Below are 57,671 nucleotides of genomic sequence, written 5' to 3'. Positions count from 1 at the left end.
AGCTATCTCCCAGTTTGATTGGCCTTTCACCCCTACCCACAGGTCATCCGAAGACTTTTCAACGTCAACCGGTTCGGTCCTCCACTCTGTGTTACCAGAGCTTCAACCTGCCCATGGGTAGATCACAAGGTTTCGCGTCTAATCCTACTAACTAACCGCCCTATTCAGACTCGCTTTCGCTCCGGCTCCGGACCTGAAGTCCTTAACCTCGCTAGTAAAATTAACTCGTAGGCTCATTATGCAAAAGGCACGCCGTCACCCAACTTGTGGGCTCCGACCGCTTGTAGGCGTACGGTTTCAGGTTCTATTTCACCCTTCTATTCGAAGTGCTTTTCACCTTTCCTTCACAGTACTTGTTCACTATCGGTCTTTCAGGAGTATTTAGCCTTGGAGGATGGTCCCCCCATATTCAGACAGGATTTCACGTGTCCCGCCCTACTCATTTATCATCTAAATATACCTTTCATATACGGGGCTATCACCCTCTATGGCTGTTCTTTCCAGAACATTCTATTAAATATATAAAGACTTTTGGGCTAATCCGCTTTCGCTCGCCGCTACTTACGGAATCTCTTCGATTTCTTTTCCTCCGGGTACTTAGATGTTTCAGTTCTCCGGGTTTGCTCTCCTTGCGGAGTGACATGTCTTCAACATGCCGGGTTGCCCCATTCGGACATCTGCGGATCAATTCGTGTGTGCCAATCCCCGCAGCTTTTCGCAGCTTACCGCGTCCTTCTTCGCCTCTGAAAGCCTAGGCATCCGCCATACGCCCTTAACGATTTCTTTCCTAATAATTATATTAGTTCAGTATTTTTTGATAAATTTTCATTTATCGATATTTTTATAAACTCGGCACTCGAAAGTGCTCGGTTATCTCTTTGTGATATCTTTACCGTTAATGTCAATGATCTTAATGTCTTCTTGTCAGTCTGATGAACAGATGTTGTTATTGGCTCCATCCGTAACTTTTAAATCAAACCTCCAAAACTGTGGAGAATAAGGGAGTCGAACCCTTGACCTCCTGCGTGCAAGGCAGGCGCTCTAGCCAGCTGAGCTAATTCCCCCTCTAGTAGAAATTTTAAATTTTAAATGATAAATTTTAAATTATTTTTAATCTAAAATCTATAATTTATAATCTATAATTCCATATAATTAGTAGTCTCGGGCAGGCTCGAACTGCCGACCTCTACATTATCAGTGTAGCGCTCTAACCAGCTGAGCTACGAGACTTCATTAGACTTAAAGATAAAAGAACCAAGAACCAAGACTTTAAACGTCTTTATCTCTCTTCTTTTCTCTATCCTCTTGTCTCTCTCTCCCTCTGATACTAATTTCTAGTGGGTTTTGTATTTTTATAATATATAGCAACCAAATAAAAAACTAAAGCCTAAACTTTAAGCAGAATCAATGTACAGTTAAGTACTTAATTTTGTTTAACGTCAATAGACGCTCTAAAATGAGATGTTCCAGCCGCACCTTCCGGTACGGCTACCTTGTTACGACTTAGCCCTAGTTACCTGTTTTACCCTAGGCAGCTCCTGTTACGGTCACCGACTTCAGGTACCCCAGACTTCCATGGCTTGACGGGCGGTGTGTACAAGGCCCGGGAACGTATTCACCGCGCCATGGCTGATGCGCGATTACTAGCGATTCCAGCTTCATAGAGTCGAGTTGCAGACTCCAATCCGAACTGAGACCGGCTTTCGAGATTTGCATCACATCGCTGTGTAGCTGCCCTCTGTACCGGCCATTGTATTACGTGTGTGGCCCAAGGCGTAAGGGCCGTGATGATTTGACGTCATCCCCACCTTCCTCTCTACTTGCGTAGGCAGTCTCACTAGAGTCCCCAACTGAATGATGGCAACTAGTGACAGGGGTTGCGCTCGTTGCAGGACTTAACCTAACACCTCACGGCACGAGCTGACGACAACCATGCAGCACCTTGAAAAATGTCCGAAGAAAAGTCTATTTCTAAACCTGTCATTTCCCATTTAAGCCTTGGTAAGGTTCCTCGCGTATCATCGAATTAAACCACATAATCCACCGCTTGTGCGGGCCCCCGTCAATTCCTTTGAGTTTCATTCTTGCGAACGTACTCCCCAGGTGGCTAACTTATCACTTTCGCTTAGTCTCTGAAGCTTAAAGCCCCAAAAACGAGTTAGCATCGTTTACGGCGTGGACTACCAGGGTATCTAATCCTGTTCGCTCCCCACGCTTTCGTCCATCAGCGTCAGTTGTTGCTTAGTAACCTGCCTTCGCAATTGGTGTTCTAAGTAATATCTATGCATTTCACCGCTACACTACTTATTCCAGCTACTTCAACAACACTCAAGACTTGCAGTATCAATGGCAGTTTCACAGTTAAGCTGTGAGATTTCACCACTGACTTACAAATCAGCCTACGGACCCTTTAAACCCAATAAATCCGGATAACGCTTGCACCCTCCGTATTACCGCGGCTGCTGGCACGGAGTTAGCCGGTGCTTATTCGTATAGTACCTTCAGCTACTCTCACGAGAGTAGGTTTATCCCTATACAAAAGAAGTTTACAACCCATAGGGCCGTCGTCCTTCACGCGGGATGGCTGGATCAGGCTCTCACCCATTGTCCAATATTCCTCACTGCTGCCTCCCGTAGGAGTCTGGTCCGTGTCTCAGTACCAGTGTGGGGGATCACCCTCTCAGGCCCCCTAAGGATCGTTGACTTGGTAGGCCGTTACCCTACCAACTATCTAATCCTGCGCGTGCCCATCTCTATCCACCGGAGTTTTCAATATCAAGTGATGCCACTTAATATATTATGGGGTATTAATCTTCCTTTCGAAAGGCTATCCCCCTGATAAAGGTAGGTTACACACGTGTTCCGCACCCGTGCGCCGCTCTCAAAGATCCGAAGATCTTCTACCGCTCGGCTTGCATGTGTTAGGCCTCCCGCTAGCGTTCATCCTGAGCCAGGATCAAACTCTCCATTGTATGTTTTTCCTGACCCACTCAAAGTATTATTTTACGCTTTAGTTTTTTCTTACTTGGTTGTATATTGTATGTCAATGATCTTTTTTCTTTCCGCAAGTTATAAGGAAGCTTTTCTGTCGTTCTGTTCCTTATTTGCGGTTGCAAAAGTAAATATTTATTTCTAATCGACCAAATGTTTTCTGAGAAATTTTAAAGTTTTTTAAGTAACCTTAAATCCCATCCAAACCCTTAATCTTACCTGCTTCTGCGCTCCGTTTAACCGGACTGCAAAGATACAAAAAATTTTAACTCACACAACTCTTTTTTTTAAAAAGTTTTGTTCATCTCTTAGCTCTCATATCTATAAGCTGGTTCTAAATCTTTATGCTTATCTAAAAGCTCCTCTGCGCTACTGTATTACTCTCGTTTTTCAGTGGGGCAAAGATAACAACTTAATACACCACAAAACAAACTTATTTAACATAAAATTCATATAGCATGAAGCTTGGGGATAAATATCATCGTAATAAGCTAATTGGCAATGGATTGTAAACGTAACGAACTTATCCACAGGAAACGATTGGAAAACAGTGATGGTTTTTAGCTTAAAAAAAGCGCTTTATTAATCCTTTATATATATAGTAGCCCACTAAACAACCTATAGTATCTGCTACAATATCTAAGGATTCCATGGATCTTCCTAATCCCATTTCTTCCTGAAGGATTTCAGTAAGGAATGCATATATAAGGATAATCTGAAAGAAGTATGAAAATTTAATTTTGGGAAAGGTGGCAATGAAGCAAAATCCCAGCATTGCAAATATGCTCAAATGTAAAACTTTATCAATGCCATTGAACATAAACCAATATTCCTGGTTCTCTTCTCCCGGCTTGAGGAGCATATAAGTAAGAAATGCCCAATAAATGGGCAGTATCTTACTAAATATTTTTGAAATCTTATCCAATGATAGCCTGGTATTCTTCTGCAGTAAGCAGCTCTGAATGATCTGCACCTTCAGCAAGCTCTAATTTAATGATCCATCCGTTTCCGTAAGGGTCAGTATTTAACAGCTCAGGCTGAGCTTCCAATTCTGAATTAAATTCAATAACTTTTCCTGCAATAGGTAAGAATAAATCTGAAACTGTTTTCACCGCTTCTACACTTCCGAAAACCGCTCCTCCTTCAAGATCATCATCTAATGTATCTACATCTACATAAACGATATCGCCAAGTTCTCCCTGGGCGAAGTCTGTAATACCGATTGTAGCTACATTACCTTCAATCTTGATCCATTCGTGATCTTTAGTGTACTTTAATTCTGATGGTGTATTCATTTTAATTTTTATTTTGTACAAATGTATTCAAAATAATTCTAGCTTCAAATATAGGATATAAAAAATGTCCTTCAAAATAGAAGGACATTCAAAGTTTGTTTCATTTTATTTTAGAAACCTCCACCAGAGTCACCAAATGTAAAAGTGGCAGAAAGTCCGGCTCTAATAGTAGACAGCGGGAATGCCGTGGAGATTTTATACTTAGAGGTCATTTGCTCATAGAATACTCTTAAGTTCAAGTTCTCCGAAACATTGTAGTCTGCAGAAAGCTTTATATTCATGAGTTTTTGTCCTCCTGTAATCTGTGAATCATTTAACAGAATATTCATGATAGAAGTCTGGCTGTCTCTTAAAGAGATATCTCCCCTGATATTAAGATCGCTTCCTTTTCCTCTGGATCCTCTTGTATTAGCCATCCCTAATCTGAAATTCTTCACGATATACCCGAGTCTCACCACATATTCTGTATTGGAATCTTCTGTAAGGGTATGGTTTACCAGCCCTAGCAACATCATTCTGTTTCTGTTATACTGAAGTCCAAACTGCATATTGTTTCTCATGGTAACATCTATTCCGATCAGCGGTGAGAATGATTCCACGTAACCAACCTGGGAAAAGGTAAACGGATTGATATAATCATTATTGACATCAAAAGCATTACCTCCCGACAGCCTGTTGAAATAATCAATACTTGACTGGATACCTGTTGCCGTATAAGTAGCCGTATATCCATGGAGTATATCAAATTTAGCAAACTGGCCATTGATGATCGGAATATTTCTTAATCCTGAATAGGTAATCTTCCAGTTTGGAATAGGAAGACCTGCTTTTCTGGCATTTCCGATCTGTTTAACAGATTTACCTTCAACTGCAGCCCTGAATGCGGGAATCAGGACATAAGCATTAGCAATACTATAGTGTTGGGCATATCCTTCACTGTCTAATACTTCGCCAATTCCCATCTGTTGCGAAAGGATCTGTGCATTTTCCCTGATCGCCTGGTAAACTGCCTTGGTATCTTTGAATGAAGTTTTCAGAAGAACAACGGAATTGGAATAGGTCACCTGATCATTGGCAAATACATAATCATGATTCGCAGTTGCGAGATTATTACGATTATTAAACCCTGATTGGGAGAAATTTCTGTTGTAGTTATGCAATGCACTAAGATCAATTCTGAAATCATTCATCGGAACAATTTGTAAATTGGCTCTTAATTCTCTGGTAGACATCCGTATGTAAGGATCTGTCATATACGGCGAATCACTTACCCAGCCATTCTCCAGCACTTCTCTTCTGATATCTGCCTGGGACCCCAGAAGGAATCCAAGGGTTGGACCACCGAGAGTCTGTCCATAACCATACATATTAGGTGCTGAAAGTAAACCAGGAAGCACAGTTCCGTTATTTTCAGAATAATTAATATCCAACTGTTTGAATGATGTTAAAACAAAAGCTGCACTTTGAAGTATGGTCAGTTTATTTTTGAATTTATAGCTCTTAAATCTAAATTTTTTCTTCTCCCACTGTTGAGTGTAAACATTGTTCAGTGAGTCTATTTCCTGCTTACGTTTTTGCAGTTTTGTATTGATATTCTTAAAGTATTTAAACTGTCCGAAGAATTTCGGAATATCTGCTGTAGCTGTAGCCTGAATAATATTAGTGTTCTGCCCTACGGAACCCAAGCTTCCTTCCGGACTGGAAAGAAGTGCTGTAGATCTTGCATTCCAGTTATAGGTAAGTCCATACCCCACTTCTGCATCAATGAAATCCAAATAAGGAAGATACTGGAATGGCAGTTTGTAGTTCAGTTGTACTCTGTGATTATACAATACTGGTCTTCCCGCTCTGAATACATTTCCAAAGATGGACTTGTCATTCATTCCATTCACATCTACATTGTCATTCAGAGTTCTTGTAGCAGAATTGATTTCAAGCTTTAATGATTTGGTAAAGTTGAAGCCTAAGCCGTATTGCCATCCAAAGAAGAAATTCCTGTTTCTAAGTGCTGCAAAACTGTCACCTGTATTTCCGCTTAAGATTGCTTCTACATTTCTAAATTCAAGCTCATTGTAGTTTCTGTCTATTTCAGTTCTGAAAGATAATCTTGTAGGAACCGGATTGAAATTGAATTCTTTTACCCATTTCAGGTATTTTGTAGATTTCGCGGTATCGCTGATCATTTTGTTGAAAGGCTTAATTACCCAAGGTTTGAAGGTATAATTGTAATCCACATACCCTCTCAGATACTGTCTGTAGTTTTTGGAAGTATAAATATCCCTGAAATAATCATCATTATAAACCGCAGTTACAGAAACGTTTTCAACATCATAAAACTTAGGTTTTTTGTTTGGATTCACTCTCTCCTTATGCATATTGACCACTCCAATACTTCTCTGCTGAGTGTAGGTTCTGGCTACTTTCTTCAGCTGTTCTTTATTGGCAGCCTTACTGAATGCGACATCAGTATCCAGAGGATTATATTTCGGATCCTCGATGGTTTGGGAATAAGAATAGTTCAATGGAATTTTCATTCCGCTCTTTTCAGGAAGGAATTTATCTACATTAACCGCTGTATTGATACTGAATGCGGACTGTGTAGACTGGTTTCTTTCCGCAGGCTTTGAATCTATATTCCCGAAACCTACAGAAGTATAGGATGCATTGGTATTTACCGTAGCAAAGTCTCCTAAGTTAAAATTAAGACTTGCGTTACCTGCGTATCCGCCATCATTTTCAATTTCAGAAAGACGGATTTCGTTTACCCATAGAATTCTCTCAATTCCAGCAGATGTTCTGTCATTATTTCTTACTCCGATCATGATCGTCGTAATGTTTCCTAAACTTGGACGTCCTTTGATATAAATTCTTTTAGAATCATCACCAAAAACATTATCCATTTCTCTCAAAACAATATTAGCTGAGTTTTTATCTCTTCTGATTTTAGCGTCTACAAAATTTTGAATCTCAAAATCAATATTATTTTCAATTGGCCAGATCTCCATCGGTGTAGTTGCCGTACTTTTAGTAAGCATCATTGAAGATTCATATTCATAGTAGTTATCTGTAGCATCACTACCGAAACGGATAAAGAATTTCGCCTGTGGGTCAATATTTTCATATCTGTTGGATGGATCCTGAGCATGTACAAAAAGTTTTAGTTTTTTATATCTCCTCATATCCAGGGATGTATTTTTGAAAACACCTCTTGCTTCAGCTTTAAGATCCTTTACTCTCATATAAAGAGACGCTTCGTTCTGTCTCTGTGCTCCTGCATTTCCACTCAATACCTGTCTGTCAATACCTGGAGGTAGCACATACGGTGGCTGGTTCAATGCATTTTCTTCAATATTTACACTTCCTACTTCAAAGTTATTGTTAAAATCAAGATCTGTAGGAGCTACTCCTTCATTGGGAGAACTTACGGTTGCACTGGCAATCTGATTTGGATATCTTCTCCAGTCTGATCTTACAAGATCCATAGTACCGAATCTTAAAGTGGAAGTATTTTCAAATCCTGCAAGCATTAGTCTCGCAAATCTCACATTGTTAAGTACCGATGCACTCCTTTCTCCTTCCGCCCCATTTTCTGCATATTTTGATACCGGGATTCTGAAAAGATACCATTTTACATCTGAAGTCTGCCCGTTCTGGAAGCTTGCCTTTACGGTTTTCACGTCAACAATATTATTCTGTCCTAATGATAAGCTTGGCTTATCAAGGTTAACAATATATTCATTGTAGCTTTCCGTCTGGTCAAGGTTGTAATCTTTGTTAATATCTTCTGCATCCGGACTCTGTGAAGCCACTTCCAGAGAATTGGCCTGAGAGTTACCTTCAGGGTTTCTAAAGTATTTATATCGCTGAACTAGTGATGCTGCCTGACCACCTGTAAATTTATCAGACATATAGAACACAAAGTCATCTACTGCAGGGTCAACTAAGTTGGTCACCGGGTTTACAAATGTATTCCCAAATCTCATGGATTCCTGATCCGAGCTTAATCCATCATATCCAAGATCCTGCGCTCTCCTGTCATCGCCTTCACTGGAAAATGCATAAAGAATAGGTGGTTGTTTAGGCTGTACTCCCCAATTGGACGTTGTTGTAGTGGAAGGAGCTCCCGGAGTTGGAAGACCGTTTTCATACTGCATCTTTCCGTCTTTCAGGATGTCTTCAGACACGTTACCTAATTGTAGTAAAAGTCTTGCCCTGTTTCCAAGGACATTTCCATCCGCATAAGGATCCATCATCCAGAATTCAACATATTCGATATTTGAATTGACGAAGTTGGAAACACTGATCGGTCTCATGATCCCTGCCCATCTTGCAGCTGCTGTTTCAGTATTTGGATTGACGTTGTAAGGACCTTTTTCTGTAGGGTAATAAGAAATATCTAAAGTATTGGTGAAGGTCTGCTCACCTGCAACAAAGTCTCTGTTATTATAAATCTCGGAATACTGAACTCTTCTGGAGGCATGGTTGGAAACAGACTGTGGTGTAATTCCTGCCGGAGCTCTTCCTCCTACTCCCCAGAATCTTGGGTCAATATTATACCATGAAAGAAGTCCTCTTCCGTACCCGCTTGTTGTCGCATCATCTGCTGGTGCCCCATTAAAAGGAGCGGCAAGGTTTTTCTCAGGTCTTGATGCCAGACTCCATGCGGTAGGTTCTTTTAAAGATATTTTAGAGGTAGTCTGCTCAAAATCGTCAATGTAAGACTGGTCATTTGTTCCTTTATTAAGTCCCGGAAGCAGGTAAGCAGCCTCCATTTTAAAGTTCAGGTTGGAAGGAGCTTCAGTATTTACCAATGGAATCTTATCTGTCAATCTGGTCAGGAAAGGAATCTGATTATTGTACATCATGTTGATCCCTGCCATTGTATTATTCACAGCTTCCTGTCCGTAATTCACTTTCTGAGTAAGCGGAGATTCTGAATAATTAACAACCGTTCCACCTACTATAAAATTCTCGCTGAATCTTCTTTCTAGGTTTAAGCCTAAAAATCTTTTTCTTTGAGTATTAAAAGTCAGTTGATTTTCCAGTGAAATATTGATGGCCTGTCCGGACTGTTTAACATTTTCATTGATAATTGTTACCGTTCCAAGCATATAGTCTACGGTATAATCTACGCCTTCAGTAAGCTGAACACCGTTTGCAGAAACTTTTACCGATCCCTGCGGAACATTTACTGCTCCAAGAGAAATTCCTTGCCCTTGTGTTCCTTTGTAACGCCCTTCTATAGTATATCGTTGGGCAAGATTACTTGAAGTGGCTACCTGTTTTTGCTGTTTATACAGATCGGTAAAGACAAACTGTGGATCGTTTCCGACCTGGCTCGCCATAAAACTACCGAACGGCTGTACTTTGGTAAATATGATCCTTCCGGTTTCCGGTCTGATCGTAATCCCGTTGACAAAGTCAAAAATACCGTCTCCAAGCACACCGCTGCTGGCCTGGATATCACCGTTCATATTCAGACGGTCCCAATTCAGTAATTTTAGCAAGTTTTTATCCTGAACACTGGTTCCCGGAAGGTAGTTTACTTTACCTCCGGTTTTCTGATCCCGGTAAAAAACATTAAGAATAAAACCGTCCTGCGCTACCTGTCCTGCATCCAGCGAGTAGATGTTCTTCATCATCAGGTCCCACATCGGAGATTCTGTATTCACTCTATTATTTACTCTTAAGACCTTGGTAACCAGTACAGGGCTTTCTTCGGAGAATTCCCCTACTTTATATACCTTGTTGGTTCCATCCGTGTAGGAGTAAGAAACAGCCAAAAGCTGGTTTTCGTTCAGCTTTTGGTTCAGTGAAATATATCCTAACTGAGGCTGCAATGTATATTCATTGGCATTCAGCCTTCTTGCTTTTGTATTAAAAATAAACTGCTCACCGTTATCGTACGGCTGCGTACTTCCCGGGAAACTCTGCCCTTGAAAAGTAGTTGCGTAGTTTTTACCGGCTTCTCTTGGTCCTATAGCAGCATTAATAGACGGGTACAATCCGTTCTGGGAGTTATCCGGCAGTCCCGCAGGTCCTTCTCCTAAGTCTCGGATACCGATAATACTTTTCTGATATGCCAGATTGCTGTTTCCCTGGTCAAGTACCCAAACCTCCAATCTTGTAATATTTACCGTGGAATTGATCTGAGGATAATTGGCCAATGCCTGGTCATAACGATCCAGGAAGTAATGTCCTAAGAAAAAGTGCTGATTATCTTCATAGTCGATGGCATTGACTTTAAAATTATTCATGACACCTCCGCCCTGAACTACAATATTCCTGGCTTCACCCTGCTGTTGGGAAAGCACTACTGTTCCATAAGTTTTTCCTAACTGAAATTCTGTTTTCACCCCGAAAAGTGACTGTGAGCCGCGGATAAGACTGGTAGAAAGCGGCATATTAACGTTACCGAACTCTACTCTTTTGATGATCTTATCTTCACCGCCGGCACTTGGTTTGTCTACATCGCCAAGTCCTTTGGTCTGAAGATCTTTCCAGCTTCCTTTGGCCTGCCACACGAGATTCATCCTATTTTCAAATGCGAAACCGCTCTGGGTGTCATAATTGGCTTTTAATTGAAGATTCTCTCCTACTTTTCCCAATAATCCAAGCTGAATTCTCTGATCTATATCAAAGGTAAAACTGGTCCTGTTCTGAGGAAGGATCAATGGGTTGTCAATTTTCTGATAAAGTCCTGCAAAATCCAGTGAAGCATATCCTGAAGGAATGATCTCAATTTTATTGCTCCCAAAGATGGTTTCAAAGAGCCTGTTGTTGATCAGCAGAGACGGAATAAGACCCTGTTTCCGGGCATCTGTTCTGTCCCTTCTGAAAAGAAGGCTGTATTTATCAGATTTTTCTTTGTAATAAGCTTTTGTCTGTGCAGCGAGCATAAATTCTTTGTACTCTTCCGGAGACATTGCTGTAGGGGGTCCTGTAAATGTATTTCCAATTTTAGGATATACGTAATACATTCCTGTTTTGATGTCGTAAAAGGCCTCATACCTGGTAGGGTCGGCCAATTGATAATCTTTCTTGATAATTGCCGTATCACGTACCTGTGCAAAGGTACTTACTGACATACACAGGAAGGATAGGAACAGAAATATTTTCAGATGCTTATTATTTGCCACCAAATGTTAAATGTTTTTTAAAATTTGTTTTACCAATTCTTCTACGGAAATTCCCGGATCCTGCTTCATCATTCTGTCTGCAATCTTCTCGCTCATACGCTTTGGGATGCCTAAAACTTCTAATGCAGATAACGATTCTTCCTTCACTTTATTATCTACATAAGAAGAAATATTTTCCTCCGAAACGCTGAATTTTTGGACTTTATCTTTCAAATCTACAATGATTCTTTCAGCAGTTTTGGCACCAATTCCTTTGGCTTTCTGGATGAGTGCACTATTCTTGGAAAGGATAGCCGAAGCAATCTCTTCAAGACTTAAAGTGGAAAGAAGAATAAGGGCAGAAACAGCTCCTACCCCATTAACACTTATTAACAGATTGAACATTTCTTTTTCTGAACGAGTGTTAAAGCCAAAGAGAAGATGAGCATCTTCCCGTATGATCTGCTGAGTGAATAAGAATGCCGGCTGATTCAGGGCCAGTGCCTGGGAGGTCATCAAACTGATACCTACATAGTAACCAACCCCTTGTACGTTGATCACTGCGTAAGTGGGTGTAAGTTCTTGAACGCTGCCTTGTAAGGAAAATATCATTAGTAATTTTTAAAACTCCCAAATATAGTAATTTAAACTAATTAATATTTTCATTTCACGTGCGAATGATTTTTAACTTAAATTTTGACTTTGAATTCAATGAATTAACATAAATACAAAAAACCTATCCAAACGGATAGGTCTATGATTTAAATGAATGATTGCTGATTCAATTAAGGATAAATATCAAGACACATATTAAGATGACATGGGCCCTGAACACAAGATGGGGAACAGCCGTTTACCACACACATCTGCCCTTGAGATGGAAGGCAGTATAAAGTCCCGTCCGGAGACTGAATAGGGGTATCTCTAGGGCCTGCTCCGGTAATTTGTTTTAAATTTTCTCTTGATAATTTTTTAATGTTTTTCATGGTAATTTATTTTTAATTCATGTAAATATATTTATTTTTCTGTAACAGAGATACTTATTTTAACAAAAAATCTATTATTATCCCTACATTGGGAGTAAAAACAGGTCACAATAGTAAAAACTGCTTTTGAGGAAAATTTATATAAATTTTAATGCCGTCAGACTATTCTGATTGATTTAGATGATAAAACCAACATGGTGATTTACATTTTCTTTTTTATGACTTATACGGATATAAGCTTAAAAACATAAAAAAAGCAGTACACTAAATTGTGTACTGCTTTGGTTTGTAAAGATAGATTCTTTATTATTTTTTATTTTCTCTTCTCTGAGCATCAAGTACTGCCACAGTGGCAAGGTTGACGATCTCGTCTACACTTGAACGCATCTGTAAAACGTGTACCGGTTGTTTTAATCCCATCAGGATTGGTCCGATCACCTGTGCTACTTTCATTCCTCTGATAATCTTATAGGAAAGATTGGCACTTTCAAGATTTGGGAAAACAAATGTATTGGCAGGAGTAGTTCCTAATTTTGAGAATGGATAATCGCTTAAATGATCTGCGTTCATCGCAAAATCCGGCTGAATCTCACCATCTACGACCATTTTAGGATATTTCTCGTGGAGGATGCTTACTGCTTTGGCTACTTTTTTAGACGTATCTGAGATAGCCGCAAAGTTTTCAAAGCCAAGCATGGCAATTCTAGGCTCTATTGCAAAAGATTTCACTGTAATTTCTGCCATTTTAGCAATATTGACAAGGTCTTCTGCCGTTGGATTCTGATTAATGGAGGTATCTGCAAAGAAAATAGGCTTCTTTTCTGAAAGGATCATCATCATAGCCGCTATTTTATCTACTCCTTTATCTTTTTCAATAACTTCTAAAACGGGCCGAAGCACTGAAGTATAGTTTTTAGAAAAACCTACGATCAATCCATCTGTATCTCCGTGTTTTAGCATTAAAGGACCAAAATAATCTCTCTGACGAACATATCTTTTCGCTTTATATTCGTTCATTCCTTTTCTCTGACGAAGTTTCCAAAGGGTTTCTCTGTATTTTTTCCTGTTTTCTTTCTGATCGTCATCACTTGGGTCGATAATCGGGATGTCAAGATTGATTCCGAAACGCTCCATCTGTTCTTTGATGTATTTTTTATCTCCTAAAAGGCTTGGGAAAGCTATTCCTTCTTCATAAAGGATTTGTGCAGCTTTCAATACATTATATTCTTCTGCATTTCCTAAAGTGATTCTCTTCGGATTGGATTTGGCACGGCTCTGCATCATTCTCACCAACTTCTCATCTCTTCCCATTCTGTCCAGCAGCTGGTTTTCGTATTCTTCGAAGTCTTCGATGGTTTTTCCTGCGATACCACTGTCAATAGCAGCTTTTGCCACAGCACTGGATACTTTGGTAATCAAACGGTTATCAAACGGTTTCGGAATGAAATATTCTCTTCCAAATTGCAGGTTCTGAACGTTATAAGCAAGGATAACAGCTTCTGGCACAGGTTCTTTTGCAAGATTTGCAATAGCATGTACAGCTGCCAGTTTCATTTCTTCATTAATTCCTCTTGCCTGAACATCTAAAGCTCCACGGAAAATGTAAGGGAATCCCAATACATTGTTCACCTGGTTAGGATAATCGCTTCTACCCGTAGCCATAATTACATCTTTACGGGTTTCAAGGGCAAGATCGTAAGCAATTTCAGGGTCCGGATTGGCCAAAGCGAAAACGATAGGATTCTCATTCATGCTTGAAAGCATTTCAGGAGTCATTACATTTCCTTTTGATAAACCGATGAAAACATCAGAACCTTTTACAGCATCTTCCAGTGTTTCAATATCGGTTTGGGCAATAAAGTCTATTTTTTCAGGGGTAAGATTCTCTCTTTTATGATTGATGACTCCTTTACTGTCGCACATCAACACATTTTCTCTTTTCAGACCTAATGAAATATATAAATTGGTACAGGCAATGGCAGCCGCTCCGGCTCCGTTCACAACCATTTTTACTTCACCGATATTTTTACCGGCGATCTGAAGTGAGTTGATCAGGGCTGCAGCTGAAATAATAGCCGTTCCGTGCTGATCATCATGCATTAAAGGAATATCCAGTTCTTCTTTTAGTTTCTGCTCGATATAAAATGCTTCAGGAGCTTTAATATCTTCAAGGTTGATACCTCCGAATGTAGGAGCAATCCCTTTTACGATCTGGATAAATTTATCAGGATCTTTTTCATTGATCTCAATATCAAAAACATTAATGTCTGCAAAGATCTTAAATAAAAGACCTTTCCCTTCCATTACCGGTTTTGAAGCTTCGGGACCAATATCACCCAACCCAAGTACTGCTGTTCCATTGGAAATTACAGCTACCAGGTTTCCTTTTCCTGTGTAATCGTAAACGGTTTCAGGTTTTTCGTGGATTTCCATACAAGGAACTGCCACCCCCGGTGAATACGCCAATGAGAGATCTCTTTGAGAAGAGTGCGGTTTTGAAGGGATAACTTCGATCTTCCCTTTAGGTTCGGCTTTATGATAATCTAACGCGGCCTGATTAAAGTTCTTTTCGTCGCGGTGGGTTTTACTTGACATAGAATTTTGTTTTTTATTAAAGTATATACTTAATATGGTAGTCTACTAAACTTTCGATGGGTTTTCGGACAACGTGTCCTACATTTAAATGAAATTCTTCCGCTACAGAACGGAGTGTATCTTCGTAATAATAAGCAATAGAGCCAATGAAATTGATCTCGGCATCTTTTGATTCTTTATAAGGAATGACCTGATACTCGAAGAAGCTTTTCATTTCCTCGTATACCATACTTTTAAAGTAAGGGTGGTCTTTTCTTTCAATAACGAATCTGTTGAAATCTGCCAGCCATGCATTAGGTCTGGGGCTGTGATACATATTTTTCAAAGCATCTTCTATCTTTAGTCCATAGTTCTGCTCAAATTCTGTATGAAGATCGTCCGGCAGTTTTTTCATAAAATATCTTCGCACCAGCTGTTTGCCAATGGCACTTCCGCTTCCTTCATCTCCCATGAGAAAACCTAGTGAAGGGAGTTCTATTTTAATGTCTTTACCGTCGAAATAGCATGAATTTGATCCTGTGCCTAAGATACATACGACAGCAGGTTTTCCATTGTAGGCAGCATAGGCAGCAGCCATAAGATCTTCTCTCACAACAGACTCTGCTTTCGTAAATACTTTCTTCAATTCTTCCTCTATGGTTTCGCAGTTTTTTTTCACACCGCATCCGGAGCCATAGAAGAAAATCTTTGTTATGGAATTTTTGACCAGTACAAGGCTGCTGTTTTTTTCAATCTCGGGAACGATAAGCTCTCTGTTGATAAAATTGGGATTAAAGCCGATCGTTTCTGTTTTTAGAAACACTTTTTTGAAGTCATCAAGTATCACCCAATCTGATTTGGTAGAACCACTATCAACAATAGCAACCATATTTACATTTTAGTTTAAGGATGCTAAATTATGAATTTATCTTCAAATAGCGTTTACAAAGACACGGGAAGGTTCTAATGTTTTATATCAGCTTTTTGATTATTGAACTGAATAAGCCAGTCTTCTATTTCATCTTCAAGATAAGTGGTCTGAAGCATGATGGCATTGATAAAATCATCGGGCACAGGATCGCCTGTGGAGTTTTCGAGGTTCCACAATTCGTCTGCCATATTTTCATATTCTGAATACACTCTTTTGAAGCGGGAATTTTCTCTCTCAAGAGCTTCAATATTTTTTTGCTGAAGCTGGAATTTTCTGTATTTGTTTTGACTTTTCATACAAATATTATTATAATTTGGGTCGTAAAAATTATGGTATTATGCTTTAAACCGCACATTACAAGATAGAAAAAACCATCAACACAAGAAGTTGAAAATGAATTTATTATCAGGTTATAATTACATCATTCAGAATATTAAATTTATAAATAATTTTGGTTCAAAAAAATATTTTAACACCTTTTTTAATTGTTTAACATATGCTTATTACAATAAGATGATTCGGAAAACCTCAGTATCCCTTCTAACCCCTTTAGCCTGCAACGATTACCGTTTACAACATCACTTTTAAGTGACAATAGGGTAATTTTTCATTCTTAAAAGAGGTTCTTTTTTAAATCAGTCGGATTATTCCATTCCAAACATTATTGAATTCTCCATTCAAAAAAAAGCCTATTTATTTAAAAATCAACTCAATGCATAACTATTTTATTTTAAAATAATCTTTTATTCTTACATTATTGACATATAATTATAAATTTGCAACTTCATATATATTGAATGAGAGAATTACTAATACGCCAGAAACAGGTTTTATTCTTTATCATAGCCGGAGGGCTGAGCGCTGTTGTAGAGATCGGAAGCTTTAAAGCTTTCAGCACTTACCTTCCCCACGTTTTTGCCAGGGAGACCAATTTTCATGGGATACATTATCCTTTGAGTAATATCTTTTCTACGAGCTGTGGGATCATCAGCAATTATTTCCTGAGCATCTGGTTTGTTTTTGAAAGAGGTAAGCATTCTAAAAAAAAGGAGTTTGCCTACTTCATGGGCGTATCTTTTATTTCAACTTTATTGAGCTTAGGCTTTTTTCAGGTTTTCTACAGCTTTATCTTTAAGGACAATATCAATTTAATATTTTATACCTTAAGCCCGGAAATGATCAGTAAGATCGCCGCGATCCTATTGGTTTCTGTCCTTAATTATTCGGTGAAGAAGAAAATAATTTTTAACGGTTAAGCTGTGACAAAAATTTTAAATTATCTCTGGAGATTCTGGCTGTTGCTTTTGGCATTTATACTGACAGTCACAATGGGAATTCCGGTTTATATTCTTTCCTTTAATAAGAAGCATTATAAATATGCTTATAAATTCATCCGCATCTGGTGTTTCGGAATGTTTTACGGAATGGGTTTAAGATATGATCTGACTAATCTTTCAGATCAGAAAAAAGATAAGAACAAACCGTATGTCTTCATTTCAAACCATACCTCCATCATGGATATTATGCTTACCTGCATACTAATGCCACACCACCCGATCTGTTTTGTGGGCAAAAAGGAGCTGGTAAAGATTCCCATCTTCGGTACCATATATAAAAGGATATGTGTAATGGTGGACAGAGGCAGCGCAAGAAGCCGTGCAGATGTCTATAGAAGATGCGCAGAAAAAATGGAAGAAGGCAACAGCATTGCTATATTCCCTGAAGGTGGTGTTCCGGACGACACTTCTATTATTTTAGATGAATTTAAGGATGGAGCATTCACTTTATCTTCAAAACATAACTCCCCTATTGCAGTCTACACTTTTGTAGGCCTAAAAGAAATTTTTCCCTTTGAAAGCTCTAAAGGCTATCCGGGAAGAGTAAAAGTATATTTCAATGGAATCATGGAACCATCAGATTCTCCGAGAGATCTGAAAACCAAAGCTTATACGGAAATAAAAAAAACGTTGTTGGAACACTCTGTATAAAAGAAATAGTTATATTTGTTTGCGAAATTTTTAACAAACATGTCAAATTATTCTAAACAAACCAATTGGGGACAGTTTATTCCCTTGGTTACTGTGTTTTTTTTCTGGGGATTTGTTGCGGCAAGTAATGATATTCTGATCCCGGTTTTTCAAAAAGCCTTTAAACTGACCCAAACTGAAAGTATGCTGGTACAGATCTGCTTTTATGTGGCTTATACCGTAGGGTCTTTGATTTATATGGCCGTTTCGAAAGGACTCAAACAGGATCTTATCAACAAAATAGGTTATAAAAACGGCCTTATTTTAGGTTTACTTATATCTGCATCAGGGACTTTACTATTTTATCCGGCAGCCAATCTTGCTTCATTTCCTTTAATGATCTCGGGACTCTTTATTGTAGGACTCGGTTTCTCATTGCAGCAGATCGTTGCCAATCCATTGGCAATTGAAGTAGGACCTACTGAAACAGGATCTCAAAGACTGACCATGGCCGGAGGAATTAATAACCTTGGAACAACCATCGGGCCTCTTATCGTTTCATTTGCTATTTTTGGCGCAGCCTCTACAGCTAATACGGAAGCTAGTATTGAAAGTGTAAAGATTCCTTATCTTATGCTTGGTGCTGCCTTTGTTTTAGTAGCGATAATGCTTAAATTCTCATCTCTTCCGGCAATAACTCCTACGATTACGCAGGATACTGATGATGTAGTTCCGGGAGACCATAAAACTTCAGCTTTTCAGTATCCACAGTTAGTTATGGGAATGATTGCCATCTTTGTTTACGTTGGAGTAGAAGTTTCTACGGCCAGTAACCTTCCTGCTTATATGGAAAAAAGCTTAGGTTTTGAAACTAAAGATGTAGCTCCTTACATTTCATTGTATTGGGCATCACTGATGATCGGTCGTTGGACAGGTGCGGTAGAAGCATTTGATTTGAGCGCCGGGTTCAAAAAGATTTTAAGATTCCTCGCTCCTTATCTGGCATTTGGGGTGTTCTTATTGGTAAATGCTATTGCGAAACATGATTTGTCCCCGTTCTACGTATACGGTGCTGTCATTATTGTAATGATCATCTGTGACATTATGAGTAAAGGGAACCCAGCAAGAATGCTTCTGATCTTTTCTGTAGCAGGTATAGCTGCCCTATTAACAGGAATGTTTACCTCAGGAATGGTATCCGTATATGCATTTACCAGCGTTGGATTATTTTGTTCTACTTTATGGCCTTGTATTTTTGCACTAGCCATTAACGGACTTGGAAAACATACCAATCAAGGTTCCGGATTATTGATTATGATGATTATGGGAGGAGGTATTGTAAGTCTAATTCAAGGGTATGTGGCTGATTTAACAACTATTCATATGAGTTATATGGTTGGAGTAATTTGTTTTGCTTATCTTGCTTTCTATGCAATACGTGTAACCGGGATCCTAAAATCCCAGGGTATCGATCTGGATAAAATCTCTAAAGGCAGTGGACACTAACAGTAAAAAAACAATTTATAAAAAGAGATTTTGGGCAGGTATTTTACTTGCCCAATTTCTTTTGTTCTACATTTTCTCTACATCGAAAACAATGATCTCTTTTTTCGGGTGGTTCTTTGAACTGCAGAAAAAAAACCATCAGCTTTTTTTTGGATGGATCCCGTTTTCATTTGGAGATCTTATGTATATCCTTTTGGGTATTTTCATCGTGCACAGTCTTATTCTTTGTTGTAAAAAGAAAAGCCGGAGCAAGGCCATTTTAAAGCTTTTATTCGTTCTTAATATCTTCTACTTTATCTACCAGATCTGTTGGGGAATGCTATACTTCCAGACTCCTATTATTAAAAAACTTTCCAGTCAGAAAGAACCTGAAATTAATAAAGCAAAGAAATTAGCGCTCCGTTATCTGGAAAAATGCAAATCTACCAGACAATCCGTACAGGAAGATAAAAACGGAATATTTATTATTACAGATTTAAACGCTGTACAGACAGAAATCCTTCAACAGCAGGCTCAACTTCCAAAATATATTTCGGATAAAGAAGCTCCGCAGATCAATGCATTCAAGCCCAGCTTATTTAAAAATGTGATGAATTTTACAGGAATTTTAGGTTATTACAATCCATTTACAGCAGAGGCACAGTACAATTCCGGACTTCCCCATACTTTCATTCCGTTTACGTGTGCGCACGAAAGCTCTCACCAACTTGGCTTTGCAAGAGAGCAGGAAGCTAATTTTGTGGGCTATCTGATCGGTGTCCGTTCTGGAAATTCAGACCTGCGGTACAGCACCGAATATTTTACGTTAAAAAGTCTTTTAAGATTTATTTCTGAACAGGATCCTGAGTTTGTAAAATCTATTCTCAGACAATATTCTCCAGCTATGCAAAGAGACCGACGCTACGAGAGGAGTTTTATCTTCAGACATCAGGGTTGGCTAGATGATTTCTTTGGGTTTACGAATAACCTTTTCCTGAAAAGTAACCAACAGGAAGGTGCGGTTACCTACTCTTACTTTATTGATCTCCTTTTAAACTACGAAAAATAGTAAATAAAAAAAGAATCGTATCAGGCGATACGATTCTAAAAACACAAATGATGAAAAAAAATTTATTACCTTGACTTGTTCCCTCATTCAAGGCGATGTAAAAGTACAATATATTTTATAATTACAAAAACATTTCAATTCTTTTTTAAAACTTTAAGAAAACTTTATGATTTTTTAAGTTTTTTTGTGTTCATCACGAAAAACAACAACTTTAACAAATTACCAATTTCTATAAACAGACACCATTTAAAGTTTACATAGAGTAAAATAAACATATTAAATTAAACATTTGTTTAATGATAAAACATTCACGCCTTACCTATTTTTTTCATATCCAAAAATTAGAGTTATTTTATTTCAAGTAAAATATTCTTGAAAAATTTGGTCTGTTTAACTTTCATAATTTTCGGATAAGTTTATTTTTGTGAGTCAATTTTAAAAGCAATACTTTTATAATACCGAAACAGATAATCGTAGATAATCATTTCAAACATTCGTTGGTTAGAAACAAACATACGATTGATATTCATATGAAATATACTTTGGAAAAAATTTTGTAAAGGCCCAGAATAGTGTTTAAGAATACTTTGTAATATTTTTTCTGACTCATGGATACTTATATGAATGCATTCCTTAAAAGGTACATACTCTTTAGAGTTTACAAATTCAAAATATTTTGGAACAAATGATCTGTATTTTCTATCTAACTGACTGTTCAGTTTTTTATCTGCTTTGAATTCATGCTTAAAAGCAATATTAAACTCTTTGATCCAGTCCAATTTTTCAAGAATAGATAGCCCAATATAATCCAGAATTTTATCAATATAAAAAAAGGATACAATAATTTTCTCTTCATCATTAAAGTGGAGATGCTCATAAAGTACACTATTACTATTCTTCCAAAATAAAAACTCAGCGTCTTCAATTGTTGCTTCTCCATACCTTTTTATTTCTCTCTGATAGGTATCCAATACAAAGTTTGATAGCTCTCTTGACTCAGTATGTTCTTTTAAGTAGTCCTTTATTATTGCAAGGACTTTGCTGAAACTATCAGGATCTGAAAGCTCAAAACGGATTCTCAAATGGGGGGCTGGATCATGATAACGTATAAAAAACCATTTCTTTATTAGCTCCCTTTTCTGAAGTTTCTTCAACAGGGGGCTTACTGCTTCTTCCAGAATAATATCTGCTGTTTTTACTCCTGTATAAAGTTTTATATATAGCCACTCGCTTCCAGGAGAATTTTTTTTTAGAGTCATGTCCATCTATTGCTTTTTATGAAGAGAAAACACAAACTGGTAAGCAAAATCTTCTTTTTCGTTATAGAGAAATTCATTAATAGTTATTGATCTTTTGACCTGTATTGTTTCGATGAATAATTTTGCCCAATCATAATTTTCAAGATTCAATATTAAAGTATTATCACTTTGCATCCATTGTACCCATTGAGGAATTTGTCTTTTTTCTCGCCAAGATTTTAATGCCGATAAAAATTGTTCTTTGTCACCAATGAATGTCACCAACACGCTGATATCTTCTCGTCTGATTTTCCATTGGGCTTTTGACAGGATTATATTTTTGTATTCCACTCTGGGTAGAAAATGATAGATCTTTTCAAGGTCTCCCCACTGAAAGTAGAGACCCGGACGGTTATTTTGAGCATGTAAATCACAAAGAAAATGATACACCGGCAGTGAATCCGATGAGTAGTTATGGGCATTCGTCAGGTACGGTTTAATTTCTTTATTCTGTTTTTTTGAACGCAGGACAATTTTATCGTTTTTGACAGAAATCCAAAGATCATCAACAGCGATTTGTCTGTTTTTTGGTAATATGGAATGCCCCAGGTAAGGAATTTCATAGTCTCTAAGTAATGAACGTCTGATAACATTTCCTATTCTGGCTTCAGGAAGATGGACAATCTCTGCTAATATTATATTGGGATTTTGTTTTTTCTCGCAGTCTGTTATTGCTTTTGTAAAGTTTTTTATTTCTGATTTTTCTGAACAGAATCTTGCGGAAAGATTAGCGGCACTGCTCCCACCACTTCTACTGAGAAATAGTTTTTCTTCTTTTCCATCGGAAATTATTTCAGTCATCAATGACAATGTATCCGGAAGGTCACTCCATCGTTCTTCAAAATCCTTACAATCATGATCATTTAGCTGAATAGTATATCCACTTTCTAGCAAGCAAGCTTGTATTTTCTGATTTAAAATAACCTGAACAGGATTTAGATGAATGATAAATCCGGAGTTTATTTCAGTCTGCGGAATGCTAATGTCGTCCAAATAAGTATGAATTCCTTTTGCCGGATTTCCTTGGCGGTATCCAATTCCGATCTCTGTATCCATTACATAAGCCAGTGAAACTTCTTCTGTTTCAAATCTTTCAATAAAGGCTTTTTTAAATTTTTCAAAAACACTTTCCCCGGAATTCAGTGTGAGTTTATTTAAAAAAGCAATACCTGTCTTTAATTCTTTTTTCCAATATCCAGCCAGTTTATATTTATTTTGAAAATAACAAATCTGTCTGGAACAGATATTTTTGTTCATAATCTGTATTAAAAGTTTTAATGTATTCTTCAATTTCTTTATACAACAAAACCGAATTAACTATATTTTGATCCAGTTTTTCTAATTTTTGCTGAATAGAAGTCAGAACCTTTACATGTCCCTGTGCTTCTATTTTCTTTAAAATTTTGATCATCGTATTCAGAAAATCGTCCCCGGAAACATTAGGTTCCAGCTCGCTAATCAGAACCTGATTCTCAATTAATTCATCAATAAATTCCGATGCATCTTCAAATGTAATTTCATCATTGATGAGTGTTTGAATCATTTGAGCAATGGTTTTGCCATTTTTGCAAAAACTTAGAAGTTCATCCAGCTCCAGAGATCGATATGCTGATGAAATGATATATCCCCTCTTTCCTTCAAAGTATTCATATTCCAGATATCGAATCCGGCGGCCGACCTTGTAAATGCTGTTATTAGGAAAATAGGTTAGCTTGTTCCTTATTTCAGTAATTTTAGACAAACCTTCGGCCAGTCCTACTAAAAAATGCATGTCCAGCTTTGTATCTCGAACAGACTGTCTATCAAAGCTATCAACAGTTTCATCATCAAAAACACCTAAACCAACACCTGAAAATAAACCAAATGGGGTACAACGATGGCTCATCCGGTTATAATATTTTCTGACCGTATCTTTCAGCTTTTCAATCTTCTTTGTTGGAAAACTTTCATCGGTATGTATCCATTTTTCAATTTCTTCATAAAGATAAGGAGATGTAAGATAAATGGCCTCCCGAAAAACAGGATCCACACAAATGTTCTTCAATTCGTTTTCTGAAAATTCATCATGGTGTGTCTTTTTCAGAAAATCTTTGAGGGAAAACAGGGATGATCTGAAAATATATTGATCAAAAAATTGATATGGGAAACGGGGCATTTATTTACGGGGCTGGTCTTTAGGTTGGTAATCAGGGTGTCCCAACTGCCAAAAGGCAAATGCAAAGATATCACTCAGATTAGAATATCGCTGAATAGCCGGAATATCCCCACCATGTCCACCTTCATAATCTACTTTTAAAAGTATAGGCTTGTCAGACTTGTTATTAGCCAATAATTTAGCCATAAACTTCGTAGACTGCCATGGGGTAACTCTTGGGTCATTAATCCCCGTAGTAATTAAAACGGCAGGGAATTTAACTCCTTTTCTAATATTATGATAGGCATCCATTTGTAGTAAATCTTTAAATTCATTTGGCTTATTTACTGAACCAAACTCCTGTACTGATGTCTTACCAACTCCACCCAGCTCATTCCTTACCGCATTTAGAATACCCGATTCTATTATTACTGCACCATACAAATCCGGCCTTTCAATCATTGCCATTCCATCAGTAATTCCTCCCGCACTGCCAGCCCAAATTGCTATTTTCTTAGGGGATGTATATTTTTGCGTGATTAAATATTCTGAACAAGCAATCAAATCTTTCCACGAATTAGGTTTATTATTTTTTTTGCCCATCAGTATGCCAGCTGGTTCCTTTTTCACCTCCTCCTCTAATATGAGGAACAGCAATCACCCCTCCCTGCTTCGCTAATAATAAATAACTAATGGCAAAGAAAGGATAAAATGATTCTCCATAAGCTCCATAACTTTGCATGAGCACCGGAGCCGTACCATCTCTTTTGATGTTCTTATTATAGATTAATGAAAGAGGAACTTCTGCACCATCATAAGATTTAACGGTAACTTCTTCTACTGTAATATCTTTAAATTCAGGATACTCAACTGCAGGAACAAGATTTTCAGGAGTAAATGTATTTTTCTTTAAATCGTATCGGAAACGCTGCTCCTGATTAACCCACCCTGAACAACTTACCCATATATCTGAAAAATCCTTGCCTTTTGTTTTTAAATTAATATCACCGGATACGTAGGGAAGTTTTATAGATGTTTCGATTCCTTTATTATAAAAATATAATTTGGCTTCAATACCATTTTTTACCGTTACATAGTAGATTCCGTCTTTCGTTATAACATGACTTTTGAATACTTCATCTTTCTTTTCCGGTACTAAAACTTCAGGATTCTTAAAATTGGGATTTTTAAGATTGGTTTTACATAGTTTATAATTAGGTGAATTATATCCTGATAAAAAGATGATCTCCTCTCCTACTAACCGAATAAAGTAAACCTTATCCTCCTTATTGTATAATTGCATCCAATTTTTCTTTCCTTTCAGAAGATCATCTTTCTTAATAATAAATGTTTTTCTATAATCTTCGGCATCTACCAGCATCCCGATATAATATAAGTCTTCGGGATTAAAAACCAAAATAGCAGGATATTTTTCTTCTGAAATCTTCAGCTCAGGATTGTTTAGACTCGAGAAAACATCATTTAATTTTTTAGGATCCTGACCAATTTTGTACAGGACAGATTGAGTATTCTTATTAAGATGCTCCGATGAAGGATCTATAACTGGATAGTGAATATAAAAAAAACCGGAATTATCTTCAAGCCAATTAATCCCGGCAATACTGGAAGGATCTGCGTTAGTAATAATTTCAGAACTTGTAGATTTAGTTTTGACATCAATTACAATTACTTCTGACAATTCTTTTCCTTTTTCGGATAAGGATATTGCCACTTTACTCCCATCCCAACTAGGACTTATGAGATTAATAATAAAATCATGCCCGGTGTCTGAATTATCCTTTTTGAATGACGAACTAAAATTAACAGGATCATAGAGAAGTTCCTCTTTTCCTAAAAAACCTTGTCTATAAAACACCCGGGCAATCTTCTCAGTCCCGTACTTTTTTAAATAGAAGTACTTATCCCCAGCTGTAATTCTTAAATTAGATATTGAATAGCCCTGTCTTTTATCCAGTTTCAATCTTTGGACCATATAATAATCTCTATTCGGAATCTTACTCAGAACAGAATTGAAATAATTTGTCTGGGATTTCATCCAATCTACTACTTCAGGATCCTGAAGTTTTTCTAAATTTCTGTATTCATCAACTATTTTAGTATCAAAATAGTCGTCAGTAACTGGAATAGAAGGTGCCAGATAAGTAGACTGTGCGATTAATAAACAAGAAAAAAATAAGATAGGAATAGTAATTACTCTATTTTTTATCATAATCAGAAATTACGGGGTTCATTTTATTGAACAATAATAAGAAATTGAAAATAGATTTGAAAAATTATTGAGTAGGTAGCTGGCCACCACCTTGGGGCTTACTCGCATTTTCAGGGCTTGTACATTCAACACCTTCAAAACCCTGCAAAGTAAGACCTCCATATATTTTTCCTGGATTAGTTACTTTAGTCATTTGTAATTTCTTTAATGATAATTTTTTCTCACTCTTGTTTTCTTTTTTCATTGTATGTAAATTAAATTATTAGATAGCAAAGAAAACGATTTTTTCACTACTACAGATAATTTCACTTTATAAATTCATGAATTTAACAACATAAAAATCACTATAACAGATAGTTAAAAATATAATGATAAATAAAGAAGTAAAATTAAATTTAGAAACTAAAATGAATATTTTTGTAAAACAATTATGAACGATGACGAGATTTAAGTATTATATATTCTTTTTGTTTATCAATTTAGTTTCCGCTCAAAAGAATTCTATTAATTCATTAAAAGAATACACATATACGGATCTTCAACAAAAGTTTTACGAATATGGTAAAATAGAGAAAACTAATGACGCTAAAAATATTGCTAAATATTACCTAAAAAGAGCAAAAAAGGAAAAAAATAATGATCAAATCGCAGAAGGATATGTGTTGATGCATTTTAACGAAGATCTTCCGATTGCTTTAAAATATCTTGACAGCCTTACAGTTATTACGAAAAACTCAACGAAGAATACTTATCCTGCAAGAATTTATTTACTAAAAGGAAATATATTTTTCAATTCTGACAATCAGATAAAGGCCTTAGAAAACTATAATCTGGGGCTAAAATATGCTAAAGAAAAGGAAAATAAAAGGCAGATTGCTATCGCCGATATCAGCATTGCCAATCTCAACAATTACATAGGAAAACATCAGGATGCAATAAAAACACTGAGATATTATTTGCATAATGCTGATTATTTGCATGAATCCGAACTCCAGGACATTCATCTAAATCTGGCCAGTACTTATCAGGACATTGATCAGATTGATTCTGCCAATATTATGATAAAAGAAGGATTACTTTCTTCAAAAAATGATGATTATCTCCATAACAAGTATTTATCTCTTTTTGGATTATCCAGTTTAAAACAGAAAAATTACAAGGTGGCTATTGACAGTCTTAATAAAAGTAGCAATTTCTTTTTGACTAAACATAATGATATGGCTCTAAATTATGCCTTGATGTATTTGGGGCAGGCATATGCCGGAGCAGGCCAGAAAGAAAACGCCGTAAAAAACTTCATTAAGATAGATTCTATTATACAGAAAACAAATAATACGTTTCCGGAACTTCGGGATGTATATACCTATATAATAGATTATTACAAAGATAAAAATGAGAAGGAAAAGCAACTTTATTATATCGAAAGGTTTTTAAAAGTAGACAAAATACTGGATTCCCAACTTTGGGTTTTGTCCAGAGAGCTCCCTAAAACATATGATACTCCCAACTTAATTAAGGAGAAAGAAACTATTATTAAAGATTTAGAAAAGAAACGGGTCATCTTATACTGTTCAATCAGTATTCTTATTGCGATACTGATACTTCTCGCCTATCTTTATTTTAAATCTAAGAAAAAAGAAAAAGAACACAGGAGAATTGCCCAAGAGCTCATTCAGAAGGCCTATGAAGGTCAGCCTGTAGCCGATCACCAAGAGGATCCTCTGATAGAGATACCGCAAGAGCAAGTAAAAGACAAAAATGTTAGCATTATTTCTCAGGATCTAACTCAAGCTATCTTAAAAGAGCTTGAAATTTTTGAAACCAAAGAACATTTTCTTAATAAAGGAATAACTTTAGGCAGCCTTGCCAAAAAAATCAAAACAAATTCTAAGTATTTGTCGGAAATCATTAATACTCAAAAAAGAAAAAACTTTGCAGGGTACCTCAATGATCTCCGTATCGACTATGCTATCGCCAGATTGGCAAAGGATAAGAAATTTCGTTCTTATAAATTCCCTGTTATAGCAGAGGAATTAGGTTATAATAATGAACAGGCATTTACTTTAGCTTTCAAAAAAAGAACAGGAATTCCACTGTCTTTCTACTTGAGGGAGATTGAAAAGTCTGAAGGATAAAAATCCAATAAAAGAAACAAAGTCCTGATAATCTGATAATTAATATTCGTTAATTCATAAAAATATCTCCTAAATTTATGAATTTATAGATCATCTTCTTGGATCATTAACCGGTTTCCCACATCTTTGCTCCAGGTAAAAACACAAATTTATTTTTTGTATGTGTACAGTACAAAACGTAAATCCAATAAGCTGATCAGCACCTTCCCATGTCAGGGAAATATGACAAATAAAATATTAATTTCAAAAAATTCTAACAATGAAAAAATTAACAGGAATGAAGAAAAATTTTTCTTCACTAGAAAACAAAAAAATCAAAAGAAACGAGTTAAAATCTATTAACGGTAGCCTTCTTGCTCTTCGTGATTATTCTATTGAATCTAATGTTGCTCCAGCAGGATGCGTTGAATCAGATCATTACACATCTAACGGAGGAGAATATATTGGTAGATTAACTGTTTGCTAGTACAATAAAAAGGAGGGGTAATTCTCCTCCTTCTTATTTTATTATTAATCGAATTATTTATGAAAAATTTCCCATTAATAAATTGTTGTATTGCTTTTGTCACTTTATTATTGCTTTCATCTTGTAAGAAAAACTATATCACCTATTACAATAAAGTAAATGATATAGACAGTACTTATAGACTAGCCAATAACCCAAAGCTGGCAATCAAAGAATACAGGGACCTTTTTGATGAATACGAACCTAAAAATCAGGAGCGCATTCAAGAATATGCTACTTATATTACCCTGGCAGACCAGTACAACAAAGATTTTGGGGGGAAAGAAAGTCTTTATAAATTAATCCCGTTAATGGCTCCGTATAATAATGAATATAAGAAGTATTTGCCTATTTTCAATAAATATGGAATTGACAATCAATCAGTAGAGCAAGAAATAGCACAATGGAAAAAGAATTTAAATAAACAACTTATTGATTCCTTTACTATTGCATTCACCCGAGACCAGGCAGGACGCCCCGAGGACACTGCATTAATTAGAAAAAATGTAGAAAAAAATGCTAAGCTTTTTATGTGGGCATTTAAAGAATATGGTTTTCCTTCTGTACAAAAAATAGGTTTGATAGGAAATAATGGCAACGGCTTTTATATACCCACCATGCTTACACACATGAATGAATCCAAAGATCATTATCCATATATAAAAGAAAAATTATTAGAGTACGTCAAATCTGGAGACTTGTCACCACATGATTATGCATTGATGGATGATGCTTATATGGGAATACACAAAAAAAGTACAGTTTATGGTTTTAATTTTATCCAAGTAAAAGATTCTGCACAAATTAATCGTAATCGGAAAAGTATAGGTATTCCAAGTATGAAACACAGTTTCAAAATAAGAAAAGACTATTATAAAAACCTAAAGCAAAATGATACTCATAATCTCCAATAATGGAGAAACAACGACCACAAAAGTTATCAAAAATCTTTTTGAAATGGGAAAACCGTTTATTCGCATCCATGAAGATGAATTTTTTGATATCAAAACTGATAAAAAAAGAATTTTTCTGGTAAGTGAAAAAAACAAATTTTTCCTGGATGAAATCACTAGTGTATGGTACAGAAGAGGAGGATTAAAATTTAAGCGTTTAAAGTATAATAATGAATCTGTCAACAACCATATGGATGAGACTCAGCATTGGCTTGAAGATTACGTGATAAAAACTTTAGAATCAAAAAAAACCATTAATAAACAAAGCAATAGCCACGTAAACAAACTTTTCGTATTAGAAAAAGCTCAAAAAGCAGGCTTAAATGTTCCAAAATATTTTTTGGCAGAAAATACAAATGAAGTAGTTGTTAATAAAACAATTACAAAAGCTCTTACCGAAAATGTGATCTTGGATACTATTAGCAAAAATTCAGATGCTATCATATATACTTCAATCATAGAAGAAAAGGAGAAAAAAAATTTTTTTATTACTTTTTTTCAGGAAAAAATTGAAAAAGATTTTGAAATACGCAGCTTCTATCTGGATGGTAAAATGTGGTCTACCGCTATTATTTCTCAAAACGATGAGCAAACTAAAACTGATTTCAGAAAATATAATGACAAGAAACCTAACAGAAAGGTAAGATACCAGCTTCCTAAAGATATTGAAGAAAAAACACATCACCTGATGCAGTCCCTGGACTTAAGTTGTGGTTCAATAGATTTCATAAAAAGTGGTGACAATTTCTTCTTTTTGGAAGTTAATCCAGTTGGGCAATTTTATGGCCTTTCAACCATGTGTAATTACTCATTAGAAAAAGAAATAGCAAAATATTTATGAAAAATCTCTTAAAAGAAGAAAAAAAGTTACCCCTTACTTTTAAGTATATTGAACACTTTAGAACTAAGAAAAAAAATAAAATTAATAATTCTACAGCATCATATGTATTATGTAAAAAGTACCAAACAGATTATCTTTTGAGAGAAAACCCGATAAAACCACTTACAAGACTACTATGAAATATTTCAATCTATTTAGTAATATCTTAATAACCAAAGGAGCCAAAAGAATATTAATATCAGATCTCCAAAGAAACCTTTCAGATTTATATCCTTTAGAACTTTATGATATTATTGAAGAGCTGAAAAATGATTCCATCGAAAATATACTAAAAAATTATGATGCTGAATCTAAGGAGTTCATCCACGAATATATAGACTTTCTCCTTGAAAAAGAATATGGTTTCATAACTAATAAAGATTGGGATAGAAATTTTCCTCCAATGTCTTATGAATTTCAAGAAGCCAGTCAGATCTCAAATATTTTCATAGAAATTAATAATGTCTCTGCTCTTGATAAAATAAAAAACTCTATTGATAACTTAGGTGTAAAACATTTAGTAATTTATTGTAACAAAGCACTTACAATTAAAGATTTTCAGGATATCGACAATAAATTTGAAGGATCTGTTTTAGAAGGTATTGAAATATACTCCCCTTTTCATCAACTTGTTGACAAACTTTTTTTTCAAACTCTCAATCAAACAACTTTAAGAATATATAATTTCATTTTTTATAACTGTCAGGAGATTCCTTTTAAAACAAAAGAAAATTTTAGATTTAACATTAACTTTAGCCATGAAAACATCAAAATATCCGCTTGCGGAAAAGTAGATCTAAAATATTTCAATACTAATCTCCCAAAAGTTCTTGAAGCCATCAATCATAATTCCTGCTTACACAAAAAAGTAGGAATTGATATCGAAGGGAATATAAAGAACTGTCCTTTAATGCAAGAAAGTTCTGGAAACATAAACAAAACCACTCTTGAAGAAGCCCTGGCAAAACCAGATTTTAAAAAATATTGGAATATAACCAAAGACAATATAGAAGTTTGCAAAGACTGTGAGTTCAGATATGTATGTACAGACTGCCGCGCCTATACAGAACGTACTCATATTAAAAATGGATTAGATATCTCCAAACCATTAAAATGCGGTTATAATCCTCACACTGAAAAATGGGAAAAATGGAGTGAAAACCCTTTAAAACAAAAAGCTATCCAAAATTATAACTTACCGGAGCTAATAAAAGCTGATTTCTACAGTAAATCCTAATCTTCTAAAGTATACATGTAAACTACAATCAGAGAATACAAAAATTCATTATTTTTTTCTTTAACAAAATATTGATAATCAAATCAAATCTACCAACACATCATTATATCTCACCATTACTAGAAAAAAAATTTGTTTTTTTAAAACATCTGCGTATTTTAGTTAAAAATATTTATATGATTTTCGACAAACTAATTAACTATCTAAAGCTCGATAAACAGGAATTTTCTTTCCAGTTCAATTCTCATCCAAACTACCCTTCTGCATTGGCATTTAGTGATACGCTTAACTTTATGGGCGTAAAAAATGATGCCTATGAGCTTGATAAGGAATATTGGGATGAGCTTCCGGAGGAGTTTATCGCGATCGTTGATAATTCTTTTTCATTGGTAAAGAAGTCGGGAACAAATTATTCAGTTTATTCGGAAAAAGCCAAAACACTCAACAAGGAAGAGCTTCATAAAAAATCTACCGATTTTGTATTGCTGTTTGAGAAAAGTGAAAATGCTGAAACTAAATTGGCTTTTAATTTCAAGCCTGTTCTGTATCTGGTTTTCGCCATCATACTTATTTATTCTTTCCTGAGTTTAAGCCTGTATGAAGGTTTATTTAATCTTCTTTCGCTGGCTGGTGTTTATATTTCTATGGAGATTTTCAACCAGAAATTCGGGAATACGTCTACAGTTATCGGAAGTATATGCGGTGATGCATCAGCAACCCAAGCCACCAACTCCTGCGATAAGATCATCAAGCAGGATAAAACGAGTATTTTAGGTCTGAAATTCTCTGATTTTTCACTAATTTATTTTGTAGGACTTGCTGTACTGGGACTTTTTCTTCCGGCAACAGCTTATATTGTAAAAGGGTTCACATTCGTCTCCATACTGGCTATTGGATATTCTCTTTACATCCAGGCCTTTGTAGAGAAAACATTCTGTAGAATATGTCTTCTGATCATTTCGATCCTGATTGGACAGCTGGTACTAAGTATGCTCTTTTTCCAGAATACAGTATTTAGCGTAGGAATGTTAGTATTGACCGCTGTTTTATGGATCCTGGTCTTTTCTGCAGTCTTATATTTCAGCAATATTCTTACCCAAAAAGAAGATATTCAGAAGTCTAATGCTAAGAATTTAAGGTTTAAAAGAAATTATGAACTTTTCAAAAGCCAGCTTTTGGAAAATGAAAAAGTAGAATTCCAGGATACCCAGACTTTTTCATTAGGAAATAAGAATGCAAAACTCCGCCTTTCTATTGTATCCAATCCTTATTGTGGCTTTTGTAAAGATGGACATAAAATAATGGAAGGACTTCTGGAAAAATATCCTGATGACATTTCTGTACAGATCAGATTCAATTATTCTCCAGAAAGAGCTGATGAGAAATACACCAAATTACTTTCAGCTTTTAATTATCTATACCATAATAAACCTCAAAAAGACTTCCTGAAGGCAGTTGAAAATTGGTTTGAAAACAAAGATGAAAATAAGATCGTAGCTCTATCAGGGTCTACAGCAACTGAAGATCTTACAGCATTTGTTGAAATGACAAAAGACAATAGTAATAAAGGGTTGAACTTTACTCCTATTTTTATCTTGAACGGACATCAGTTTCCTGATAAGTACGACCGTGATGATATCTGGTTTTTTGTTGATGAATTAATGGAAGATGAAGACTTACAATAAGAAATTGTACTCGAATTAAAAAAATCACTATATTAGGAAAAAATATAAGCGGACTCCGAAAAGCTGTAAAAGAGTAGGAAAAAAGCCAAACTTATAACCTATGAAAAATTTAAAAAGAATATCAAGAGAAAGTTTAAAATCTATAAAAGGAGGACTTAGAATGTGTCCGCTTGATGGGGAATGCGGTGGAGACCAGTGCTGTGCCAACGGGGTTTGCAGACCTATTGCCGGAGCAGGACCCAATACCTATTATTGCACACCACCTACAATGATTGATTTTACTCCATTATAGATTTACACCTTTAATATTAAATTAAACTCAATATTATAAGCTTCTTCATAGGCATGTAAGAAGAGTTTAAAAAGGTACTATATTAGCTAACGATCATTTTAAGTAACAATGAATAAAGTAAAAATGTCGTCATATCTTGGCGACATTTTATAATGAGAATAAATTTTGAAGAAATTTCCCTTTTATAAACAGCCGGATGCTAAAGACTGCGGCCCTACCTGCCTTAGAATTGTAAGTAAATATTACGGCAGAAGTATCTCTTTGCAACAGATCCGTACTCTTTCTGAAACTACACGTGAAGGAAGCAGCCTTTTAGGACTTAGCGACGCATCAGAAAACTTAGGATTCCGCTCTCTTGGAGTTCAGATCGATTTCAATACTCTTGCAGAAGAAGTACCTTTCCCATGCATTGTACACTGGAATAAAAACCACTTTGTTGTTGTTTATAAAATTGATAAAAACAATAAGGTTTATATTTCAGATCCCAGCTATGGGCTGATCACCTATAACCGTGAAGAATTTATTAAATTATGGATCGGGGAAAATGCCAACGAAAATACAGAAGAAGGCATTGCCCTTATTCTGGAAACAACTCCCGCATTTTTTCAAACGGAATATGACACTGAGGAAAGTAAAGCCAGCTTTTCTTTCCTTTCCAAATATCTGCTCAAATATAAGTCACTTGTTATTCAGCTTGCAGTAGGCCTTTTGGCAGGAAGTTTACTTTCACTTATTTTTCCGTTTCTTACTCAAAGTATTGTGGACGTAGGAATACAGAATCAGGATCTCAACTTTATTTATGTTGTTCTTCTTGCCCAGATTATGTTATTCTTAGGAAGAATGGGTATTGAAGTCATCCGAAGCTGGATCCTTCTCCACCTTTCGGCAAGGATCAATATTTCGATTATCTCAGATTTCTTTATCAAGCTGATGAAGCTTCCGATAAGCTTCTTTGATACAAGAATGACAGGAGATATTATGCAGAGGATCAATGACCACCATAGAATTGAACAGCTATTGACGAGTTCATCGCTAAACACCCTGTTTTCACTTGTTAATCTGGTTATTTTCAGTATTGTCCTCTTATTTTACGATTACAGACTGTTTATCGTCTATCTTGTTGGAGCAGCTTTGTATATAGGATGGATCAGCTTTTTCCTTAGTAAGAGAAAAGAACTGGATTATAAAAGATTCTCTCAGGTTTCTCAGGAACAGAGCAAGGTTATAGAATTAATTAACGGAATGCAGGAGATCAAAATGCATAATGCTGAAAAGCAGAAACGTTGGGACTGGGAGTTTCTGCAGGTAAAGCTATTCAAGATCAGAATAAAATCTCTGTCTCTGGAGCAATGGCAGTCTGTGGGAGGAAATTTTATCAACCAGATGAAAGATATTCTGGTTAGCTTCCTGTCTGCCAAATTAGTTTTAAGCGGTAATCTTACCCTGGGTATGATGCTTTCGGTACAGTATATCATTGGACAGCTGAATAGTCCTTTACTTCAACTTATCGATTTTATCAAACAGACCCAGGATGCCAAAATTTCCCTTGAAAGATTGGGTGAGATCCATGATAAGGAAGATGAAGAGGACAAAAATGAACAGTATGCTATGGAAATTCCGCAGAAAGACATTGATGTCAGTAATATTTCATTCAGATACATCGGTTCTGACGTTCCTGTATTTGAAGATCTCAGCCTTACGATACCTTATCAGAAAACTACGGCTATTGTAGGTGCCAGCGGAAGTGGGAAAACTACACTTTTAAAATTATTAATGAAGTTTTATGAGCCGAATTCTGGAGATATCAAACTTGGGAATACCCAGCTTAGAAATATTTCACCTAGATTTTGGAGGGATCATTGCGGAGTTGTAATGCAGGAAGGATACGTATTCAATGATACTATCGCTAATAATATTGCGGTAGGAGAAGATCATGTGGACAAACAGAAATTAAGAAGAGCTGTAGAAATTGCAAACATTAAGGAATTTATTGAAAGTCTGCCTTTAAGCTATAATACGAAGATAGGAAATGAAGGTGTGGGAGTCAGTGGTGGTCAGAAACAAAGACTTTTTATTGCCAGAGCGGTTTATAAATCACCGGAATTTATCTTTTTTGATGAAGCGACTTCTGCTTTGGACGCCAATAATGAAAAAGTGATCATGGAAAACCTTGAGCAGTTCTTTAAAGGTAAAACCGCTATCGTTATTGCTCACAGACTATCCACGGTAAAACATGCTGACAAAATCATAGTTCTGGATAAAGGCAAAGTAGTAGAGGAAGGTAACCATGCCGAACTGGTCTCTTTAAAAGGAGAATATTACAGACTGGTGAAGAATCAGCTGGAATTAGGAAATTAATCTGAACAAATTAAAACAAATCATAAAGCGAGATCCGAAAAGTTTACAGAGTAGGGGAAATTAGAATTAAATTACTATGAAAAATTTAAAAAAACTATCAAGGCAGGAATTAACTTCCATAAATGGAGGTGCAATAATTCCCGATAATTGCTGCGGCTCATGGTGCAATGGTAGCTGGGTACCATGCATAATCAAACATTTTGAATGTCCACCTGATTCGGATACTAATCCACCATCAGGGTACGACGGGAACTGCCCATTTGCTTAAATTACATTCCCCTTAAATGGGGAATTTTATCTTATAAACATGAAAGAAGACATCTTAGATAATATTGAACTACGCTCTGAAAGCGTTCAGGACATTCTTACCCAGCCTCCCCATTGGATGATACGCTGGGGGAACAGCGTTATATTAGTCATACTTCTGCTCATTCTTATGATGAGCTATATTATAAAGTATCCGGAATTTGTTTCCGCACCTGTAATTGTGACATCGCAAAATCCACCCGAGAAAATAGAAGCCAGAACCAGTTCGAAAATAGAGAAGATCTTTATCAAAGATCATCAGGAAGTTAAAAAAAACGATGTCCTGATGGTCATGCAATCTACTGCCAATTATAAAGATGTTTTGGAACTAAAAAAACTAGTAGATTCTATCTCTCCTCAGCAACTGCAAAATTTTCCAATTGCAATGACTTCAAGATTTAAACTTGGGGAACTCCAGGGCGATTACAACAGTTTTGCAAAAGCATTTCAAGATGAAGAACTTTTCACAAGGCTTCAGCCATATGCACCGGAAAATATAGCCGCCAATCAAAGTATCTCAGAATACAGAGTAAGGATTGCTACCCTAAGACAGCAGAAAAGTCTGGAAATGGCTAAATATGAATTGTCAAAGAAAAGCTACCAAAGATCTCAGGAACTTTTCAACCAAGGAGTAATTGCTTCTGTAGAACTTGAGAATGAAAAAATAAAATTTCTTCAGGCTCAACAAAATCTTGAAAACCTTAATATTTCCATATCTCAGATGGATGAAGGGATTTCCAATTTGAATAAAACAAAAAGCGGAACTGCTATCAACACAGAAAAAGATAAAATCACTTATTCTTCACAGACTTTACAGCTTTTTGAGCAGCTTCGTAAATCTTTAAAGCAATGGGAACAAAATTATCTTGTGATTTCTTCTACAGATGGTATGGCAAGTTTTCAGCAGTTTTTTGGCGAAAACCAATTTGTAAAAACAGCTGAACCTATTCTTTCTATACTTCCTACAAATAAAGAAAAACTGGTAGGCAGAATGTCTGTTCCAACCATCAATTCAGGAAAGGTAACCACAGGACAGAAAGTTCTGATCAAACTAGACAACTACCGTTTCCAGGAATATGGTATTGTAGAAGGAAAAGTACAGAATATTTCACTTATTCCGGATGATAAAGGAAATTATTATGTAGATATAACTCTTCCAAAAGGATTAAAGACGAGCTATAATAAACAACTTACATTTGACAAAGAACTTAGAGGAAATGCAGAGATCGTAACACAGGACCTGCGGCTTATTGAAAGATTCTTTTACCAGATCAGAAAATTACTGGGGTATCAAAGTTAGTGACTCCATCAAACATATTAAAACCGCAGCTTTTGAAGTCTGCGGTTTTCTTTTATAATCAAAATGTCTTTAATATATTATAGCTGGTGTTACAAGCGGATTATAATACCAGCTTCTCGGATGATCATAGCTACTTAACCAAGGACTTCCCATTTGTGAATTAACCGTACAGTATTGTACATAATTACTTCAGGCATTTTCAATCTGGTTTTTCAGATCCGGCAGTCTTTAAAGTCTTTTTCTGCCTGATAAGCATAGGTATCAAATTTTGTCATGGTTTTAGTTTTAAAGTATAGCCTTTTAAAAAATCGAGTAATTATGATAAATTACATTCTCTATGAGCACAAAAAGTGCAGTGAGGATTTCGTTTCAAAAAGCATCAATTTCGACCTATATTTATACTGATGCTTATATGAAAATAAATTATCATACTCAAAGCTAGATATTATCCTTTGATATTCTTTATGTATTTCTACGCAATTTTATTTTTCAAAGTTTATACCTATGCTATAAATCTATTAATACTGCAAAACAGAATGATTAAAACTCTTTTAATCGGAATAAATTAATACACCTTCGATAAAAAGATTTGATAAAGAATATGGATAGATCATTCTGTTAAAAATTTAATTGAAATAATAAATCACGTAAACTTATCACAAGAAGCTTTCAACTGAGCAATTTAAAATTGTTTATGGAGTATACTTAAAATAGAAAAAGGGAAAGCAATATATACTGCTTTCCCTTTTATTGTAGCGAAGACGGGAATTGAACCCGTGACCTCAGGGTTATGAATCCTGCGCTCTAACCAACTGAGCTACCTCGCCGTTTTGGTGGTGCAAATATAGAAAATATTTGTTTACCACCAAAATTATTTTAACTTAAAATATTCCAAAACATCGCCTACATGGTCTGGTTTATTGATAATCTTATTGTTAGCATCTAAAATAAAATACGTCGGTGTTGCATGAACATTGTATGTATCTACATAAGAACTGTTCCATCCCCTTAATTCGGAATCATTGATCCAAGGAAATGCAGCGATCTTCTGGGTATAGGAGTTTTTATCTGTATCTAAAGAAAGCCCGACGATCTGGATATTTTTCGATTTCAGGTCATTATATTTGGCCAAAAGCTGGGGAAGTTCACTTTCGCAATGAGAACACGTAGATGACCAGAAAATAATGATTTTTTTATCAGCTTTCACATCATAAAGTGACTTTGCGGATGTATTGTCTGGTGATTGGAATTTAACGTTAGGGAATGAGGCGCCCATTTCAACATTAGCATTGGACTTTAAAGTAGTCGCCAATCTATCAGTAATAGTGCATTTAAGATTTCTAGCAAGGTTTAAATACTTGGTCTTAAATTCATCCATATCATAGGCATCAAAAATATCGATAAGCTCAGATAAAACGGTTTGTCCTCTTGGAGTTTCAACCTTTAGCCTGTCTAAAAGCGTATCTACTGATCCTGTCACATTGGTATTCCCCCCGGAATTAAGGTAAGACACCAAAACAGGTCTCAACAGAGATGAGGATTCCAACATATCATTAGATTTATCAAGGAAATTGACAATATCTTCCTGAGTTACTTTTTTAGCCGGATCTGTAGAGTTCGACACAAACTTATTATAATTGGCATTGTAATAAGAAATGAAAGGATGCTTGGATGCATCAATAGTACTGCTTGTACCTGACAGCCTGTCTATTTCAGTTTTCAGCGCTTTTCCGAACTCGGTGTTATCTTTATAATATTCTTTGATTTGTGCAAGAGCAGGGAGAATAAGCTCTTTTTTCTGAGAACCCTCCTGTTGCTTGCTCATAAGATCATTGACCTCGTCAAGGTATATAACATCTTTGACCTTATTATTCTGGACATCCAGCTTTATACTGACGTTTTTATTCTCCGAGATAAAGCTCACTGCATTATTTGAAGCAGGAAAATATACTTTCATCATGCCCATATAGTTATTTGGGTATTTGAAAGTCCATGTATTATTCTTGCTCTGCTCTTTGGTAACAATAATGTCCTTAGAACCGCTTAATGTATATAGAATGGCATCCTGATCTTTAAATTCGGCAGGAGTCTGAACTGTAACCGTAAACTGTGCCTGCAGAGAAAATGCAGATAATACTGCAGATAATATATATATCTTTTTCATAGAGTAAAAATAAAAAAACTCTCCGATTAATCAGAGAGTTTAATATTATTTTAATAAATTTTTAGGCTTTTATACTCTTATATTTTCTTGTATAGAATATAATGAATACCACAGCAACTATAGCTAATGCATATACATACATATCTATGGGTGATGCGGGAGTAGGAGCTCCTGGACCTCCACCTCCAATACCACTTTTTGAAGTAGAATTAGGAGCGGGAGGGAATTCTTCCGCGTATGCAAATGATATCACAAAAAGAAAAAGACTCGATACTAGTTTATTGATAGTTTTCATATTAATATTTTAAGATTTTAGTGTTAACAATTACTCCTTTATCAGAAACCACTTTTACAACGTAAGAACTCTTAACTGAACCCTCAAGTTCAATTACGAAATCCCTTGATGCATCTATTGCTTTCTTAGAGATAATAAGTTTACCACTCATATCATAAACTTCGATATCTGCTTTTTTCCAACTTGGATCAAACCTTACTATATAATTGCTTACTGCAGGGTTATATACAACCATTGTTTTTGAGAATGACTTAGTCTCATTAGCTGTTGCAAGTACAGTTTTATCCGGTTCTCCATAGTATAAGTTATAAGACTGTGAATTTACTGGAATAATACCTCCTTGTTTTGCTTGTTCTACACTACCATTAGAAGATTTGTAATAAAATCCTTTTCCGGAAGATAACTGATGTGTTCCAGAAGGAATCATCTCAGCATTTTCTCTGATTTCAAACTTATAAGAAACTATTTTCTGACCTGCAGTATTGTAATCAAAGTTATACATCAGAACATTTTTTCCTGAGAAGTTATTTTCATTAGCTTCATTAATGTATAATTGATATTGTGCAGTGTAATTAGGATCTTCTCCTCCGTTTAGAGCTTCTTCATAAGTAACAATCTTATTACCTGAATCTGTAGATGCCTGTACGGTAGTAGCAGTAGAAATCTGGTGCCCGGTAGTAGCATGTGGAGAAACTACATAATAAACTCTCGATACTTCTTTACCACTAGCATCTAAACCAATTACTCCTAATTGTTTTATCGTTCCGGTCGTAGTATTATTAGTATTAGTGACAGTTTTGTTAGCAGTAACGCTATAATCCGTACCGTCTACTCTGGCAGTATTATTAAACCTTCTAAGTGTATTAAAATTTAAAGTTTGGGGAGTATTATCCCTTAATTTCATAATAAAAACACCCATTGGTTTTACCATCAGATTATTGATATCTCCTACAGGTATGTGACTTGCCTGGTCAAATGTCATAACGAGAGGATTGGTAAATGAACTCCCACTACTTGTATACTGTACGGTTCCAGGTGAGTATTGGACAGCCCATATGTTGCTGATCGCATTACCATCACCAACTCCGCTTTCAGCGTATCCAATTTTTGATAAATCCAGGTTTGTTAAAAACGGGTTTCCAAATTCATAAATGTTTTTCCCGTAAGAACCTGCCCAAGGGCTGGTGGTTTGCTCAAAATCATCATACAGATACGTATTATACTTCTCAGTATACGAGTTTAGAGCATTACCATTTGGTCCAAAATTAATGCCGTTACCAGCATTCACTAAGTTAGCTGTTGTTAAAGTGGAAAAAGGTTTACCATTAACGGTATACACCCCACTCGCTGCAGGAGGATTACTAAGATCTAAATTATTATTATTTGATCCCATCATGTAATAACCATATGGCACCGTAGTCGTTGATGCAATAGGTTTTGTATCACTTACAACAGTGGCATTATTCCACATTAAAATTTCATTCTTGGAGTATCTCGTCCCAGTGAAAGTTTTATTAAGTTCAGGAGAAAGAGACGATAGTACTTTATCACTGAAAGGCAAAGCTATCTGCTGATAAAAATTACCATCACCATGCTTTGCATTTCTGTACTCTTTACTTACAACACCTGTGATATTGGACTGGGATAATCCATCGACGTATAGTTGACCATACGTTGAAGTTGCATAAGTAGCAGGGGTATTTAGTCTTAAAACAATATTTCCGCCATCGGTCTTATCAGCACCACTGGCATCAATTGTCTTAAAACTATCTGTAGCAGATCCTACAACCATAATATTTCCATGTACATCCAAAAGGCCATTGCCCTTGGTTTGTACACCTCCACCACTATAAACTAGGGTGCCTTCGCTTACATACATATTAGCATTAGTGTCAACGTGACATAGTACCTGCGCCTGAACAGAGTAACTAATTGCTAAAAGACCTATAGCAAATAAACTTTTTCTCATTGTATAAAGTATTTGTGTGTGTTAATACAATCTTCACCCGCAAAGGTAAGATTTTTTTTCGTAGAAAAAAATATATTTTATTTATTAACAAAAATATTATCCTCTGTTAATATGATTTCTTTCTCTTCGCCTATTGAAAACATATAGTCTTCTAAAACTTTTTCTGTTGTACCTCTTAAACCTCTGGCTCCCAAACCTTTTTCCATGGTTTCTTCTACAATTTTCTCAATGGCTCCGTCTGTAAATACCAAATTGGCGCCATCCATTTTGAAGAGTTCCACGAACTGATTGATGATGGAATTCTTCGGTTCTTTCATGATCCTTACCATCGTTTCTTTGGTCAGTTTATCAAGGTAAGTAATGATTGGAAATCTTCCTAAAAGTTCAGGAATTAATCCGAAAGTACGAAGATCTATTGCATTAATATGGGTAAGGATATATTCGTCTTCATCCATTTTATTGAGCTTATCAGAACTGAATCCGATGGCCTGTTTGTTCATTCTCCTTTCAATGATCTCCTTAATTCCGTCAAAAGCACCTCCTGCAATGAAAAGAATATTCTGGGTATTGACCTGAATATATTTCTGATCCGGATGTTTTCTTCCTCCCTGAGGCGGAACGTTTACGATACTTCCTTCCAGAAGTTTCAGCAATCCCTGCTGTACTCCTTCTCCGGAAACATCTCTTGTAAGGCTCGGGTTGTCTGATTTTCTTGCAATCTTGTCGATCTCGTCAATGAAAACAATTCCTTTTTCCGCTTTTTCTACATCATAATCCGCTACCATGAGAAGTCTTGAAAGGATACTTTCTACATCTTCCCCTACATAACCTGCTTCCGTTAAAATTGTAGCATCTACAATACAGAAAGGAACATTAAGCTCTCTTGCAATGGTTTTTGCCAGAAGGGTTTTTCCGGTACCGGTTTCACCTATCATGATGATATTTGATTTCTCAAGCTCTACCTCCCTGTTTTCGTCCTTGGCGTGAAGGAGTCTTTTATAATGGTTGTATACTGCTATTGAAAGTTGTTTCTTGGCTTGGTCCTGACCAATAACATATTGGTTAAGGAATTCTTTGATCTCTTTCGGTTTCTTAAGTTCGTCTATATTTTCTGCAGGAGAAGAATTTCCTGGTTTAGAAACACTGTCTTTTACAATGACATGTGCCTGTTCGATACAGTTTTCGCAGATAAAGCCGTTCTGCCCGGAAATAAGCATCTGTACTTCATTTCTTTTTCTGCCGCAGAAAGAACATTGGTTTGAGTTCATACTATATATATGTATATGTGAAAGAAAATCGTAAAAAATTTCTTTTTTACGATTTTATATTTTTTAAGAATTAATAATTGAGTTTTGAATCTCTTTGTATTCTTCGTCCGTTAATTTTAATCTCTCATTTCTGAAGTTCATATCTTCCATCTTGCTCAAGGGAATGAGGTGGATGTGGGCATGGGGAACTTCAAGCCCTACTACAGCTACCCCTACTCTTATACAGGGAACTGCATTCTTGACCTTTTTGGCGACATCTTGTGCAAAAGCCCAAAGATTTTTGTATTCTTCGCTTTCCAGATCAAAGATCAGATCTACTTCTTTTTTGGGAACTACCAGCGTATGACCTTTCACCAATGGCATTGCGTCCAAGAATGCTATAAAATTATCGTCTTCAGCAATTTTGTATGAGGGAATTTCGCCGTTGATGATCTTTGTGAATATACTGCTCATATTATTAGAAGTTAGATGTTGTATATAAGATTAAAGAGTGATTTCCAATACCTCGAAAGACAGTTTGTTTCCGTTTGGCAATGTAATATCGGCAGTTTCGCCTATTACTTTCCCTAGTAATCCTTTTGCAATCGGTGTATTTACAGAAATTCTGCCTGTCTTAAGGTCGCTTTCATTATCCGGCACCAGTGTAAACACCTGTTCCTGATTAGTCGCATTATTTTTAAGTCTTACCGTGGTAAGGATAGATACTTTTGAAGTATCTAACTGAGTCTCGTCTATGATCTTAGAAGTTGAAATAATATCTTTAAGCTTGGAAATTCTCATTTCAAGCATACCTTGAGCTTCTTTAGCCGCATCGTATTCTGCGTTTTCAGATAAATCTCCTTTATCTCTTGCTTCTGCAATCTGTTGGGTGATTTTTGGTCTTTCTACAGTTTCTAACTGTTCCAGCTCAGCTTTCATTTTCTCTTGTCCCACCTTTGTTACATAGCTTGCCATAATTTTCAAAATTTAGGTTTGGTATAAAAAAATAATCCGACATTTGCCGGACAATGTATTACGTGTTATATCGTTTAACTTTTACAAATATATAAAAATTTAAATTGAAATGAAAAAAACTTTCTCAATACTATCTATTTTAACGCTACTGATTTTCAGTAATTTAACCGTAATCTCATGCGGAAGCAGAGAAGATACCGTCAGCTGCTTTCCGAACAATCCTATCAATGTCACTTTAAATCTGAACTTCCCCGCATACAACGCAATTACATATGACGGAGGCTGGATTTACGTAAACGAGCAACAATCTGGAACAAGGGGCCTGATCGTGGTACGTGTAGGAGATTCTTTCAAAGTATATGACAGGAACGCCCCACACATCTGCCCTGATGCCAATACCACTCTGGAAGTGAAAGATAATATCAGTGTTTTGTGTCCTAAGGACAATACCAGATGGATATTGAGATCCGGCCAGCCTGAAACGGGAGCTAAAACTTCTCTTCCGCCTAAAACTTATCCTTATAATTATGATCCTGCTACCAGAATTTTAAATATTTATTTCTAAAAAAAATGAAAATCGTTATACAGAGAGTTTCCGAGGCAAGTGTAAAAGTAGACGGAAAAATTGTAGGAGAAATAGGTAAAGGGTTAATGCTTCTGACAGGAATTGATGAGAATGATGAAAAGTCTGATGCAGACTGGCTTGTTCAGAAGATTTTAAATCTCAGGATTTTTGGTGATGAAGATGACAAACTTAACCTTTCTGTAAAAGATATTTCAGGTGAGATTCTTTGTATCAGCCAGTTTACCTTGATCGCAGATTATAAAAAAGGCAACCGCCCTTCTTTCATCAAAGCAGCAAAACCAGATCTGGCAGTTCCTCTTTTTGATTATTTTAAAGAGGAAATAGCGAAATCCGGATTAAAAACAGAAAGCGGTATTTTCGGGGCAGATATGAAAGTTTCCTTAATCAATGATGGCCCGGTAACAATTGTTATGGATTCAATCACAAAAATCTAGGATCTGCAAAATTATTTATTGAAGAATTCAAAGTCTTTCAGACTGGCGTATCCGCAGGATCATGTTTAAGCTGAATATATCAACTAAAGATCTTTATTGATTAAAAGACATTTTAGATACAAAAGGTCCAGTTTCAGCGGATGAAGATCAATATTTTGCAGTGCTCACCTGGACAGTATATCATCATCATCAATGAAGGTCAACGCAGAGTGATTGAGAAATTCACAAAGTTAGAACTTAATAAAAAACGTCTTTCAGTTATTTGAAAGACGTTCTTATACAATTTGTTGATAAACTAGTTTGCAGGTACACTGTTAAAATTAAGTGCAATTTTAAGGTTCATATCCGAAGTGGTCTGATTTTTCAGTTCATAAACAGTCCTTACGGTAAGTCCTGAACTTTTTACCACCTCATCCAGATATCCGGTATCATTCAGATCCAGATTTAAGCTGGAAGAGTCTGTAGTTATATTGGAACGTGATGCTACAAGCTTTTCACCAGTACCATTAGATGAAACATATACCTTTACAGATTTAACGGCACTTAAATTACCTCCCGATGGAGACACTACGGAAATTTTAGCATCAGAAATTCTGACATCTTTAATTTTAGCATTATTATTTCCTCCAAACCAGGTTTGCACATTGGTGGCGGTAGAAGTAGAAGAAACTTCTTTATCTGCAGGCACTCCGGTAGAGACCAAAACACTGGCGGTATAAGGGAATGTATTCTGAACAAGCGACTGTACGGTTCCACAGCTTACTACTACTGTTGCAACCGCCGCTGTCATTAAAAATATATTTTTCATAATTTAAACTTTAGGATTAGTTTGCAGAAATTATACCAAATCGATAAACTTAGTCTACACTTACATTAAAACTTCCTTTCGTATTTCCGGAAGCCATATTACTTTTACCGATAATAAGCCATACTTCGCCATTTCCTTTGGTTTCATAAGTAATTTCTCTTCCGAAAGGTCCGTCGTAGTCTCCATTGGGAAGCCTGATCTGGTTGAATCTGATATTAAAGTCTTTTTGATTGGTTGAGATTTTGGCTTTAATAGTCGGTTTGTCGTAATGGGTCAGTTTTAAAACGAGTTCCTGACCGTCTTTTGTAAATTCTTCTCCCAATGTGAAAGGGAGCTGGGATGCATCTGCTGTTCTTATGATCTGCCCCTCTTTTTCGCTTCTCATTACCCCTTTGCGCAGTACTTCTTTGGTGACGGGAGCATTGTTAATGATTGAATCTTTCTTTCTAAGAGCAGCAGAATCTGCTTTTACGGCAGAATCCGGCATTTCTGTAACCACAGCAGAATCCTTGCTTGGAGTTTCTGTTACGCTCGGTTCTTTTTTACATGAAATAATAATCAAAGGGATTAACAATAAGGATTTTTTCATAATAATTATTCTTTTAATGTTTCATAGTAAAGAATTTTTGAGAGAAAAGGCCTTGATCTTTTATCTTCCATTTTTTCTATGGCTCTTTTTTTAAGCTGGGGATCATTTTTGTCCTTTGCATACTGAAGTAATCCTCTTTCGTTAAAGTTGATCTGCTCGAGGTGATACTTCACAACAAAATCTTTACGTTTCATATTCTGGGAAGTAATAATTCCGCCCCAGTTGACATAACTGCAAGCCAAAATTGTTCCATAAAAATACCAGATCATCATATTGAACAGGAACGCATTTCTTTTTTTCCGTTGAATTTTAATAAAAGTAAGAGTCAGCCCAATAAGTGCTAACAACAAGAAAGCCATCACCCCCAGTCTTTTATAGGTAAACCCAAAACTTACGATATATTCATAGTTTTTTAATGCTGCAGAAATAACAAGAATGCCATTCAAAATGATCCAGATTTTAGTAAGAATTTTCATCAGCTTTGCTTTGGGATCAAAATTGAAACCGGATTTGAAGTAAAACATAATCACCAAAACTGCCATGATGATTGATATAATAACCGCATTTATTCTTTCGTGGGTTTCTTCCGAAAGCTGAACCGGAGTTTTTGCAACTTCATAAAACTGTTCATAATTGTAGGTGATAATAAAAAACATGAGCAAAATATTCAGGCAAATGAAAGAAATAACGCCGCTTGCCCTTTCTGAATTGAGATCAAGAAAGGAATAGGTTGACTTTGGAGTTTTAAATTGTTCTTCAAAATCATCATTAAGCAGACTATTATTTTTGTAAATGAATTTCTCAACAGCATAGTTCCAGTAATTGAATGCCACAAAAAAGCCCAGAACTGAGACACACAAAAGCTGCCACAAATTGATATCAAGCTCATAATCCTTGAAAAGGGAAGCAAAGTGATTACTTCCCACAGAATAGATTCCAAAAAACAGAGATATAAACACTAAAGGAATGATAATAAAGGCTAATGTTTTCTGCCATACCCCGGAAACATTTTTTTTAGGCAGCCATTTGTCAAAGCTGAAAAACCTGAAAATAAAGGTAAAACTGTTGATAGCAAAAACAGGAATCAGAAAAAGGATTTTAAGCTTCCGGTTCCTGGATCTGTAAGAAAAAAGAAGCAGGGAACTTACAACCGCCAGAAAAGAAGCAAAATCCCCGTACCAGATAAAAGCTAAACTTGACAGGATGCTTGTAACAAAAAGTATCAACAGAGTTTTTGTCTTGTTTTTCTCCGGAGTTTTGAACAGAGTCAGCAAGGCATAGATAATACCTAGGATCCCAAGATTCATGCCCATGTCCTGATCATAAAACAGGATAACAAACAAAGCGGTTGTAAGGAATATATAATGATGTGTTTTCATAATTTGATAATTAAGAGATTGAGAAATTTAAATATTCATGCGATAGACGATGAAAAGATAAAGCAGGGTAACAGGGATATTAAGCATAAGCAGCAGCGCGGAATTTCCGGAAGCTTTCCTATCTGAAACGTCAGTGAGAAATTCTAAAAGTTCATAGAGCAAAACAAGCAGATTGATCACTACTGCAGTGATTAGAAAATAAAAACCAGATATGATCAGAAAATCAGCTCTGCTTACAACGTAACTTATCAGAAGAAGTGTTCCGGCTAAGAACGAAACCAGAAAAGTATTTCTTCCAATTTTACTGTACTTCAGTTTTTTCATGATCTTTGATTAAAACAATACCTCTGTTTCTTTTTGCCGGATATAATCTTTAAGATGATCGAAATTCTGCCACAGCAGGCTTTCAAAATCCCATTGGTAGAAAGGTCTCATGCTCTGTCCTTTTCTATATGCTTTGATATACAATTTCATATATTCAGGCAGAATAACTGTTCCCAGTACTACTGCCGCAAGGAGATGGGCATTAAGTTTCCCGTTTCCGAGAAGGAGATACTGCATAGCGATCTCATCTTCAAACTGAGTCCCACATCCTGTGATCAGGTGATGTACATCGTGATTTTCCATTTTAGGGATCATAGAAAATCCGTGTTTTTTATAGAACTCACCCAGTTTTCTACCCAGAGAATCTTCCTGAAACTCCAACAGCTGTTTCTCATTGAACTGCCACTGTCTTTTTTTCTTTTTAAAATAGGTCCTGTAGAGTTTTTGCGTTTTATCGTAGATAAAAAGCAGAAATTGAACGCGCATTTTTTTCATAATGTATTATTAATTTAGATTAAGCCCTATAAAAGCATAAAGAACAGCCATGGGAATATTGATCATTAGCATACCGATGGCTTTTAGGCAAGCATTAAGTTTAGACTGATTGGCAATTCCATAAATCAATAGTCCTATGACGAGAAGCAAGTTGATAAAGGTTCCGAAAATTAAAAGCATATAACCTCCGATGGCAAAAGCACTATTTTTTGTTATTAAATAGCCGAAAAGGCAGATATTTCCAAGGACAAAGAAGAGTCCGAAAAGATATTTTCCAAAATTTATAATTTCATGATCTTTCATAAATATAATATTTAGCTTGTGTTAAAGTAAAAGGAGTGATTTCAAGACGTACCCATCATACATTCAAAGAATGTCCATGACGCAATTGTGGTAAAGCATTTTTCAGAAATTCTGCATTATTTGAAGTGGTAATCAGTGTTTAACTTCCAGCGAATTGGCTTCCGAAAATCCCAACTGCCAATTCGATCCAGATCAATGCAAGAACGATCAATACGAAAACGCAGATCAAGATTCTATGACTTTGTTTTTTGATTTTGCTTCTCACTAAATTGATTAGAAATGCAGTGCTAAAGAGTAAAATCCCTGCGATTAGAAAATCTGAAGCGGACCAATTAATCTCCTTAGAAATTATGTTCCCCATCAATGGAATACACAGCAGAACCAATGGAAGAGCATAAATTGTGAGTGTTTTTTGTTTTTGTGTCATCATTTTATTCAATTTTAATATTATAAAGTACTTTGTAATTCAAAGTAAATTTTCAAAAAAATATCCCTTTTATCTTCCCAATAATTTTTCAAGTCCATCTAAATGTTCATTAAAAGCAGTTCTCCCGTTCTGTGTCACACGGTAAGAAGTTTTTGGCTTCTTTCCTACAAATTCTTTTTTCACTTCAATATAGCCGGCTTTTTCTAAAGCGTTGCTATGGCTTGCCAGGTTACCGTCTGTAATATCCAAAAGCGACTTCATTTCAGAAAAATCAACCCAGTCGTTGACCATAAGAACGGACATGATACCCAATCTTACACGGCTTTCGAATTCTTTGTTGAGTTGATTTATTTTAATCATAATGAGGAAATGAATACAGGTTACTTAAAAGGCTACCTTACAATCCTGCAAATTTAATCTTTATTTATATTTTTTATGCATGATCAGCCCATACACGATATGTAAAACACCAAATCCAATCGCCCAAAAAACAAGTCCCCAGCCTAGAAAAAACAGAGAAACCAGCCCCAGAACAATTTGACAATACCCTAAGTATTTGATATCCGTCAAAGTATATCTTTCAGCACTTACGAGGGCTATTCCATAAAATATCAACGTAGCCGGAGCAATCCATACAAAAAGGTGATGGAAAAGAAGAGCAAGGCAGAAAATTCCGCCCGTTACCAAAGGGACAGCGAAAGTTGCAAGCAGACGCTTGGTTGTGGCATCCCAGATCTTCAGGCCTTTCTTTTTGCTTTTATTGGCCGTGAAAAAATATCCACTGAGTACAGCTGTAAGTAAAATGATAGTTCCAATAAGCACAATTTCCTTAATTAATGCAGGACCGAAAAAATTCCTGTTCCCATCAAAATAATCAATTCCCTCACGCTGGAAAACAAAATACACATAGCCTGCACCAATCAGTGCAGCCAGCCCGGCAAAAACTCCTGACAGTCCGCTCAATGAAATAAATCTGGAAGACCGTTCCATCATGGAACGGATATGGGATAAGTCTTCGTGATAATTTTTAGAATCCATAAAAAGAACTTTGAATTACAAAGTTATAATTTATTTTTAATCTGCAAAATATTTTTTAAAATTTTTGATCAAGCAGCTGGTGTTTTTTTATTAACTTTAAGGATATATGATAGTTAAAACTTTAATTAACTTATTATGACAAAACTAATTGACTATTCTCAAATATTCCTCCAAGAAAACATTCCATTGAATGAGGAAGAGATCAACAAGATAGCCGACCATAAAAAAGACTTTTTCAAAGATTTTTCAGGTGCAGTCATTGCTGTTATTATTATCGTAATGCTTATGGCCGCTTTCTTCCTACAAAATGAATTCAAAAATTTCAAATACTATCATTATATTTTATTTTTTGGTGGTGCGGTCGCGTTATATTTATTTTTCGCCCTAGTTCATTGGCTTTTATATCAATATTTTAAGGGAAGATGGAAAAAAGATCTCGAAAATGGAAAAAACAGGTTGAGTAGTATGGTTATTTCCCGGCACAAAACTGAAAATGATGAATACATGATGACCTTTGCCGGACGGCACAAAGGTGAAAAAATAATGCTTCCTGTTGAAAAAACTGTTTATTATCAATATGAATTAGGAACAAAAGTGATGGTAACTTATCTGAAGTACAGTAAGGAAATTCTTTCTCTTGATAAGCTATGAAACTAATTGTTTGGGAATAAAAAAAAGAACCCTGCATAAAACAGGATTCTCATAAAAATATATTAAAAATTGAATGTTACAATGGGTTTTGAACAATGAGTGGATTGGCATTGATTTCATTTCTTGGAATAAGGAATTCCCAGCGTGGATCGGTATTCGGAACGGTCATCAGATTATTCGTAACCACAGACGAATGATTGGCACCAGTTCTGTCCAGCCCCTGATTTAGTCTTTTCAGGTCTAAGAGTCTAAATCCTTCACCCCATAATTCGAGCCTTCTGCTGTTAAGAATTTCATTGATATAGGCAGTCCCTGTCGTGCTGGCTCCGGCATAGCCAATATTTCTGTTTTTAGCGAGTAGGTTAAATACGGTCTTTGAGTCTGTTTCATTTCCTAATCTGGCTAAAGCTTCCGCCTCTATAAGATACATTTCTGCAGCACGCATATAAGGAAGATCTACTCTACTGTCTGCAAAACTGGCAGAAAGAAACTTTTGGCTGGTATATGCAAATTTAGAATAAGTAGAAGGCAAAGCCAGAGAAGTATGTGCTCCCGAAGGATCAAAGTTTTTAGTTCTCACATCTGTCGTAGGAAACATCAGAAATAATTTACTGTTAATCGCTTTTGGTGCCTGACGTATATTGGTGGAATTAAAATTTCTTGACATATACGCTCCGAAATTCGAGAATGTTTCGCCCTGATCTGCAATGATAGTAGCACCCCAGATCCATTCGCTGTTTCCTGCCAGATTATTAAATCCGGCTGTATAAGCTGTATTATCCATCAGAGGATAATCAGTTCTGGCTAATTTAGCAGATGCAGCGGCAACAGCATAATTCCCCTGTGTAAGAGCAATCCTGGCTCTCAATCCAAGAATCACCTTATCATCAAAATGAGACTTTGTTAGTCTTTTACTTCCGGCAAGTCTTGTGGAAGCTTCATTAAGATCATTATTGATTTGTGTATAAACATCTTCAACGGTATTTCTTGCCAGAGGAATTTCGTTAGCCTCCAGTCTGATAGGAACTCCAAGCTGACTGTTCACAGTACCCGGAACATATCTTTTACCATAAATCTGAACCAGCATATAATAACAGAATGCTCTGAATGCATGAGCTTCACCAATTGCGAGCTTTACCGTATTGGCATCTGCAGCATTAGCAACTGGAACTGAAGGTCCGTTGGCAATCACTAAATTGGCATTTCTGATAAGGGCATAATAAAACTGGTACGGATAAAAAACATACAAACTGCTTTCATTCACCTGATCCTGCCATCTGACGGTTGAAATATACCAGCCATTCCCTGTAGAAGGAAACACAAGATCTTCCCCTATAGCATCCATCATAATCATGATACCTCCCTGACCGTTCTGCCCCTGGCTATCATTCTGCCTGTAATACATGTCCCTATGCATTCCATTAATAACCGCCATAAGATTAGTAGCACTTGCGTAGGCAGCGTCCTCAGAGACAGCAGTGGTGGGATCTGTTTCAAGGTAATCACTTTTACATGAAAATAGTACAGTAAAGACCGAAAAAATAACAGCCCATTTTACATATTGTTTTTTTATATTTTTCATAATTAAAATTTTAAAATGATATATTAAATCCAATGGTAACTATTCTGGCTGGAGTATATCTATTAGATGTAGTTCCGTTGAAAGCTTGAGCTGGTTCCAGACCTTTTCTTGCTGTTTTACTCCATAAATTTTCACCGGACACAAGGATCTTCAATCCTGATATTCCAAGCTGAGATAAAGTTTCAGGACTGAAACTATAGCTCAAGGCAGCCTGTCTAAAAGTGATAAAATCAGAACTTACCAACCATCTTGAAGAAGCTGCATTTGAACTGGTGTAAGTAGATGAATTCAACGCAGGGGTATCGGTAATCTGTCCTGGAGTAGTCCATCTGTTTAAAATATCAGTACTTAACGCTCCTCCCTGAGAATAGCTTGACATTAATGTTGCATAATTAGTATCATATGTTTTGCCTCCTAACTGGTAGGTAAACATTGCTGACAGTGCCCATTGTTTATAGGTAATTGCAGTTCCAAAACTCCCAAATAAATTTGGAATTGCGGTACCTGAATAGTCATACTTCGCTTTATTAAAGTTGGTTGTAACAAGAGTTCCATTAACTGTTCTAATATCAGAGGCCGTTGTACCTGCATAATCGTCGGATACCAAAAATAATGGTGCACCATCTGCAGGATCAACACCGTACCACTGTCTCAACCAGTAATCATATACAGAATGTCCCACCGAAATTTTTTTGCTTCCGTTAATAATTTCTTTTATTCCGTTAGAAAGCTCTGTAACCTCATTCTTTAATGTTGAAGCATTTGCATTGATATTCCATGTAAAGTTTTCATTTTTAATAACATCAGCATTAATACTGAACTCAAATCCCCGATTGTACATGGTCCCTACATTTCTACTGATATTATTGTTTGGAACACCAGAAGAAACCGGAAGAGGTACAGGGAAAATTAAATCTTCTGTAACTCTATTATAGTACTCTACAGAACCTGAAATTCTGTTATTAAAAAATCCAAAATCAACTCCAACATCAGTCTGCTTATTGGTTTCCCATGTAATTGTAGGATCCGCTAAGAATCCAAACAGAATTCCAGGTTCCTGAGCATTATTATAGCCTAGACTATAAGTACTTTTGTACATGTAGTAACTGTCTGTTCTGTCATTTCCTACTTCTCCGTAAGAACCACGAAGTTTTAAATCACTGATCAGATTAGAATCTTTTAAAAATTCTTCTCCTTTAATTCTCCACCCTGCCCCAACAGACCAAAAAGAATCCCACCTTACATCTTTACTAAATCTGGATGAACCGTCCCAACGGATAGATCCGGAAAGCATATATTTAGAATTATAGTCATAATTCAGTCTAGAAAAAACTCCCTCTTTCCTGTAATTGTCTGTTTGAGAAGTAAGCGTTGATGGTGTTACAAAGTTGATCAGCTCATCATTATCATCTACAACCTGTCCTTTTTTATAGCCATATAGATATTCATAAGTGAACTTATAATTTTCATGTCCTAATAAATACTCAAAATTATGGTTACCGAATTTTCTTTTGTAGTTTAAGAGCTGGTTCCAGGTTAATGTCTGCTCAGAAAAACTTATTTTCTCTGCTGCTCCAGCAGGTGCTGAATCACCAATGATTCTGTTTCCATATGTGCTTCGTCGGTTATTTCTTATATCATACCCAACATTAGTGGATAATGTAAGATAAGGGTCAACCTTGATTTCGGCATATGCCCTTGAAATAATATAATAGTTTTTTGAAATATCTTTATTGAGAAGAGTCTCTTGGATCACATTTCTTCCTGCAGCTGCGTCAGCTCCTCTTAAACTTCCCGGATCGTATATCACATTTCCGGCACCATCATAAAGAGTAGCAAATGTATTGAGATCATGAGCATAAGGGCTATAAATAGGCCCCATTGTTCTTGTCCACCTGTATGGATTGATGTAGGACGAATTATTATCTACCCCATCAACAGAATTGTTTCCATTGGAAGAAACACCACTGATACTTGTCCCAAGTTTAAGCCAGCTTTTAACCTGAGAATCAACTTTCAACCTAGCTGTAAATCTTTCAAAATCAGACTTTATAAGATATCCCGTTTCGTTTGTATATCCTACAGAAGTAAAATAAGAGGTTGTATTGCTCCCTCCACTATAGTTGAGTTCATAATTCTGCCTGAAACCTGTATTAATTAAAGGCCCCTGCCAATCTAAATCTGTATATTTCAGTTTAGCGTTTGGATTTAACACCCCATCAATAACTAATTGATGAGGATCAACGTCAAATACATTTGTTTTTAGAACCCCTGGTCCAAATGCCGTGTTTCCAGAAACCAAAACTATAGAAGCATAATTATTAGCAGCAGCGAGCCCTAATGCCGGGTTAGATGCAAATCTTCCATTTCTGATAGCTTCCCAGATAAGCGGATAGTATTGATGAACATTTACCCTATCATATTCAGGAATAGATCTTCCCACATATCCGGTACTCATGCCAAAATTAAAAGAATCTTTGCCCTTCCTTCCTGATTTAGTAGTGATAAGAATAACACCGTTAGCTGCAGCCGAACCATAAAGTGATGTGGAGGCAGCATCTTTTAAAATATTGAACGAAGCAATATCATTAGGATTAATTGCAGCAAGTGAGCCTGTATAAACTGTTCCATCTACTACATATAAAGGTGCTGTCGTAATGCCATAAGAGCCAATACCTCTGATCTGGATGCTGGGTGAACTGCCTGGCTGGCCGGTTCCTGTGCTTACCTTAACGCCGGCACTGGCACCGTCGATAGCCTGCCCAATACTTGAAATAGGACGGTCTGCAAATTGTTTTGCCTTTACTTCTGTATTAGAGCCTACTAATGTTTCTTTTTTTTGGCTACCATAGGCTACAACGATCACCTCATCTATTTTATGTTCTTCCTGAGTAGTGTCGCGTTTAGCTTTTTGAGCTGCAACAGTCTGTCCACCTGCAAAAAAGAGCACAGCTGTCAATAACGATAATTGTAATTTCATATTAACACATTTTAACAATAACGCAAATATATATTAATAAACGTTAAGATTTTATAAATTAAGTTAATTTAATTACAATTGTATAATTAATATAAATATTTAATGTCAAATAATAGATTAATTAATAATTTTAATAATAGTTCAATAAATACAAAACAAAAATTATAGAGTTTTTTAAATTTTAAATAAAAAAAACCGCTAAAACAATCAGCGGTTATATATGGATTAAAGAATCTGAAGTTTATTTCGCTCTCAGTCTTTGTTTAATGGATTCAATATTTTTCTTGGCAGAATCTTCAAGGATCAAACTGGCACTCATATGAATTCTTGCCGGCATCAGTTCACTGAAATGATCTGTTCCTTCCCAGGAAACTTTTTTGATCAATGCCAATGCTTCACTGCTTCTGGAAGCTAATGTCTGCATAAATTTGTCTAATCTGGAATCCATTTCTTCAATATTCTCTGATACAGAATGATAGATGTTATGCTGCTCTGCCCACTCTGCGGATCTGAAGTCTGCATCAATAGCCATTGCAGAGAACTGTGATTTCCCAATCTTTCTTTCCACATAAGGCCCGATCACGAATGGTCCGATTCCTAAATTGATCTCCGTAAGTGCTAAAGCAGAATCTTTTGTAGCAAAACAGTAATCTGCACCACAGGCAATTCCTACTCCTCCACCGGTTGTTTTTCCCTGAACTCTTACTACGACTATTTTACCGCAGTTTCTCATAGCATTCAGAACTTTTGCAAATCCACCGAAAAATTTCGTAGAGGCTTCAAGCTCTTCAATAGCTAAAAGCTCATCGAAACTTGCTCCTGCGCAGAACGCTTTTTCACCGTCACTTTTTACTAAAATAGCTTTTACTTCTTCTTTAGCACCCTCATCCAGGATGGTCTGAGCCAGTTTCTCTAAAATGATACCGGGAAGTGAATTGCTTTTTGGGGTTCCGAAAGTGATTTCGGCAATATTATTTTTAATTTCTGATGCTACGAATTCGTTCATTTTTATTTTTATTGGATTCTTACAAAAATACTAAATACCTCTGTTCCGGAGAAAATTACAAGGCATAAATTATCTATTAAAAAAATCCTAAAATATCTGTATCCTTTTTTATTGTAAATCCTTTGTCCATCAATGAAAGTAAATATACATTACGTAGAAATACGGACTCCTCAATTTGGTATTTTCTACTCTAGTACTGCCTTTCTATATATTGTTCCTTTGGCTTAATAAAAACTAACAATCACAGGCGGAATCTGAAAAGCCTTTAACAGAGTAAGAAAATTTAACAACTGAAAAACTATTATCATGGAAGAATACATGGCGACCGTACAATTATTTGCAGGAAATTTTGCACCTAAAAACTGGATGTTCTGCGATGGAAGATTATTAAGCATCGCTCAAAACTCAGCATTATTTTCATTATTGGGAACTACATATGGTGGCGACGGCGTTACTACTTTTGCCTTACCTAATTTGATTGGGCGCATGGCGTTAGGATCCGGGAATATGAATGCCAATAAATACTATCCTTTAGGTGTGGCAGCAGGAACAGATCAGAATACATTGCTTCAACAGAATCTACCGAGTATCGGAGCAGGATTTCAGTTAAAAGTTGCAAATGCAAACGCTACAGTAGCAGCCCCATCAGCTAACACTTCTATTGCTATTACTGGAAACCAGGTTGGAAGA

Annotated in this window: 49 protein-coding genes, 3 tRNA genes and 2 rRNA genes (2 of these 54 running past the window's edge); 17 read left to right on the top strand and 37 right to left on the bottom strand. The window is 36.1% G+C overall.

Annotated features, from left to right (window positions below; all coding sequences use genetic code 11):
• From QF044_RS21505 to QF044_RS21450, 12 genes are all read right to left on the bottom strand, one after another.
• A 23S ribosomal RNA gene (locus QF044_RS21505) occupies positions 1-786 on the bottom strand; it reaches 1,974 nt to the left of the window's first position.
• Between the two features lie 204 nt (positions 787-990).
• Positions 991-1,064 (bottom strand) — tRNA-Ala (locus QF044_RS21500).
• 92 nt (positions 1,065-1,156) lie between these two features.
• A tRNA-Ile gene (locus tag QF044_RS21495) sits at positions 1,157-1,230 on the bottom strand.
• A 224-nt stretch (positions 1,231-1,454) separates the two neighbouring features.
• Positions 1,455-2,972 (bottom strand): 16S ribosomal RNA (locus QF044_RS21490).
• The 16S and 23S rRNA genes sit together here with 2 tRNA genes alongside, the layout of an rRNA operon.
• A gap of 584 nt (positions 2,973-3,556) precedes the next feature.
• Positions 3,557-3,853, bottom strand: coding sequence for a VanZ family protein (locus QF044_RS21485; protein ID WP_373462691.1), 297 nt, complete (start codon positions 3,851-3,853; stop codon positions 3,557-3,559).
• Between the two features lie 55 nt (positions 3,854-3,908).
• Positions 3,909-4,286, bottom strand: a complete 378-nt coding sequence (gcvH, locus tag QF044_RS21480; protein WP_307271889.1) for a glycine cleavage system protein GcvH — start codon at positions 4,284-4,286, stop codon at positions 3,909-3,911.
• A gap of 110 nt (positions 4,287-4,396) precedes the next feature.
• Positions 4,397-11,374 carry a cell surface protein SprA gene (sprA, locus tag QF044_RS21475; RefSeq protein WP_307271885.1) on the bottom strand — a complete coding sequence of 2,326 codons (6,978 nt, stop codon included), beginning with the start codon at positions 11,372-11,374 and terminating at the stop codon, positions 4,397-4,399.
• A gap of 57 nt (positions 11,375-11,431) precedes the next feature.
• The gene (gene ruvA / locus QF044_RS21470) at positions 11,432-12,016 is read right to left on the bottom strand and encodes a Holliday junction branch migration protein RuvA (RefSeq protein ID WP_307271882.1); all 585 of its coding nucleotides are present in this window, start codon (positions 12,014-12,016) and stop codon (positions 11,432-11,434) included.
• Positions 12,017-12,189: 173 nt separating this feature from the next.
• Positions 12,190-12,390, bottom strand: a complete 201-nt coding sequence (locus QF044_RS21465; RefSeq protein ID WP_307271880.1) for a hypothetical protein — start codon at positions 12,388-12,390, stop codon at positions 12,190-12,192.
• A 306-nt stretch (positions 12,391-12,696) separates the two neighbouring features.
• Positions 12,697-14,985, bottom strand: coding sequence for an NADP-dependent malic enzyme (locus QF044_RS21460; protein WP_307271877.1), 2,289 nt, complete (start codon positions 14,983-14,985; stop codon positions 12,697-12,699).
• Positions 14,986-15,001: 16 nt separating this feature from the next.
• Complete coding sequence (locus QF044_RS21455; protein ID WP_307271874.1) at positions 15,002-15,853, bottom strand: ATPase; 852 nt, start codon at positions 15,851-15,853, stop codon at positions 15,002-15,004.
• 74 nt (positions 15,854-15,927) lie between these two features.
• A complete protein-coding gene (locus QF044_RS21450) occupies positions 15,928-16,191 on the bottom strand; it encodes a hypothetical protein (RefSeq protein WP_307271872.1) in 264 nt (87 codons plus the stop codon).
• Positions 16,192-16,692: 501 nt separating this feature from the next.
• On the opposite strand from QF044_RS21450, the gene QF044_RS21445 reads away from it, so the two are divergent.
• The 4 genes from QF044_RS21445 to QF044_RS21430 all read left to right on the top strand — a co-directional run bounded on the left by QF044_RS21445 (position 16,693) and on the right by QF044_RS21430 (position 20,416).
• A complete protein-coding gene (locus tag QF044_RS21445; protein ID WP_307271869.1) occupies positions 16,693-17,151 on the top strand; it encodes a GtrA family protein in 459 nt (152 codons plus the stop codon).
• 3 nt (positions 17,152-17,154) lie between these two features.
• Positions 17,155-17,883: a 1-acyl-sn-glycerol-3-phosphate acyltransferase gene (locus QF044_RS21440; RefSeq protein ID WP_307271867.1), complete on the top strand. Its 729-nt coding sequence runs from the start codon at positions 17,155-17,157 to the stop codon at positions 17,881-17,883.
• Positions 17,884-17,922: 39 nt separating this feature from the next.
• Complete coding sequence (locus QF044_RS21435) at positions 17,923-19,368, top strand: MFS transporter (protein ID WP_307271864.1); 1,446 nt, start codon at positions 17,923-17,925, stop codon at positions 19,366-19,368.
• A 91-nt stretch (positions 19,369-19,459) separates the two neighbouring features.
• Complete coding sequence (locus tag QF044_RS21430) at positions 19,460-20,416, top strand: DUF3810 domain-containing protein (protein ID WP_307271861.1); 957 nt, start codon at positions 19,460-19,462, stop codon at positions 20,414-20,416.
• Positions 20,417-20,832: 416 nt separating this feature from the next.
• Here the strand turns inward: QF044_RS21430 and QF044_RS21425 are convergent, their stop codons facing one another.
• From QF044_RS21425 to QF044_RS21400, 6 genes are all read right to left on the bottom strand, one after another.
• Positions 20,833-21,681 carry a thiopeptide-type bacteriocin biosynthesis protein gene (locus QF044_RS21425; RefSeq protein WP_307271858.1) on the bottom strand — a complete coding sequence of 283 codons (849 nt, stop codon included), beginning with the start codon at positions 21,679-21,681 and terminating at the stop codon, positions 20,833-20,835.
• Complete coding sequence (locus tag QF044_RS21420; RefSeq protein ID WP_307271854.1) at positions 21,682-22,971, bottom strand: lantibiotic dehydratase family protein; 1,290 nt, start codon at positions 22,969-22,971, stop codon at positions 21,682-21,684.
• Positions 22,925-23,869 (bottom strand): lantibiotic dehydratase, encoded by a 945-nt coding sequence (locus QF044_RS21415; RefSeq protein ID WP_307271852.1) that lies wholly within the window; start codon positions 23,867-23,869, stop codon positions 22,925-22,927. Before QF044_RS21415 ends, QF044_RS21420 begins: the two co-directional genes overlap by 47 nt.
• The gene (locus tag QF044_RS21410) at positions 23,870-24,451 is read right to left on the bottom strand and encodes a prolyl oligopeptidase family serine peptidase (RefSeq protein ID WP_307271850.1); all 582 of its coding nucleotides are present in this window, start codon (positions 24,449-24,451) and stop codon (positions 23,870-23,872) included.
• Positions 24,435-26,078 carry a prolyl oligopeptidase gene (locus QF044_RS21405; RefSeq protein WP_307271848.1) on the bottom strand — a complete coding sequence of 548 codons (1,644 nt, stop codon included), beginning with the start codon at positions 26,076-26,078 and terminating at the stop codon, positions 24,435-24,437. Before QF044_RS21405 ends, QF044_RS21410 begins: the two co-directional genes overlap by 17 nt.
• A gap of 64 nt (positions 26,079-26,142) precedes the next feature.
• Complete coding sequence (locus QF044_RS21400; RefSeq protein WP_307271845.1) at positions 26,143-26,322, bottom strand: hypothetical protein; 180 nt, start codon at positions 26,320-26,322, stop codon at positions 26,143-26,145.
• A 193-nt stretch (positions 26,323-26,515) separates the two neighbouring features.
• Between QF044_RS21400 and QF044_RS21395 the strand changes: the two genes are divergently transcribed.
• The 9 genes from QF044_RS21395 to QF044_RS21355 all read left to right on the top strand — a co-directional run bounded on the left by QF044_RS21395 (position 26,516) and on the right by QF044_RS21355 (position 37,729).
• Entirely contained in the window at positions 26,516-28,213 is a 1,698-nt protein-coding gene (locus QF044_RS21395) for an AraC family transcriptional regulator (protein ID WP_307271842.1), read from the top strand.
• Between the two features lie 259 nt (positions 28,214-28,472).
• A complete protein-coding gene (locus QF044_RS21390; protein WP_307271840.1) occupies positions 28,473-28,679 on the top strand; it encodes a TIGR04139 family peptide modification target in 207 nt (68 codons plus the stop codon).
• Positions 28,680-28,738: 59 nt separating this feature from the next.
• On the top strand, positions 28,739-29,632 hold the full coding sequence (locus QF044_RS21385; RefSeq protein WP_307271837.1) for a hypothetical protein: 894 nt from the start codon (positions 28,739-28,741) through the stop codon (positions 29,630-29,632).
• On the top strand, positions 29,610-30,512 hold the full coding sequence (gene gwsG / locus QF044_RS21380) for a grasp-with-spasm system ATP-grasp peptide maturase (RefSeq protein ID WP_307271834.1): 903 nt from the start codon (positions 29,610-29,612) through the stop codon (positions 30,510-30,512). The genes QF044_RS21385 and gwsG overlap by 23 nt, the downstream gene beginning before the upstream one ends.
• A gap of 175 nt (positions 30,513-30,687) precedes the next feature.
• Complete coding sequence (gene gwsS / locus QF044_RS21375) at positions 30,688-31,788, top strand: grasp-with-spasm system SPASM domain peptide maturase (RefSeq protein WP_307271831.1); 1,101 nt, start codon at positions 30,688-30,690, stop codon at positions 31,786-31,788.
• 176 nt (positions 31,789-31,964) lie between these two features.
• A complete protein-coding gene (locus tag QF044_RS21370) occupies positions 31,965-33,473 on the top strand; it encodes a vitamin K epoxide reductase family protein (RefSeq protein WP_307271829.1) in 1,509 nt (502 codons plus the stop codon).
• Positions 33,474-33,573: 100 nt separating this feature from the next.
• Positions 33,574-33,765, top strand: a complete 192-nt coding sequence (locus QF044_RS21365; protein ID WP_307271827.1) for a hypothetical protein — start codon at positions 33,574-33,576, stop codon at positions 33,763-33,765.
• A gap of 165 nt (positions 33,766-33,930) precedes the next feature.
• The gene (locus QF044_RS21360) at positions 33,931-36,123 is read left to right on the top strand and encodes a peptidase domain-containing ABC transporter (RefSeq protein ID WP_307271825.1); all 2,193 of its coding nucleotides are present in this window, start codon (positions 33,931-33,933) and stop codon (positions 36,121-36,123) included.
• A 307-nt stretch (positions 36,124-36,430) separates the two neighbouring features.
• Positions 36,431-37,729, top strand: coding sequence for an HlyD family secretion protein (locus tag QF044_RS21355; protein WP_307271822.1), 1,299 nt, complete (start codon positions 36,431-36,433; stop codon positions 37,727-37,729).
• A gap of 753 nt (positions 37,730-38,482) precedes the next feature.
• Here QF044_RS21355 and QF044_RS21350 read toward each other — a convergent pair.
• The 7 genes from QF044_RS21350 to greA form a co-directional block, all read right to left on the bottom strand.
• Positions 38,483-38,556, bottom strand: a tRNA-Met gene (locus QF044_RS21350).
• 44 nt (positions 38,557-38,600) lie between these two features.
• Positions 38,601-39,893 carry a TlpA disulfide reductase family protein gene (locus QF044_RS21345; protein ID WP_307271819.1) on the bottom strand — a complete coding sequence of 431 codons (1,293 nt, stop codon included), beginning with the start codon at positions 39,891-39,893 and terminating at the stop codon, positions 38,601-38,603.
• 61 nt (positions 39,894-39,954) lie between these two features.
• Positions 39,955-40,188 (bottom strand): signal peptidase, encoded by a 234-nt coding sequence (locus tag QF044_RS21340; RefSeq protein ID WP_307271817.1) that lies wholly within the window; start codon positions 40,186-40,188, stop codon positions 39,955-39,957.
• 1 nt (position 40,189) lies between these two features.
• Positions 40,190-42,067, bottom strand: coding sequence for a T9SS type A sorting domain-containing protein (locus QF044_RS21335; RefSeq protein ID WP_307271815.1), 1,878 nt, complete (start codon positions 42,065-42,067; stop codon positions 40,190-40,192).
• 167 nt (positions 42,068-42,234) lie between these two features.
• Entirely contained in the window at positions 42,235-43,425 is a 1,191-nt protein-coding gene (gene clpX, locus QF044_RS21330) for an ATP-dependent Clp protease ATP-binding subunit ClpX (protein WP_307271811.1), read from the bottom strand.
• Between the two features lie 63 nt (positions 43,426-43,488).
• Entirely contained in the window at positions 43,489-43,878 is a 390-nt protein-coding gene (locus tag QF044_RS21325) for an HIT family protein (RefSeq protein WP_307271808.1), read from the bottom strand.
• Between the two features lie 30 nt (positions 43,879-43,908).
• Complete coding sequence (gene greA, locus QF044_RS21320; RefSeq protein ID WP_307271804.1) at positions 43,909-44,379, bottom strand: transcription elongation factor GreA; 471 nt, start codon at positions 44,377-44,379, stop codon at positions 43,909-43,911.
• Between the two features lie 109 nt (positions 44,380-44,488).
• On the opposite strand from greA, the gene QF044_RS21315 reads away from it, so the two are divergent.
• A complete protein-coding gene (locus tag QF044_RS21315; protein WP_307271801.1) occupies positions 44,489-44,944 on the top strand; it encodes a hypothetical protein in 456 nt (151 codons plus the stop codon).
• Between the two features lie 5 nt (positions 44,945-44,949).
• Positions 44,950-45,399: a D-aminoacyl-tRNA deacylase gene (gene dtd, locus QF044_RS21310; RefSeq protein ID WP_307271799.1), complete on the top strand. Its 450-nt coding sequence runs from the start codon at positions 44,950-44,952 to the stop codon at positions 45,397-45,399.
• A gap of 295 nt (positions 45,400-45,694) precedes the next feature.
• Here dtd and QF044_RS21305 read toward each other — a convergent pair whose 3' ends face one another.
• The 9 genes from QF044_RS21305 to QF044_RS21265 all read right to left on the bottom strand — a co-directional run bounded on the left by QF044_RS21305 (position 45,695) and on the right by QF044_RS21265 (position 50,762).
• Complete coding sequence (locus QF044_RS21305; RefSeq protein WP_307271797.1) at positions 45,695-46,207, bottom strand: hypothetical protein; 513 nt, start codon at positions 46,205-46,207, stop codon at positions 45,695-45,697.
• A gap of 49 nt (positions 46,208-46,256) precedes the next feature.
• Positions 46,257-46,796 (bottom strand): hypothetical protein, encoded by a 540-nt coding sequence (locus QF044_RS21300; RefSeq protein ID WP_307271795.1) that lies wholly within the window; start codon positions 46,794-46,796, stop codon positions 46,257-46,259.
• 5 nt (positions 46,797-46,801) lie between these two features.
• Positions 46,802-48,175, bottom strand: coding sequence for a DUF4173 domain-containing protein (locus QF044_RS21295; protein WP_307271792.1), 1,374 nt, complete (start codon positions 48,173-48,175; stop codon positions 46,802-46,804).
• 27 nt (positions 48,176-48,202) lie between these two features.
• Positions 48,203-48,499, bottom strand: a complete 297-nt coding sequence (locus tag QF044_RS21290; protein ID WP_307271789.1) for a hypothetical protein — start codon at positions 48,497-48,499, stop codon at positions 48,203-48,205.
• 9 nt (positions 48,500-48,508) lie between these two features.
• Complete coding sequence (locus QF044_RS21285; protein WP_307271787.1) at positions 48,509-48,994, bottom strand: Coq4 family protein; 486 nt, start codon at positions 48,992-48,994, stop codon at positions 48,509-48,511.
• Positions 48,995-49,003: 9 nt separating this feature from the next.
• Positions 49,004-49,297, bottom strand: a complete 294-nt coding sequence (locus QF044_RS21280; RefSeq protein ID WP_307271786.1) for a hypothetical protein — start codon at positions 49,295-49,297, stop codon at positions 49,004-49,006.
• 139 nt (positions 49,298-49,436) lie between these two features.
• The gene (locus QF044_RS21275; protein WP_307271783.1) at positions 49,437-49,727 is read right to left on the bottom strand and encodes a hypothetical protein; all 291 of its coding nucleotides are present in this window, start codon (positions 49,725-49,727) and stop codon (positions 49,437-49,439) included.
• Between the two features lie 66 nt (positions 49,728-49,793).
• On the bottom strand, positions 49,794-50,084 hold the full coding sequence (locus tag QF044_RS21270; RefSeq protein ID WP_307271781.1) for a transcriptional regulator: 291 nt from the start codon (positions 50,082-50,084) through the stop codon (positions 49,794-49,796).
• A 60-nt stretch (positions 50,085-50,144) separates the two neighbouring features.
• Positions 50,145-50,762, bottom strand: a complete 618-nt coding sequence (locus QF044_RS21265; RefSeq protein WP_307271780.1) for a hypothetical protein — start codon at positions 50,760-50,762, stop codon at positions 50,145-50,147.
• Positions 50,763-50,897: 135 nt separating this feature from the next.
• Between QF044_RS21265 and QF044_RS21260 the strand changes: the two genes are divergently transcribed.
• Positions 50,898-51,413, top strand: coding sequence for a bile acid:sodium symporter (locus QF044_RS21260; RefSeq protein WP_307271777.1), 516 nt, complete (start codon positions 50,898-50,900; stop codon positions 51,411-51,413).
• 76 nt (positions 51,414-51,489) lie between these two features.
• Here the strand turns inward: QF044_RS21260 and QF044_RS21255 are convergent, their stop codons facing one another.
• The 3 genes from QF044_RS21255 to QF044_RS21245 form a co-directional block, all read right to left on the bottom strand.
• The gene (locus tag QF044_RS21255) at positions 51,490-52,995 is read right to left on the bottom strand and encodes a RagB/SusD family nutrient uptake outer membrane protein (protein WP_307271775.1); all 1,506 of its coding nucleotides are present in this window, start codon (positions 52,993-52,995) and stop codon (positions 51,490-51,492) included.
• A gap of 10 nt (positions 52,996-53,005) precedes the next feature.
• Entirely contained in the window at positions 53,006-55,975 is a 2,970-nt protein-coding gene (locus tag QF044_RS21250) for a SusC/RagA family TonB-linked outer membrane protein (protein ID WP_307271772.1), read from the bottom strand.
• Between the two features lie 241 nt (positions 55,976-56,216).
• Positions 56,217-56,981: an enoyl-CoA hydratase/isomerase family protein gene (locus tag QF044_RS21245; protein ID WP_307271769.1), complete on the bottom strand. Its 765-nt coding sequence runs from the start codon at positions 56,979-56,981 to the stop codon at positions 56,217-56,219.
• A gap of 306 nt (positions 56,982-57,287) precedes the next feature.
• Between QF044_RS21245 and QF044_RS21240 the strand changes: the two genes are divergently transcribed.
• Positions 57,288-57,671 carry the 5' portion of a phage tail protein gene (locus QF044_RS21240; RefSeq protein ID WP_307271767.1) on the top strand. The gene runs 165 nt beyond the window's last position, so the window shows 384 of its 549 coding nt (coding positions 1-384); it begins with the start codon at positions 57,288-57,290; its stop codon lies off the right edge, out of view.

This window comes from Chryseobacterium sp. W4I1, from assembly GCF_030816115.1.
GTDB lineage: Bacteria > Bacteroidota > Bacteroidia > Flavobacteriales > Weeksellaceae > Chryseobacterium.
This window is presented reverse-complemented; position numbering and strand designations above follow the sequence as displayed.

Coding starts and splice junctions, on each gene's coding strand:
- QF044_RS21430 (WP_307271861.1), top strand. CDS start 19,460: ATGATCTCTTTTTTCGGGTGGTTCTTTGAACTGCAGAAAAAAAACCAT.
- QF044_RS21445 (WP_307271869.1), top strand. CDS start 16,693: ATGAGAGAATTACTAATACGCCAGAAACAGGTTTTATTCTTTATCATA.
- gcvH (WP_307271889.1), bottom strand. CDS start 4,286: ATGAATACACCATCAGAATTAAAGTACACTAAAGATCACGAATGGATC.
- QF044_RS21305 (WP_307271797.1), bottom strand. CDS start 46,207: ATGAAAAATATATTTTTAATGACAGCGGCGGTTGCAACAGTAGTAGTA.
- QF044_RS21325 (WP_307271808.1), bottom strand. CDS start 43,878: ATGAGCAGTATATTCACAAAGATCATCAACGGCGAAATTCCCTCATAC.
- QF044_RS21425 (WP_307271858.1), bottom strand. CDS start 21,681: ATGGACATGACTCTAAAAAAAAATTCTCCTGGAAGCGAGTGGCTATAT.
- sprA (WP_307271885.1), bottom strand. CDS start 11,374: ATGTCAGTAAGTACCTTTGCACAGGTACGTGATACGGCAATTATCAAG.
- QF044_RS21300 (WP_307271795.1), bottom strand. CDS start 46,796: ATGAAAAAATCCTTATTGTTAATCCCTTTGATTATTATTTCATGTAAA.
- ruvA (WP_307271882.1), bottom strand. CDS start 12,016: ATGATATTTTCCTTACAAGGCAGCGTTCAAGAACTTACACCCACTTAC.
- QF044_RS21455 (WP_307271874.1), bottom strand. CDS start 15,853: ATGGTTGCTATTGTTGATAGTGGTTCTACCAAATCAGATTGGGTGATA.
- QF044_RS21315 (WP_307271801.1), top strand. CDS start 44,489: ATGAAAAAAACTTTCTCAATACTATCTATTTTAACGCTACTGATTTTC.
- gwsS (WP_307271831.1), top strand. CDS start 30,688: ATGAAATATTTCAATCTATTTAGTAATATCTTAATAACCAAAGGAGCC.
- QF044_RS21255 (WP_307271775.1), bottom strand. CDS start 52,995: ATGAAAAATATAAAAAAACAATATGTAAAATGGGCTGTTATTTTTTCG.
- QF044_RS21410 (WP_307271850.1), bottom strand. CDS start 24,451: ATGGGCAAAAAAAATAATAAACCTAATTCGTGGAAAGATTTGATTGCT.
- QF044_RS21270 (WP_307271781.1), bottom strand. CDS start 50,084: ATGATTAAAATAAATCAACTCAACAAAGAATTCGAAAGCCGTGTAAGA.
- QF044_RS21420 (WP_307271854.1), bottom strand. CDS start 22,971: ATGAACAAAAATATCTGTTCCAGACAGATTTGTTATTTTCAAAATAAA.
- QF044_RS21460 (WP_307271877.1), bottom strand. CDS start 14,985: ATGTCAAGTAAAACCCACCGCGACGAAAAGAACTTTAATCAGGCCGCG.
- dtd (WP_307271799.1), top strand. CDS start 44,950: ATGAAAATCGTTATACAGAGAGTTTCCGAGGCAAGTGTAAAAGTAGAC.
- QF044_RS21415 (WP_307271852.1), bottom strand. CDS start 23,869: ATGCCCCGTTTCCCATATCAATTTTTTGATCAATATATTTTCAGATCA.
- QF044_RS21435 (WP_307271864.1), top strand. CDS start 17,923: ATGTCAAATTATTCTAAACAAACCAATTGGGGACAGTTTATTCCCTTG.
- QF044_RS21370 (WP_307271829.1), top strand. CDS start 31,965: ATGATTTTCGACAAACTAATTAACTATCTAAAGCTCGATAAACAGGAA.
- QF044_RS21345 (WP_307271819.1), bottom strand. CDS start 39,893: ATGAAAAAGATATATATATTATCTGCAGTATTATCTGCATTTTCTCTG.
- QF044_RS21390 (WP_307271840.1), top strand. CDS start 28,473: ATGAAAAAATTAACAGGAATGAAGAAAAATTTTTCTTCACTAGAAAAC.
- QF044_RS21335 (WP_307271815.1), bottom strand. CDS start 42,067: ATGTATGTAAGCGAAGGCACCCTAGTTTATAGTGGTGGAGGTGTACAA.
- QF044_RS21405 (WP_307271848.1), bottom strand. CDS start 26,078: ATGATAAAAAATAGAGTAATTACTATTCCTATCTTATTTTTTTCTTGT.
- QF044_RS21245 (WP_307271769.1), bottom strand. CDS start 56,981: ATGAACGAATTCGTAGCATCAGAAATTAAAAATAATATTGCCGAAATC.
- QF044_RS21365 (WP_307271827.1), top strand. CDS start 33,574: ATGAAAAATTTAAAAAGAATATCAAGAGAAAGTTTAAAATCTATAAAA.
- clpX (WP_307271811.1), bottom strand. CDS start 43,425: ATGAACTCAAACCAATGTTCTTTCTGCGGCAGAAAAAGAAATGAAGTA.
- QF044_RS21355 (WP_307271822.1), top strand. CDS start 36,431: ATGAAAGAAGACATCTTAGATAATATTGAACTACGCTCTGAAAGCGTT.
- QF044_RS21290 (WP_307271789.1), bottom strand. CDS start 48,499: ATGAAAAAACTGAAGTACAGTAAAATTGGAAGAAATACTTTTCTGGTT.
- greA (WP_307271804.1), bottom strand. CDS start 44,379: ATGGCAAGCTATGTAACAAAGGTGGGACAAGAGAAAATGAAAGCTGAG.
- QF044_RS21280 (WP_307271786.1), bottom strand. CDS start 49,297: ATGAAAGATCATGAAATTATAAATTTTGGAAAATATCTTTTCGGACTC.
- QF044_RS21385 (WP_307271837.1), top strand. CDS start 28,739: ATGAAAAATTTCCCATTAATAAATTGTTGTATTGCTTTTGTCACTTTA.
- QF044_RS21465 (WP_307271880.1), bottom strand. CDS start 12,390: ATGAAAAACATTAAAAAATTATCAAGAGAAAATTTAAAACAAATTACC.
- QF044_RS21395 (WP_307271842.1), top strand. CDS start 26,516: ATGACGAGATTTAAGTATTATATATTCTTTTTGTTTATCAATTTAGTT.
- QF044_RS21285 (WP_307271787.1), bottom strand. CDS start 48,994: ATGAAAAAAATGCGCGTTCAATTTCTGCTTTTTATCTACGATAAAACG.
- QF044_RS21265 (WP_307271780.1), bottom strand. CDS start 50,762: ATGGATTCTAAAAATTATCACGAAGACTTATCCCATATCCGTTCCATG.
- QF044_RS21275 (WP_307271783.1), bottom strand. CDS start 49,727: ATGATGACACAAAAACAAAAAACACTCACAATTTATGCTCTTCCATTG.
- QF044_RS21250 (WP_307271772.1), bottom strand. CDS start 55,975: ATGAAATTACAATTATCGTTATTGACAGCTGTGCTCTTTTTTGCAGGT.
- QF044_RS21295 (WP_307271792.1), bottom strand. CDS start 48,175: ATGAAAACACATCATTATATATTCCTTACAACCGCTTTGTTTGTTATC.
- gwsG (WP_307271834.1), top strand. CDS start 29,610: ATGATACTCATAATCTCCAATAATGGAGAAACAACGACCACAAAAGTT.
- QF044_RS21260 (WP_307271777.1), top strand. CDS start 50,898: ATGACAAAACTAATTGACTATTCTCAAATATTCCTCCAAGAAAACATT.
- QF044_RS21340 (WP_307271817.1), bottom strand. CDS start 40,188: ATGAAAACTATCAATAAACTAGTATCGAGTCTTTTTCTTTTTGTGATA.
- QF044_RS21485 (WP_373462691.1), bottom strand. CDS start 3,853: ATGCTCCTCAAGCCGGGAGAAGAGAACCAGGAATATTGGTTTATGTTC.
- QF044_RS21400 (WP_307271845.1), bottom strand. CDS start 26,322: ATGAAAAAAGAAAACAAGAGTGAGAAAAAATTATCATTAAAGAAATTA.
- QF044_RS21450 (WP_307271872.1), bottom strand. CDS start 16,191: ATGAAAAGTCAAAACAAATACAGAAAATTCCAGCTTCAGCAAAAAAAT.